Here is a 57671-nt window from a genome sequence, read left to right on the forward strand (position 1 = left end):
ATGCAAACGCTAAGTATTACGCTGAAGTTGTTGTAGATCTTGACGTGATTGCTGAGCCAATGATTGCAGATCCTGATGTGAATAATGCTGATGTTTCTAAAAGATACACACACGATACTATTAGACCATTATCTTTCTATGGAGGGGTTAAAAAAGTAGATCTTGGATTTATTGGATCTTGTATGGTTCATAAGGGTGATATGAAAATTCTAGCTCATATGCTTAAGAACATTGATGAGCAAGAAGGTAAAGTAGAATTCAAAGCGCCACTAGTTGTAGCTCCGCCTACTTATAATATTGTTGATGAATTAAAAGCAGAAGGTGACTGGGAAATTTTACAAAAATATTCTGGTTTCGAATTTGACGATAATGTTCCTAAAGCTGCAGCACGTACATCATATGAAAATATGTTATATCTAGAGCGTCCAGGTTGTAACCTTTGTATGGGTAACCAGGAAAAAGCTGCTAAAGGAGATACCGTTATGGCAACATCTACGCGTCTTTTCCAAGGAAGAGTTGTAGAAGATACTGAAGGTAAAAAAGGAGAGTCTTTACTTTCTTCTACTCCAGTTGTAGTTTTATCTACAATCCTTGGTAGAACTCCAACAATAGAAGAATATAAAACGGCGGTAGAAGGTATTAATCTAACCAAGTTTGCACCTTCTCATAAGTTATTAGTTAAATAATTCACATAATTAGTTAATTATAATTTAAAAGCCTGAGTCATTAGACTCAGGCTTTTTTTATACTCTATTTTTTTGTATCTTGTGATGTATAAATAGAATAACAAAAAACACCTATATATTATGGCTTTTGATATTGAAATGATTAAAAAAGTGTACGACAACATGACAACTCGTGTTGATAAGGCACGCGAAATAGTTGGCCGTCCGCTTACTTTAACAGAGAAAATTTTGTACAATCACCTTTGGGATGGAATGCCATCAACTGCTTTTGGAAGAGGTGTTGATTATGTGGATTTTGCCCCGGATAGAGTTGCTTGTCAAGATGCAACGGCTCAAATGGCATTGTTGCAATTTATGCACGCTGGTAAAAAGAAAGTTGCAGTTCCTACAACGGTGCATTGTGATCACTTGATTTTGGCTAAAAATGGAGCTGAATTTGATTTAGCTGCAGCAAATACACAATCCAAAGAAGTTTTTGACTTCCTTTCTTCAGTGTCTGATAAATACGGAATTGGTTTCTGGAAACCAGGTTCGGGAATTATTCACCAAATCGTTTTGGAGAATTATGCCTTCCCCGGAGGTTTAATGATTGGTACCGATTCACATACTGTAAATGCAGGTGGATTAGGAATGTTGGCTATTGGTGTTGGTGGAGCTGACGCTGTAGATGTAATGTCAGGAATGTCATGGGAATTAAAATTTCCAAAATTAATAGGTGTAAAATTAACTGGAAAACTTTCCGGTTGGACTGCACCAAAAGATGTAATCCTTAAAGTAGCTGATATTCTTACTGTAAAAGGTGGAACAGGAGCTATCGTTGAATATTTTGGAGAAGGAGCTACTTCAATGTCATGTACTGGAAAAGGAACTATTTGTAATATGGGTGCCGAAATTGGTGCTACCACTTCAACATTTGGTTATGACGAGTCCATGAGAAGATATCTTTCTGCAACAGGTCGTCAAGATGTAGTAGATGCTGCTGATAAGGTAGCGTCTTATTTAACTGCTGATCCAGAAGTGTATTCAAACCCGGAAACATATTTTGACCAAGTAATCGAAATTAATCTTTCTGAATTAGAACCACATATTAATGGCCCTTTTACTCCGGACCGTGGTACGCCAGTTTCTCAAATGAAAGCTGAAGCTGCTGCAAACGGATGGCCAATTAAAGTAGAATGGGGATTAATCGGTTCTTGTACCAACTCTTCTTACGAAGATATGGCTCGCGCTGCATCTATCGTAAATCAAGCCGTTGAATTAGGAATCAGCCCAAAAGCTGAATTTGGTATCAATCCAGGTTCGGAGCAAATTAGGTATACTATCGAAAGAGATGGAATTATCGCTACTTTCGAAAAAATGGGAACCAAAGTATTTACTAATGCTTGTGGACCATGTATTGGACAATGGGATAGAGCAGGAGCAGATAAAGGAGAAAAAAACACAATCGTTCACTCTTTCAACCGTAACTTCTCCAAACGTGCCGATGGTAACCCAAACACACACGCTTTTGTAACATCTCCAGAAATGGTTGCTGCTTTAGCAATTTCAGGTCGTTTGGATTTCAATCCTATTACTGATACTTTAATCAACGATAACGGAGAAGAAGTAAAACTAACCGCTCCTTATGGTGATGAATTGCCTAAAAAAGGATTTGCAGTAGAAGATGCAGGTTTTCAAGCACCAGCAGCTGATGGATCAGGTGTTCAAATCCTAGTTAGCGAAACTTCAGATCGTTTGCAATTATTGGCACCATTCCAACCTTGGGATGGTAAAAATATTACTGGAGCTAAATTATTGATTAAGGCTTTCGGAAAATGTACTACAGATCACATCTCTATGGCTGGTCCATGGTTGCGTTTCCGCGGTCACTTAGATAACATTTCTAACAATATGTTGATTGGAGCAGTTAATGCTTTTACAGAAAAAACCAATTCGGTAAAAAATCAATTAACGGGTACCTATGATGCCGTTCCTGCAGTTGCACGTGCATATAAAGCAGCTGGAGTTCCATCTATTGTTGTGGGAGATCACAATTATGGAGAAGGTTCTTCTCGTGAGCATGCAGCTATGGAGCCTCGTTTCTTAGGAGTTCAAGCAGTATTAGTAAAATCATTTGCTCGTATCCACGAAACAAACCTTAAAAAACAAGGGCTTTTAGGATTAACATTTGCTAACGAAGCAGATTACGATAAAATCCAGGAAGATGACACCATCAACTTCACAGATTTAGTAGATTTTGCTCCAGGAAAGCCATTAACTCTAGAATTCGTTCACGCAGATGGAACCAAAGATATTATCTTGGCAAACCATACCTATAACGAAGGGCAAATTGGCTGGTTTGTAGCTGGTTCAGCATTAAACTTAATTGCTGCTGCCAGTAACGCATAAGTAAATTAAAACATTTATATTCAAAACTCTCAAGGAAACTTGGGAGTTTTTTTGTTTTATGGTTTTTTTCAGAAGAACAATATTCGCTTTCTAATGACATGTTAATTTAAGTTAAAGTATTGGTAATGAGTATTTTATTAGCAATACGGATTGTGTTATTTTGTATCTTTAGTTACTATTAATCTTAAATCTTATTGCTATGAGAATGTTAGTCAATGTTATCTTTCCTATTGAGCCTTTCAACTCAATGACTAGAAATGGAACTGCTGGCGAAATCATTAGTCGAGTGATTAATGATATCAAACCAGAGAGTATTTATTTTTCTGAACAAGACGGGCATCGGGGCGCAATTATGGTAGTTGAAGTTCCTGATGCGTCTGCAATTCCATCTATTGCTGAACCTTGGTTTTTAAATTTTGAAGCCAATTGCGAATTTAGAATAGCGATGACTCCTGATGATTTAATGCGAGCTAACCTCTCTAAACTTGCTGAAAAGTGGAGTGATATTCATGTAGTATGAACAAAACGAGAGAATTAACAGCGCCACTTCAAATAAAATGAGGTGGTTTTTTTTTTTGAGCTATTTCCCGCTGACCGTTTCAAGCTTTTTTGCGCAATTGCTTTTTTCCAAGATAAAAAAGGAGCTTCTTTTAGTCGCTCTTTTTTCCCAGGAAAAATAGGCAATTCCGCTTCAAAAGGCTTTTCACTTTCATCAGGGCTACAAGTCATAAACCAGAATTTCAATTCCTATTTATTGATTTCAAACAAAATTTTATTTTAAAAAAGAAAAGGACTATAAGCCGAAAATACGGGCAAAATTCAAAAAACAAGTCGAAATTTTATTTTTTGAACGTTAAAATTTAAAAAAAGGCCGTGTTTTTTGATTAAATCTCTTATATTAGCTTTTTTGAAAAATTAATTATTCAAAGGAGCTTTTTTGATAGTTTTTTAAATCAACCTTCTTTAGAATTTTTATTTTCAGCCCAACAATACAATAGGATTGTACGGCGTTACTATTTCACCTGCTTTTGCAATTGAAATAAAAAATCAACTAGAATTTAAAATGAACACATTCTGAACCTCTTTTTATAAAAGAGATAAGGATTATTTTTACAATTTTTTAAATAAAAAAGTAAAAAAGCAAACCATAGCGAGATTTAATAATTATATCCCGAAATCGCTGTGTAGAATAAAAATGGGGTAAGTAATTTGAAATAAATGAATATGAGTTTAAGATTAATTGTAACATTGTTTTTATTGAATAGTATCGTTCTTTTTTCTCAGGAAAATATCACGAAGCACACCATCGTAAAAGGAGAAACAATTTCTAGTATTGCTGAGAAATATGATGTTAAACAAAGCGCTATTTTCAAATTAAATCCAAACGCAAAAAATCTATTAAAACTCAACTCCATTTTATTAATTCCTGTAGCAGCTACAAAAAAGACAAATACTAAATCCAAGGTTGCAGCAAATTACTCCGCAAAAGAACATGAAGTACTTGCCAAAGAAACGCTTTACGGAATTGCAAAACAATACGGAATCTCCCTAAAAGAATTAAATGAACTTAATCCAACGCTAGAATCTACAGGATTAAAAATAGGTCAAAAAATTATAATTCCTGCAAACGCATCTTCAACGGAAGTAGCTGTTGCTCCTCAAGCCAAAAAGGTTTCTCAAAAACCGGAATTAGTAGTTACTCCCCAAGTAATCGAAACTGAAAAATCCACTACGGAACAAACCACGATAGAAGTTCAGCCAAAAGAATCAAAATATTCTATCGCAAGAAAATACGGAATTACGGTTAAAGAATTAGACAAAGCCAATCCAACTATAGGTACTAAAGCACTTAGAGTAGGTCAAAAAATAACGATTCCTGGAAATGGAATACCAGTGACTGAAGTAGCAGTTGCGCCACAGCCAAACAAAGAATTACCAACTGCTGAAGCTGTAGTTATTGCGGAGCCCGTTACAATTACACCTAAAACAGAAGAGCCAGTAGTTTCTCAGCCAAAAATAGATTTACCAAAATCAGAAGTTATAGCTGTTTCTCAATCAAATGAAACGCCAAGCGCAATCTCAGATAATATTGTTCGTGAAGTGTTGCCAAAAGAAACTAAATATGGTATTGCTAAACAATACGGAATTACAGTTCAGGAATTAGAAAAACAAAATCCAGAAGTTAAAAATGGACTTCGTGTAGGGGCTAAATTGAGCATTCGTACAAATAATGTACCTGTACCAGTAGAAAATAATGCTGTTGTTAGCATTGATAGCAATAATGCAACTACAATTGAAAACACTACAATTGATTTTAACAATACGTTAAAGCCTACTTTTAGTCATGATTTTCTGGATCAATTGATAGAACGCGCTTCAGAAAACATAGGAACCAGATACCGTTCTGGAGGAACTTCAAAAGCAGGATTTGACTGTTCCGGTTTAATGTGTACTACTTTTGGTGCATTCGATATAAAGTTACCAAGAACATCAAGAGAACAATCCGGTATTGGTACTAAAATAAATACTGAAGAAGCTCAAAAAGGAGATTTAATTTTCTTTAAAACGAATGGTAGAAGCCAAATTAATCATGTAGGTATGGTGGTAGAAGTTTGTGAAGGAGAAATAAAATTCATTCACTCTTCAGTGAGTAATGGAGTTATTATTTCCTCAACCAAAGAAAAATATTATGAGAAAAATTTCTCCCAAATAAATAGAGTTTTACAATAATTCTAATTGGTAAATTTCAAAAAATATAAGGAATAAAAAAACGAAACTCCTCAGGCAACTGAGGAGTTTCGTTTTTTTAGTTGTACAGTTTAGTGTTGTTCGGCACTATTTATTTCAATCCAATAGCCATCTGGATCCTGTATGTATATTTGTTTGATTCCGTCAGCTCTAACGGTGATGGTGTCAAGTTTCCCCGGCCAGTCAGAATATGTAATTTTTAAAGCTTTAAGTGCTTGAATCAATGCGTCAAAATTAGCTGATTTAAACGCAAGATGTACAGCTTTGTTTATCGTAACAGGTCCTTTAATTGTGGAAACTAAGTGTAATTCTTTACCATCACCCAATGAAACCCAACGAATGCCTTCTTTTCGTGTAAGATTGGTAATTTCTGAAAGTTTCAAAACATTAGTATAGAAATCAACGGAGCGATCCAAGTCTTTTACTGAAAGTGCTATGTGGTCCAACTTCAAAGCATAGGTGTTGGTATTCTGGGCGCAAAGTGTTCCAGTGATTACAAATACAATTAGGAATACAGCTATTTTTTTCATGGATAATTTGCTTTATACTTTTAATTAATTCTTACCAAGAAGAATGTTATTGATTACTTTGATTGATTCCTCGGTTGTGCTGGTATTGGTGTTTATGGCCACACTGTTATTGTTGTAAGGTGCATATTTGTTTTGATTAAGACGAGAAAATAAACCTACAGTAGGTGTTAGTGAAGCGCTGGCTAAATGCATAATTCCACTGTCGGCCCCAATGAAAATTTCTGTATTTGCAATGACTGAACCAATTTCCCGAATGTCTTTACTATAAAAAGTAGGTGCTTTAAATCCTATTTGTGAAATATTTTCTACCGGTAAAACCTCTAAAATATTGTAATCTTGATATTTTGTTTTTAATTGCTCATAAAATTCTTCCCACCAAGTTTCTGAATAGCATTTGTCATCTGTTGCATAGGTGAAAATAGCAATAGTTTTTTTGTCATTAGGAACTATTTTGTCTATTGTTTTTTTGCCTTCGGCAAGTTCGGCATGACTTAATTTAAGGTCTAATGATGGAACTAGATTTTCCTTTTCTTGAAATCCTAATTTGGTTAAAAAACTTCTAAATTCATACACCGGATACTTGGCAATGTGCTCGTAATCTTTATGTTTTAATGCAATGTTTTCATCAACTTCGCCAAAAAACTTATATTTCGCATCTGCAAACTGAGCCGATAATCGTCCAGATGAAGAACCTTTATCAACATTTATAACTATGTCATAGCGCTGCCTTTTGATTTTTATCCAAACTTGAAAATAAGCGATTAGGTTTTTAAATGGCTTTTTTGGAAGTTCAATAATATAATTGATGTTTTCGTAGTTTTGAAAAACAATTGGAGCAAGCCCTCCTTTTACAAATAAATCAATTTTGCATTCTGGGAAAGTGGCTATTGCGTCTTGTACCAGCGGTGTAATTAGCAATAGGTTTCCTAATCTATGATTGGGTCTGGAAATTAATACTCTTTTGATTTCAATTTTTTGAGTCAAATCTATATGTTGATTCTTCTGGGAACTGCCGATATTTTTAGTAAGGCTTCGTGTTAAAATCCTTCTGAATACATTTACTTTTTTTAAGATACTCATGCTTTTAAAATATTATATAGTATTGAAATTATTTTTAAATATAAAATTGAAAAGGTGTTTTTATTCTTTTACAGAATATAAAATAATTAGCACCTCTCTAAGTGTTGCCTAACGGGCAAATATACAATATAGAAGCTAATAATATTTGTAGCTTATCAAGATTACTTTAATCTTAAGAATTGGATGCACAAATAAAAACGGCGCATAAAGTTACGCTGCATTTTTGCAATTAATTTGATTCTTAAGTTCTTCAATAGTTGGATGATTCAATGCATAATGTGCTCTTTTTTGATTATGCTAAATTTTGAGATATTCAAAAAATTCCAATTTCTAATTTCTTTTTAATTGCCTGTGATTGCTCCTAATTTAAGGTAGCATAAAATAGAATTAATGTAAATTAGCTTTTTGCATCATAAAAAAGCACATCAATGCTAAACGGTACTACTATTTTTTGCAATCTTTGAACTCTAAAAAATTAAAAAGCATTATGAGCAAGACAAAACTAACAATCAATCGCAATGGTTCTATAAAAATAGAAGGCGATTTCGAAATAACAGACTGTGAAGGAAAAACATACGGATTAGAAGGAAGAACCGCTTTGGGTCTTTGCCGTTGTGGATTATCAGTAAACAAACCTTTTTGTGATGGTTCACACCGCAATGGTTTTGAGCATGAATCAGCTGCATTTGACTTGCCACCAATGAAAACGAAGTAATATCATTTTCTGATTCTATTAAATGATAAAAGCTAAATCTTTATGGATTTAGCTTTTTTATTTTTATGATTGGATGGCGGAATTAATAATGTTTTATTCGGAGCCTAATTCAATCGCCTTATCTAAAATTTCATCTCGACCTTGTTTTAAGCCCTCAATTGTTGGTTTAATTTTGATGTCAATTTTAATTCCTTTTCTTTGTGTTTCGGTTTTATCAGGATACAGAATGCCATTTCCTGAAATTGCTGTTTTGTACCCTCCAATGTACTCAAAAATGACCACGTCTCCATCTGCTCCGGCTGTTTGATTTCCAATTGTAATTACATCGTCTGCCGTTTGAAGCGCCATAGCAGTAAACTCTGATCTACTTATTGATTCATCATTTACTAAAAGGATAATTTTTCCTTTAAAGTTTTTGCTGTTTTTTATACCTGTTTGTAAATTCTCTTTATATCGGAACATTCCCGGATAATCCATATTTGGACTGTAAATTTTGCTGAAATCTCTTTTTTCTGAATTTAAATATTTTGAAAAAAGTTTATAAATAAAGGCTGGATAATTCCTTAAGTCAATTATTAGGACTTTTTTATTTTCAAAGGATTTAAATAAATCAGAAACATCAGCACCTTTAATACTTGCCATATTTATATAACCAATTTTTTCGTTTATTGATTTTGTTTTAACAGCTTTTGGATTGTTCCAATATTTGAAGTCATCAAAATTATACCGATTGGCTTGAACTTTTTCAATTTGGTTATTCCTCTCGATAGTTAATGTTATTATACTGTCTTTTCCAAGAAGAATTTCGTTATAAGTCTGTCGAATTTTAATATTTGTATTCGAGCCAGAAATGTATTTTGATTTTTTTTCTGTTTCCTCTGGAATGTTTATGTCGTTAATTTTTAGGAGTATATCCCCTAATTTTAAATTATTAACTTTCGCAAGAGAATCATTGTAGAAACTTGAAACTACAGCTTTATTGTCAATGTTTGAAATTTTGATAGGAAGGTATTTGACTTTCTCAGCATTGAAGCTGACCCAAGCGTGTGTATCGTCTAATTTAGCAACGAGTTCTTTTACGAAAGATTGATATTCGTCTTGATTGGATGCACTTCTAAATTTTGGAATCATTTCTGTTAATACAGAATCCCATTTTTGGTCAGTCAGATATTTGTAAGGATAGAAATATTCTATGATATTCCAATATTTGAATAAGCCCAAAAGTCTATATTCTTCACTTGGATATGAAAAATTTTGATAAATAGGTTCATTTGTAACTTTAATTTTTCCAACAGGTTCTGTAGTGACATAGAAATTTTCTTCTTGAAATCTGTTTTCTTCAATGTATTTTAATTTTGAGGTAAGTTCACTATTGAAAATTTCTGAATCTTGTGTCCAAGAAAGATTGAAATTTTTATCAAAAAGAAGTTGGTCAGAATCACAATTGTTACATTTTTCAATCTTCCCCAAACTGTTAATCCAATTATTGTAAATTTTTGATAATGATTCCTTGTCGTTAGCTTCAAGTACTTGAGGGAGATATTTAATAAATTCGTTATCCCAATCGTATTTTCCTTTTCCAACTTCTGGATGATAATATTTTAGAAAACCATAAATTTTGGAAATTGTAGCTAATTTTTTGGTATCCGAAATCTCTTGTTGAGCAATTAGGCAATTAAAACTGAAACAGATTAAAAGTAGAAAAGTTTTTTTCATATTATAGCCAACTTATTTCTTTATAGCTTCTCAAATATATTGAAATTTTCTTACAATTATTGATGAATTAAATCATTGCTATTTCAGTTTTCGTAGTGTTACTTGCTCTTTAAACTGCTGATAATCGCCATAACATCCTGATCGCCTAATCCTTCTTGTTCAGCTGTAGCATAACTATCATACAAAGGATGAATCAGCGGGGAATCGAGCCCGGCTTCTTTGGCCAGCCTTAAATCTTTGACTAAATGTTTCAAAGCAAATGCTGCAGGATAAGAATCGTTCAGAATAGAAGGTGTTTTGATATTTGTAATTCCGTTGCCACAAGCGCCTTGATTGATGATGTTGAGCATATCTTCTTTGCTCACGCCGTTTTTCTCAGCAAATAAAACTGTTTCAGCTATTCCTTGAAGGTTCAATCCCAATAGGTAATTGATGGCTAATTTAGCTGAACTTGCCACGCCAGGTTCGCCAACGTGAATCGCAATTTTACCCAAAACTTCAAATATGGGTTTGGCTACTTCGTAGTCTTCACTCGAAGCGCCCACAAGAATGACAAGCGTTCCGTCTTGTGCCGGTTTTACACTTCCAGAAACGGGAGCATCTATAAAATGTATTTGATGTTGGTTGCAAATGGTGTTTAAATAACGTGAGGTTTCTGGAGCAACCGTGCTCATATTGATGAAGGTTTTGCCAGGATTGGTTTTAGACAATAAACCCGTTGGTCCTTCAAAAACTTCTTTGACAGCTGCGTCATTGGATAACATGGTCAAAACGACGTCACAAGTTTCCATTAGTTCTTGCAAACTGCTTGCTGATTTTGCTCCTGCAGCCAGTAATGGCGCTTCTTTATCTTTGGTGCGATTGAAAACGGATACTTCAAAACCCGCTTTGAGCAGGTTCATCACCATTGGATTTCCCATGTTGCCAAGACCTGTCCATCCTAATTTTAATGTATTCATAGTTTTTGTGTTATTTAGATTATTTGCTAATTATGGGCACAGTTTGCAAAAGTGCGCGAACGATTGTTGCATATCAGCGCGGTCGGGATTTAATTTATTTGAACTTTATATTTTATCAGAATTGCTAATGACGATATTATCGAAGGAAGAAACATAACAATCAAAACGACAATAGGCTCATATGAGTCACCAATGCCGTAACTCTTGGAAAAAATAAATGGCGATAGAATTGCAAACACACATCCAAAAATCAATGAAAATATAGCTGTTAGTTTTATGATGAGTTTATGTTTAAAATCATTCAATCCAAATCTCCTAGCGTTCCAGCCGGTAACAGCCATCCCTGTAAATATTGTTAAAGTCAAGAATGCAGTAATATCTAGACTTTCATAAATTAAAATTAGAAACATTATAAGTGCCATTATTGAATAAAATATAACTGAAATCCATCCAAAAATTCGAACTGTTTTTTCTTTCATTTTACTTTAATTCTTTTCGGATTCTCTGCTGGAGCGAGCGTCCGCTCGTGAACACAATTATTATCTCACTATATTTTAAAAAAAAAATCTAATGACTGGCACAAACTAAAATCATATTAATCTATTAACACCCATCACGAGCGGTACGCTCGCGCTAGCAGGGGATCGTTTGATAAAATTCCTTTGCTCCCAAAATCTGTAAAATATAAATAAACACACATGAAAAATAGAATTATACTTCCTACTATTATTGAAATTATTTTGACTTTTTTTTGTTATTCTATTCAAAGTTCGGCGTTGTAATTAGTAAGAAAAAAATTAATGATGAAATTATAAATCCTATGGAATTAAGTATTAAGATAAAAATACTATTTTCAAATCTTTTTTTAAAAATTAAGATTGCAGGAATTAACAATAAATTGATTGATAACGTAAATGATAAGGACATCAAGCCAAAACCCATTGCTCCACCATTTGTATAAATCTGGATAACTGTATAAGGCAGAAAATACAAATTCAGCAATATTATTAATAAAGATACTACTTTATTTAAAACATGTAATTTCATTCAATTGCGTTTCGGGTTTTTAACATTACTGCCAAAGTTCTGACACTACAGCGGGTTTGGGATTAAATTAAGCCTTATCTTCGGATTTGCCAAATCTTCCAAATACAAACCAATTTTTCCATTAAGCCAAATAACCAAATTGCTTGTAGCGTGTGTTGTATACAGGCTTTTTAGCGTCTTAAAAACATACAAACTTCATTTGGTTTTATATTTAGTTTATAGTCTTTAAATTCGATTAAATCTTTTTTTGGTTCGTCTAAATAATATTCAAATTTATTATTTTTAAAATCGTATTTTAATTTAATTAAAGCAGTAGATAAATTTAAATTCATTCTTTCAGCATCAATTTTATTAATAAATTTCATTAGAATGTCTGTTTCTTTATTTGATTGAAGTTTAATATAATTTGGAATACAGATAATATAAAATTCGGTATATTCAAGTTTATGTTTAGTATAACAGTTGATTATTTCAAGTTCAATTTTTTTAAAGTCTGAAGAGTCGCAAGTTAAAATTTTAAAATATTTTGTCAAACCTGAGTTTCCCATACTTATATGAGATGTTCTATATACTTCGCTTTCAGATTTTAAAGTATCGGATTTTATAAAATCTTGAGAGTAAATAAAAGTTTTAAAAAACAAAAAGCTAATTATTAAAAGATATTTTCTCATTTTTTCGGTTTTTAACCTTGCATACAACTTGTATATAGGCGAAATAAATCTTCGCATATGCACCAAAATATGCGTGGCTTGGCGAAACTTTATTTCGTTTTTATTTTTCTCAAATATATTCAATTTTTCTTACAATTTTCATTGAAAAGAATAAACGTTATTTTATTACGGTTTGCGTGAGGGAGGGAAGCGGCATCCTTTATTTTCTTTCTTTAAGAAAATAAAGATACAGCGTACCGCCCGACCCAAAGTAGCGAGGAGGAACGACAAAGCTGCTGCAGGGTCACGCCCAAAGGAATAATCGGTTAGTTAATTCTCACTCTTTGCTCTTGTCTCTTTACTCTTTATTTTGAATTTCTCACTTTTCTCCTTCAATTTATGAAATTTCCAAAAAAAGTATATCTTTAGCCAACTAAAACCAAAACCCCAAAACCAAAAAATATGGAAGACCAAAAACCAGACGATTTTAAAAGAGAATTAGGATTACTCGACGGAACCATGCTTGTGGTGGGTTCTATGATAGGTTCCGGGATATTTATTGTAAGTTCCGATATGGTTCGCCAGTTGGGTTCTGCCGGTTGGTTGATTGCTATGTGGGTGCTTACGGGCGCTATTACGGTGATTGCCGCCGTGAGTTATGGCGAGTTGAGCGCGATGTTTCCTAAAGCAGGTGGTCAATATGTGTACATTAAGGAAGCGTACGGGAAACTGGTGGGTTTCTTGTACGGTTGGAGCTTTTTTGCCGTGATTCAAACCGGTACTATTGCCGCCGTGGGTGTGGCTTTTGCTAAATTTGCCGCCTATTTGTACGCGCCTTTAAGTGATAAAAATATTTTATATGAGATTGGGGATTTCAAACTCAATGCGGCTCAGATTGTTTCTATTTTTACTATTATTTTACTGAGTTACATCAACAGTCGCGGGGTGAAAAACTCTAAGATTTTACAAACGGTTCTGACGGTTATCAAAATTCTATCGTTGGCAGGTTTGATTATTTTTGGTTTTATGGCTGCCAAAGCGGAAGTTTGGGACGCAAACTGGACAAATGCTTGGGCATCACAAACACTAAATGTAGAAACGGGTTCGTGGTTGCCTATCAGCGGAACGGCTTTGATATCTGGAATTTCGGCAGCATTAGTAGGTTCGATGTTCTCCAGTGTGGCTTGGGAAGGAGTTACTTTTATCGCTGGTGAAATAAAAAATCCAAAACGTAATGTGGGATTGAGTTTGTTCTTAGGGACCTTAATTGTGAGTGTGATTTATATTTTGGCAAATATTATGTACTTAGCAGTAGTGCCTTTGTATGAAATTGCTACAGCAGAATCTGATCGTGTGGCTGTTGTGGCTTCGCAAAGTATTTTTGGTTCTGTGGGAACATTAATTATCGCAGTGATGATTATGATTTCGACTTTTGCCTGCAACAACGGATTGATTATGGCGGGAGCCAGAGTTTATTATACGATGGCGCAAGACGGTGTTTTCTTCAAGAAAGCGGCTGAATTGAATCATGCCAGTGTTCCGGCTTGGTCTATTTGGGCGCAGTGTATCTGGGCATCGGCGTTGTGTCTCACAGGGAAATATGGGGATTTACTGGATTTTGTGGTTATCATCGTTTTGATATTTTACATACTTACTATCTTGGGAATATTTATTCTGCGCAAGAAAATGCCAAATGCCGAAAGACCATATAAGGCTTTTGGATATCCATTTTTGCCGGGATTGTACCTAATTATCGCCACGGCTATTTGTATTGCTTTGTTGTATACTAAAACGAGTACAAGTGGTTGGGGAGTTTTGATTATGCTAATAGGTATTCCAGTGTATTATTTGACTAAAGCTAGGGAATAGTTTTTTTTAATTATGAGTTATGAATTATTAATTTGTGGATGTTAAATCGAATTTTTAAATATAACTTTTTAAAAATCAGTTAAAATCCGTTTAATCTGCGTCATCTGTGGCTAAATTCGGTAGAATAACAAAAAAGCTTAAATAAAAAAAATCCGTCTCGTTTTGATAACGCGACGGATTTTCTATTTAATTCAGGCTGGGTTGCTGCTTTCTTCAATCTAAATCTAAAAACTAAAAAACTAAAAATTACAATCTGCAACCATCAACCTGTAATCTATAGGCTAGTAATATGTAAAGCGTCTTACTTTGGCAATGTATTTTGCTAATCGGATTACTTGGTGGCTGTATCCGTATTCGTTATCGTACCAAATGTATAACACGATATTTTTACCATCGGTTGAAACGATTGTGGCGTTACTGTCATAAATGGCAGGAGCCGATGTTCCCACGATATCCGAAGAAACCAATTCGTTATTCAAAGAATATTTGATTTGCTCTACCAGTTCGCCTTCCAACGCATATTTTTTCATGATGGCATTGATTTCTAACAGCGATGTTTCTCTGGATACTTCAAGATTCAAGACTACCAATGAACCGTTAGGAACCGGTACCCGAATCGCATTTGAGGTTAATTTTCCGGCAAGGCTTGGCAATGCTTTTGCAACAGCACTTCCGGCACCCGTTTCGGTAATTACCATATTTAAGGCTGCTGCTCTACCACGACGGTATTTTTTGTGCATATTATCCACAAGATTCTGGTCGTTTGTGTAGGCATGGATGGTTTCTAAATGTCCTTTGACAACTCCTAAAGTATCTTCAACAGCTTTTAATATTGGCGTAATCGCATTGGTAGTACACGATGCAGCCGAAAAAATGTTGATTTCATCAGGATTGTATTCGTTATGGTTTACGCCATGAACAATATTTGGAACTCCTTTTCCGGGAGCGGTAAGCAATACTTTATCCACACCTTTGGAAACCAAATGTCGGCTTAATGCTTCGTGGGTTGTAAAAGCGCCTGTGTTGTCAATTACCAATGCATTGTCGATTCCAAAAAGGGTGTAATCAATTTCTTCAGGTCCGTTTGCGGTAATAATGTGAACGGTGGTTCCGTTGATGATCAAAGCATTATTTTCAGTATCAGCAGTTACTGATCCTTGAAAATCGCCGTGAATGGAATCATATCGCAATAAGGAAGCTCTTTTTTCAAGAGAATTGGCGTCATTTTTATCGCGTGTCACGATAGCGCGCAATCGCATTTGACTTCCTTTTCCGGTTTTAGACATTAATTCTCGGGCTAATAATCGACCAATTCGGCCAAAACCATATAGCACAACATCTTTCGGCTGAATTTCTTCAGAGTCTTTAGCGTTTTTAAGTTTGTCAATTACAAAATACTTGGCATCCGGATATTTATCTTCTTCTAAACCGTATTCATACGTCAGTTTACCAATGTCCAATTTTGCAGGTGGTAAATTCAATTCTAAAATAGCTTTTGCAATTTTAACCGAGTCAAATACTGAAATGGGTTTGCCTACAAATTCGGCAGCATATTCATGCAGGTTGATAATGTCACTGACATTTCTGTCAATTAATTGATTTCGGAATAAGACCATTTCTATGGATTTATCATACCATAAATCGCTGATGATTTTAATTAGTTTTACTCCTGCACGTCGCCTGTCGGCTTGAAAAGTAACTTCTTTTTCGTATAAAGTTGTGGTTGCCATGTTGAAAATTTAATGAAAATAAGTGATTGTATTTTTTAAAATTTGCGCAAAAGTACCCATTTCAATCGATTTCGTAGCGTATTTTATGAATTATTTATAAAATAAAAAAGCCACCTTGTTTTTTCAAGATGGCTTTGTTTTTTCAAAACTCGGATGTGTTAAAGAATCACACGCATAATTTCTCCGTTTTTATTAATCATTTCGATTCGTACAGTTTGGTTTTCCTCTTTTTTACTTAAAAGTTTGGATACCGTTTCCACATCGGTAGCTTTTACATTGTCAATACTCAAGATAATATTTCCTATTAATTCGTCTTCGTATTGTTTTAAGTTTTGGCTGTTTATGGATTTGATTCGCACACCGTAATCAATTTTGAACTTCTTCTTGTCAGCGGCTTCAATGTTTTCTAATTCGATGCCTTTAAATTCAGCATTGAAAAACTCATTTTTGCTTAAAACTACAGGAACAACTCTGGTTTTTCCATCTCTGATATAGGTAACCTGAACTTTATCATTCGGTCTTTTCGTATTGATGTATCCGGAAAGATCAGCAAAAGTAGCCACATTTTGCTCGTCTAATTTGATGATGACATCGCCTTTTCCAAGTCCTGATTTTTCGGCACCGGAATTTTTGGTTACTTTATTAATGTAAAATCCTTGTGTTTGTGTTATGCCTAATTCTTTAGAGCTAATGCTGTTCAATTCGCCTCCTTCAACTCCAAGAATTCCACGTTGTACATTCCCAAATTCCATAAGATCCTCAATAATTTTTCGGGCAATATTCGAAGGAACCGCAAAAGAATACCCTACGTATGAACCCGTCATGGAGGAAATCATCGTGTTGATTCCTATCAGTTCACCACGCGTATTCACTAAGGCTCCACCACTGTTTCCAGGATTTACCGCAGCATCAGTTTGTATGAAAGACTGGATTCCGCTGGTGTCTAAATCTCTGGCTTTCGCCGAAACAATTCCAGCGGTTACCGTGGACGTTAAATTATACGGATTTCCGACTGCCAAAACCCATTCGCCTACTTTCACCGAATCAGAATTGGCAAAAACAGTGTATGGTAATTTCTCATTCGCATCAATTTTCAATAAGGCAATATCCATTTTAGAATCGGTTCCAATGAGTTTTGCCTGATACGATTTTTTGTTATTTAAGGTAATTTCAATTTCTGATGCACCTTTAATTACGTGATTATTGGTTACGATATAACCGTCCTCAGAAATGATTACGCCAGAACCCGTTCCTACTTGTTCCTGGGATTGTCCTCCTTTATACCCATAAAAATATTCTAAAATGGGATTCGTAATTGTTCTTCGCGAAACGTTTTTTACGTGTACCACCGTATGGATTGTTTTTTCTGCAGCTTCAGTAAAATCAAGTACTTCCGATGATAATCCTACTTTCTTTCCGTAAGAATCGGAGGCCATTGTGACTCCTGAATTTTTATCATTAGAAAAATATCCATTGGTGTCAAATAATAATTTGTATGAACCTAGTGTTACTACTCCGCTCAACAGGGAAACCAAAAAAAGTGTTGAAAAATTTTTCATAATTAAATTCGTTTTTTAAGATATTTACTCGTAAAAATAAAACTAAATTAGCTTCGCAAAATACAGTTTAACGCTCTTTAACAATGATTAACATTTCATTAATAATTCGTAATTTTGTATAACTCAATTCAATTAAAATGCAACTAGAATTTTATAAATACCAAGGAACAGGAAATGATTTTGTCATGATTGATAATCGTTCGGAGTTTTTTCCAAAGGAGAATACACAACTCATCGCGCACTTGTGTGACAGACGTTTTGGAATAGGAGGCGATGGTCTTATTTTATTGGAAAATGACTCTGAAACTAATTTCAAAATGGTCTATTATAACTCTGACGGAAACCAAAGTTCTATGTGTGGTAACGGTGGAAGATGTTTAGTGGCTTTCGCCAAAAAGCTGAACGTAATCCAAAACAATACTACTTTTATTGCTACAGATGGTTTGCACCACGCGACTATTGAAGATGACGGATTGGTTTCGCTACAAATGATAGATGTTGATGAGGTAAAAGTGAGTTCAGATCATGTGTTTCTAAATACCGGTTCGCCGCACCATGTGCAACTGGTAGACGATTTAGAAAATTACAATATAAAGGAAAACGGAGCAGCCATTCGATACGGAGATTTATATGGAAAAGCAGGAAGCAACATTAATTTTGTAAAGCAAATTGACGACACCACTTTTTCGTTAAGAACCTATGAAAGAGGCGTAGAGGATGAAACCCTTTCTTGTGGAACAGGCGCTACAGCAGTTGCAATTGCAATGAATGTTTTAGGAAAAACGGATGCTTCTTCTATTGATTTGAATGTCGAAGGCGGAAAATTAGTCGTTTCTTTTGATAAAAAAGAAGGACATTTTACAGACGTTTTCTTGAAAGGACCAGCGGAATTTGTATTTAAAGGAACGATTGAGATTTAAACAAATTCTAAATCAAAAATGAAAACATTAAAAGGCGACAATATCTATATTCGTGCATTAGAACCTAATGATTTGGAGTTTGTCTATGCCATAGAAAACGACCAGAGTATTTGGGAAGTCAGTAATACGTACACGCCTTACAGCCGGTTTTTAGTCAAACAATATTTAGAAAATGCCCATCAAGATATTTATGAAGCAAAGCAATTGCGATTGGCTATTTGTCAGGATCAGGATTTTCCGGCCTTGGGTTTAATAGATTTATTTGATTTTGACCCTAAAAATAATAGGGCAGGAGTAGGTATCGTTATCCAAGACAACGAAAACCGAAAACAGAATATTGGTTCAGAAGCTTTGGGGCTATTAATCGAATATGCTTTTTGTAATCTTAATTTACACCAATTATATGCAAATATAGGAACCGAAAATGAAGCTAGTAAAGCTCTTTTTACTAAATTTGGATTCGAAATAATAGGCGTCAAGAAAGACTGGACCTTTGTGAACGGCGTTTATAAAGACGAAGCTATTTTTCAATTAATCAATACTAAATTTTAATTTTTTTAGTTTTGAATCAGTATCGTTTCAAAATCAAATAAATAGGAAGAATGACACGGTTGTGATTCCAAAAAATAACAAAACCACTTATGAATATTAAGAAAATTATCACCATTGCTTCTGTTGTTTTAATATCAATATTAATGATTTATGGATTAATACTGTTGAAACAAATTTTTTCTGCCAATACAAAATTTACCGATAAAGAAGTGTTTGTCTATGTTCCGACAGATTCTAAATACGAAGATGTTAAGAAAATAATTGCGCCGTATGTTGAGAATATGGACCGTTTTGAAATGGTAGCAAATAAAAGAGGCTATTCTGATAATGTAATTCCGGGTCGTTTTCTATTCACAAAAGGAATGAACAGTTATGAATTGGTAAAAACCTTAAGACTTAATTCGCCCGTGAAATTGGCATTCAATAATCAGGAAAGAGTGGAGAATTTAGCGGGACGCGTAGGCTCTCAAATAGAAGCCGACAGTTTATCATTACTGACTTCATTTAAAGATTCTATTTTCTTGAAAGAAAACGGTTTTAACGAAGAAAATGTTTTGGCGATGTTTATTCCGAATACGTATGAGATTTATTGGAATACCACTGCTGAAAAGTTTCGCGATAAAATGATCAAGGAATACCGTAATTTTTGGAATAAAGAAAGAGTTGCCAAAGCACAAAAACAAGGATTAACTCCAATTGAAGCTACTATTTTGGCTTCAATTGTACACAAAGAATCTGTTAAAAAAGACGAGAGACCTAGAATTGCAGGCGTGTATTTGAATCGTTTAAGAGCGCAAATGCCATTGCAAGCAGATCCAACCGTTATTTTTGCGATGAAAAAGAAATCGAATGATTTTGACCAAGTCATTAAAAGAGTTTTTTACAATGATTTGACAATGAGTCATCCGTACAATACGTATATGAATGTGGGACTTCCTCCGGGACCTATCGCGATGCCTGATATTACAGCATTAGAAGCTGTTTTAGATCCTGAGAAAAATAATTTCATTTACTTCTGCGCCAGTGTAGAGCGCTTTGGATACCACGAGTTTGCCGCTACGTTAGAGGAACACAATAAAAACGCCAAAAAATATTCGGATTGGATCAACAGCCAAGGCGTAAAAAGATAGTTTTGGGCTGGAATAAAAAAGTTGTCTTTTTGTTGCTGTTTTGGATGATTTTCCAAACTGGTTTTGCTCAAAATACAGCGGATAGTTTCTTCAAACCATCCGATTCTTTAGATATTAAAAGACAAAATACAGTTGTTATTTCCGAAGCAGTTTTGGCTACGGGAACTTTAATAGCTTTGAATCAAGCTTGGTATGCCGAGTATCCCAAATCTGATTTTCATTTTATAAATGACAATGCTGAGTGGCTCCAAATGGATAAAGCCGGTCATGTATTTTCGTCGTATCATTTGGGACGATTTGGTGCTGAAATGCTACAATGGAGTGGTGCCAATAAAAAAAATCAATTGCTGTATGGAGCGGGTTTAGGCTTTGCGTTTTTAACTGCAGTTGAGGTTTTAGATGGATATTCCTCTGAATGGGGCGCTTCATTAGGCGATGTTGTGGCAAATGCTTCCGGAACAGCTTTATATGTTTCACAAGAATTAATATGGAAGGAACAGCGTATTACGCCTAAATTTTCTTTTCATACTACAAAATATGCCGGTTACAGACCTGAAGTTTTAGGAAGTTCATTTACAGAACAGATTCTAAAAGACTACAATGGACAAACCTATTGGCTCTCGATCAATTTGCATTCTTTCGCTAAAGGCTCAAAAATACCAAAATGGCTCAACTTGGCCTTGGGTTATGGGGCTGATGGTATGATAACCGGAAATAAAGAAGATACACCCCCTATTTTAACTTCTAATCCAAAAAGATTCAGACAATTTTACCTGAGTTTGGATGTAGATTTGACAAAAATTAAGACCAAATCCCATTTTTTGAAGACCGTTTTCTCCGTTCTTAATACCGTTAAGATTCCTGCACCTACAATTGAATTTGTGCACTTAAACGATATAAAATACCACTTAATCTATTTTTAGAAAAGTTTAACTGCTTGATTATCAGTATAATTATTTTTGTTGTATCTTTGCGCATAGAAATTTCTTAACGGGACAGCGTTTTGAAGAAAAACAATTTATGATAAAGAAGTGGTATTTTTACACTAGTCTGACTGTAATTACAGTTTTTTTAAGCTCAGGTTTTAAACCGTTTAACTTAGAAACCAGCCCTTGGTTTCTTATCAATGAAGAAGAAGGAACACACTACTTATTTCCTTCTGAAAAGCAAGAAGATTACATCAATTTGAACATCCCTTTTACTGGAAATTTTTTCGTTGGCTTTAAGGAAGCAATCGGATACAGAGAATCTGAAAGTAAATATAGAAAAATCAATTCTTTAGGATATTTAGGGAAATACCAATTTGGTATTGAGACTTTAAAGTCTGTTGGAGTTCGTAATAGTTCTACTTTTTTAAATAGTCCTGAATTACAGGAAAAAGCATTTATCGCACTTTTGGCTAAAAATAAATGGGAACTGAAAAAGGAGATTGAAAAATACGAAGGAACAATTCTCAACGGAATACACGTTACTGAATCTGGAATTTTAGCTGCGGCTCATCTTGGCGGTGCAGGATCAGTAAAAAAGTATTTTAAAAATAAGGGTAAGCGCTATTTTAGAGATGCTTACGGAACTTCCATAAGAACGTATATGAAACTATTTGGTGGTTATGATACTTCATTTATTGTTGCTGATGGCAATGCAAATGTAAAAAACATACAGATTTAATAGTTTAAACAAAATATAAAAGGCTGTCTGAAATTACTTTAGACAGCCTTTTTTTTATTCTATATGGAATTATTTCGCTTTAAGAATTTCCCCATTCGGACGCACCACTAATTTCATGGTTTCCTTATCTTTTTTGATTTTAATATTATATTGTTTTTTGATGATATCTCCTTCTGCCTGTGAATAGAGGAAACTGTCATTTACAATGGACCAACCGGGATATGCTCGATAAATAGAATAGATAACCTCCCCGGGAAGTTTTACATTTTTGAATTCTTCCACAACGCGTATTAATTTTCCGTTTTCATTGTAAGTTGCGGTCAAAGAGCCGTTTTTTACTTCCATTACTACAAGGTATTCTTCAAACCCTTCAGCATCTTTACCTAAATCAAAGGCAATAAATTTTTCTTCTACAGTTCGTACTCTTTGGTCAGGATTGTTGTCAGGAATATAAACAGAAAAATCGGAGCCAACTCTTTTAATAACTACGCCAGGTAATTCTTCGATTTTAATTTTTCCCTTTGGAGTTTCTTGTGAGTATGATGCTATAGTAACGCTTAAAAAGAGTATAATAATAAGTGCTTTCATAATATTTAAGTTTTAAATTAATTAATGATTTTTCGTAATTGTAATAAACTAATATAGTCTAAGGCTTGCTGTTTTACTTCCCCTTCTTTAGTTATTTAATTATCTATATATCAGTAATTTACAATTTTAAATTTTTAACAAAAATGAATATGCTTATGTAAATTTAGCTTTTTAATTCAGTTTTTTGCGTTAATTTATACCATAACTTATGTTAATAAAATCAGTTAAATCATTTCTTTTTTAATAGGAATAGTATGTTCTTCCTTTTTAATAAAAAACAAAAAAAGCACCAATCTTTTGATTAGTGCTTTAGATAGAATTAAAAATTATAGTGTTCTTTTTTATTCGAAACTGCCCATTAAAATTTCTAATATTTTAATGGCAGCTTCACTAATTTTTGTTCCTGGCCCAAACACGGCAACAGCACCAGAATCAAATAAAAATTGGTAATCTTGCGCAGGAATTACTCCGCCTACAACCACCATAATGTCTTCTCGACCGTATTTTTTTAGCTCTTCAATTACTTGCGGCACAAGAGTTTTGTGACCGGCCGCTAGAGAAGAAACCCCTAAAATATGCACATCGTTTTCTACGGCTTGTTTGGCAGCTTCGGCTGGTGTTTGAAAAAGTGGACCAATGTCTACATCAAAACCAACATCGGCATAACCGGTAGCCACAACTTTTGCACCACGATCGTGCCCGTCTTGTCCCATTTTGGCAATCATTATTCGAGGGCAACGTCCTTCTTTTTTAGCAAATTCGTCTGCTAATTGTTTTGCTTTTTCAAAACTCTTGTCGTCTTTTATTTCTTTACTATACACACCGCTAAAGGATTTAATTTGTGCTTTGTATCTTCCAAAAACCGCTTCCAAGGCATCACTGATTTCTCCTAATGTTGTTCGGTTTCTAGCGGCCTCAACGGCAATTTCTAATAAATTACCTTCTCCTGTTTGCGCACAAAGGGTTAGTTTTTTTAATGAATTTTGGACTTTTTCTGTATCTCGAGTCGCTTTGATTCGGTCTAATTGTTCCAATTGTTGCTTGCGAACCATTTGGTTATCCACATCCAGAATCTGTAACGGATCTTCCTTTTCTAATCTATATTGATTCACACCGACAATAATATCCTGTCCGCTGTCTATTCTTGCTTGTTTTCTGGCGGCCGCTTCCTCGATTCTAAGTTTCGGGATTCCAGATTCAATGGCTTTCGTCATTCCGCCCAGTTCTTCTACTTCTTCGATTAGTTTCCAAGCATTTTCGGCAATCTCATTCGTCAAGCTTTCTACGTAATAACTACCGGCCCAAGGGTCAACAGTTTTTGTGATTTTAGTTTCTTCTTGTAAATAGAGTTGCGTGTTTCTGGCAATTCTAGCCGAGAAATCCGTTGGTAAAGCTATGGCTTCATCCAAAGCATTGGTATGTAAAGATTGTGTTCCTCCAAAAGCGGCTGCGGCTGCTTCAATACAGGTTCGTGCCACATTGTTAAAAGGATCTTGCTCGGTTAAACTCCAACCCGAAGTTTGACAATGGGTTCGCAAGGCTAATGATTTATCGCCTTTTGGTTCAAATTGTTTCACCAGTTTTGCCCATATCATTCTTCCTGCTCGCATTTTGGCAATTTCCATAAAATGGTTCATTCCAATCGCCCAGAAAAAGGATAATCTTGGTGCAAACTCATCAATTTTCATTCCGGTCGCTAATCCAGTTCGAATGTATTCCAATCCATCGGCCAAAGTGTAAGCTAATTCAATGTCAGCAGTGGCTCCCGCTTCTTGCATGTGATATCCTGAAATGGAAATCGAGTTGAATTTGGGCATTTTTTTGCTGGTAAATTCAAAAATATCAGCAATGATTTTCATCGAAGGCGTTGGCGGATAAATATACGTGTTACGCACCATAAACTCTTTCAAGATGTCATTTTGTATCGTTCCGGAAAGTAACTCGGGTTTTACGCCTTGTTCTTCTGCGGCGACAATATAGAAAGCCATAATAGGTAAAACAGCGCCATTCATCGTCATAGAAACTGACATTTCATCTAGCGGAATTTGGTCGAATAATACTTTCATATCTTCCACGGAATCAATCGCAACTCCTGCTTTTCCTACATCTCCTACCACACGTTCGTGATCGGAATCATAGCCACGATGTGTAGGTAAATCAAAAGCGATGGAAAGTCCTTTTTGACCCGCAGCCAGGTTTCTTCTGTAAAAAGCATTACTTTCTTCAGCAGTTGAAAATCCTGCATATTGGCGAACGGTCCAAGGTCTGCGGACGTACATTGTTGCATAAGGTCCGCGTAAATTGGGTGCAAAACCAGCTCCAAAATCAAGATGAGTAAGATTTTCAATATCTTGTTCCGAATACGTTGGTTTTAGTTCGATTCCTTCTGCGGTTAGAAATGCATCAGCCAAAGAATTTTCATTCTCCACTTTCAACGATGTACTTTCTAATTTTATATGTTGTAAATCTTTTCTTTTCATTTGTTTAGTCCCGAATTACACGAATGCTGATGAGTTTTTAATTTTGATTAGTCGAAATTGCTGAATCTTATTCAAGACCAAGTCGCTCTTGTTCTATTTTTTCTGCCAGACGTTTTTCGATTATTGGTGTAATCAATGTTTTTCTTGGTTTGACTTTTACAAAAGGGAACAGCTCTAAATCGTGTTTCATTTTATCCTGTTTGTTGGGATGTTTGTTAGTTCCCAATAAAATTTCTTTACCGTTGTCAAATAATGCTTGAGCCGTATCAGCACTTTCTTGAATTTTTCTTTTGATGATTCCATCATTAAGTTGTTTCAGGAAACCTCCATTTGCCTCAATATCTTTGAATAAAGCCAATGATTTTTCAGCTAATTGATTGGTAAGATTTTCGATATAATAACTACCGTCAGCCGGATTATTAACTTTATCAAAATAACTTTCGTTTTTGAGAATCAACAATTGGTTTCGGGCAATTCGGTCACCAAATTCATTGTCTTTGTGGTATAATGCATCGTATGGTAAATTAGCAATAGCATCCGCTCCTCCAATAATTGCGCTCATACATTCAGTTGTGGTACGCAACATATTCACGTTATAATCGTATAAAGTTTTGTTTCGTTTTGTAGGCGAAACAATGATGTTGCAATCTAAGTTGTGGTTGTATTCTTTGGCAATCAGATTAAAAAGTAATCGTAAAGTACGCAGTTTTGCAATTTCAAAAAAGTAATTTGTCCCCACGGCAACTTCAAAAACAATGGGTTTGTTTATAGCTTCAACCCTGTTGAAATATTCATTGGCATGTCCTAAACTATAGGCAATTTGCTGCACCATGTTGGCACCTGCATTTTGATACAATGCCGCATTAATGCTTATTAACGATACAGATGGTGTTGCAGTCGAAAGTAAATTCAGTGTTTCGAAATTATTTTTTTCTTTGGTTGTAAACCAGTTTCCATCTTTGGCTAATTGTCCAATTGGATCCAGATTACAGAAAATAGTAGTATTATTTTTCTTTGCAAATGCATCTATTTTTTTAACGAAATCGATTGAAATAAACCCCAGATTAAAATAAACAATAACTTTTTCTAAAGGTAATTTCTCCAATAGATTGGTAACATCAATCGATTCGTTTTCTATTGTAAAACGAAGGCTGTCCGCACCACGACTCAAGGAATCTAATGCTCTTTCGATAGATTTTTCAATATCATAAACAAATATGTTTTGGCAAATTTTGAAATTTGTCGCTTTTGTAGTTACTGAGAAAGCTTTGGCAAACTCATCTTTGTGATAAAAAGGTTTCACTTGGATGTCTTCGGGAGAATTCCAAACTAAGGTTTCATTATAATCCGCTCCATTGAGTTCAAATTGGATTTTTTGTTTCCATTGCTTGGAGGAAATGGGATTGAAATCATCGAAAAGATTTGTTGTCATTTTGTTTATGGTTTTCCTAATTCCAGCTTTTTCCTATTGGAAATGAGCTGAAACTTGGTGTTTTATTTTTCAATCGTGTCACCTTCGAATTCAATGATATAAATATCTTCACTATCTTTTTTCATATAGTATTTCTCTCGGGCGTATTTTTCTATCTGTTCTGAATTTTTTAATTGCTTGATGTTCTCTTGGTCCTTTTTTATTTCTTCCTTATAATAATTGGCATTGTCTTCTAATTCGTTGATTTGTTTGTCTAAAACACGATGTCCGAAATAGGAATAGTTGTCCAAAAAAATCATCCAAGTAGCAAAAAATAACAACACCCAGACATATTTGTTACTTAAAAATTTAAACCAAGGTTTGTCTTTATACGGATTTGTCATTTTTTATTTTTTTAGCCCCGATTACAGTGAAAATCCTTTTAGTAGGTGATGATGACGAAGGAAGATGCACCTACTAAAAGATTGAAACGGAAAGCGGGAAATAGCTCCTAATAATTATTACACTAAAATTACAATTAAATTATAGAATTTTTTGATTTATTACCGCACGAACTACATCAATGGCTACTGTATTGTATTTATCGTTTGGTATAATAATGTCTGCAAATGCTTTGGTTGGTTCTATAAACTGCTCGTGCATTGGCTTCAATGTTGTTTGATATCTGTTGATTACTTCATGCATATCTCGGCCACGTTCAGCAATATCGCGTTTCATACGACGGATTAATCGTTCGTCAGAATCAGCATGAACGTATATTTTTACATCAAATAATTCTCTTAATTCTGGGTTTGCCAAAATTAAAATCCCTTCGACAATCATCACTTTTCGAGGATGTGTGAAAACGGTATCGTCCGTTCTATTGTGTGTCACAAACGAATAAACGGGTTGATGAATGTTGTTTCCTTCTTTTAATTCTTTAAGGTGAGTGACCAATAATTCGAAATCAATGGCACGCGGATGATCAAAATTAATTAATGCTCTTTCATCAAATGATAGTCCGTGATTTTCTTTATAATACGAGTCTTGCGAAATAATTCCTACTTCGGTTTCGGGTAATTCATTCATGATTTGATGTACAACGGTTGTTTTTCCGCTTCCTGTACCACCTGCAATTCCTATAATGAGCATAATTTTTTTGTTATGTATTTTATCCCGACAAAAATAGGAATTTAATTGGGAGTGGATTTTATTTTTTGAGGAAATCTTGCTAATTTAATATATTTATTGGTCGTTGTTAATTGACATTTTTTTCTATCTTTAGTTTCTAAAACAGACTGCTTTGTATTCACAAATCAATAAAAATATAAGTCGCTATGTTACTTTTGAACCGAAAGAATTAGAAATTTTCAATTCTTTATTGGAATATAAAACGGTTCCTAAGAAAACAATTTTACTTCATGAAGGCGAGATGTGCAATTTTGAAGCTTTTGTTATCAAAGGTTGTGTCCGCAAATATTATATTGATGCCAATGGTTTTGAAGTCATTCTACAATTTGCCATTGAAAATGCGTGGATAAGCGATATTTCTTTTAGTATTTATGAAGATAAACCGAGTCGTGTGTATATCGAAACATTGGAAGATTGCGAATTTTTTATGTTCAGTCCAGACAGTAAAGAAGAACTATTCGTCAAAGCACCAAAGTTTGAACGCGCTTTCCGCATCCTGATGCAACGCAATCTTGCGGTAACCCAAGAACGCTTGTTTTACACCATTTCTAAAACTGCCACCGAGAAATATTTAGAATTTCTCGAACATTATCCTACACTTTCACAGCGCGTTGCCCAGCATTATATTGCGTCTTATTTGGGTATTTCGGCGGAGTTTCTTAGTAAAATAAGGACTAAAATCGCCAAACACTAAATTCTCGTTATTTTTCATTTCTTGTCCTAGTTCAATGCATGCGCTTTTTTTTTGACGCAACTTTGTACCACAATATTAAAGAACAGAACAATGGAAAATACAGATAAAATTATAGAAGGAGCAATTACACATTCCGTTTTGCATAAAGCGGAAACTCGCGGTCATGCCAATCACGGTTGGTTAGAATCCTATCACACTTTTAGTTTTGCAAATTATCACAATCCAGAACGTATGAATTTTGGTGTGTTGCGTGTTTTGAATGATGACAGAGTCAATCAAGGAATGGGTTTTGGGAAACATCCGCATGACAATATGGAAATTATTTCTATTCCGCTTGAAGGTGATTTAGAACACCAAGACAGTATGGGAAATACTACCGTAATCAAAGAAGGTGATATTCAAGCGATGAGCGCCGGTACGGGGATTTTTCACAGTGAATACAATAAAAACAAAGATCAGTTGGTTAAGTTTTTGCAGATTTGGATTTATCCAAATCAGAAAAATGTAACACCTCGTTATGACCAAATCACTTTAGATTTAAACGATCGTCACAATAAATTACAACAAATTTTATCGCCAAATCCTGAAGATGAAGGCGTTTGGATTCATCAGGATGCTTGGTTTCATATTGGGAAATTTGACAATGATTTTTCTACTTCATATGAATTGAAAAAACCGGGAAATGGAATTTATGCTTTTGTTTTGAAAGGAGATTTTACCATAGGGGACATTGCTTTAAATGAACGTGACGGATTAGGAATTTGGGATACCAATAGTATTAAAATTACCGCTAATTCTGCCAATGCTGAAATCCTTTTGATGGAAGTACCGATGAAATTGTAATTAAATAAATGAATAATAGAAATAACTAATAATAAATAAAATAATACTATGTCAACAACAAAATGGGTAATTGACCCAACACACTCAGAAATTGGTTTTAAAGTGAAACACATGATGTTCACTAATGTTTCAGGTAAATTTTCAAAATTTGACGCAACGATTGAAGCAGAAGATAACGATTTTGAAAACGCAAAAATTGAATTTACCGGAGCAATTGATTCGATAACAACTGGAAATGCAGATAGAGATACTCATTTATTGAGTCCGGATTTTTTTGATGCTGCACAGTTTCCAGAAATTAAATTTAGCGCTACTTCTTTCACCAAAATTAATGAAGGTGAATATGAATTGGTTGGTGATTTAACCTTACACGGTGTTACAAAATCAGTGAAATTAGCTGCAGAATATGGCGGATTAATGAAAGATCCATGGGGGAATACTAAAATAGCACTTGCATTAGAAGGAAAAATCAACAGAAAAGATTGGGGATTAAACTGGAATTCGGCTCTTGAAACTGGTGGTGTTTTAGTAAGCGAAGAAGTTCGTTTGAATATCGAATTGCAATTTGTGCAACAATAATTTTAAAGTAAATAAGCACAAATCTCAAAGAATTATTTCTCTTGAGGTTTGTGTTTTTTAAAAATTGGAATGATGGAAACCATAAATATTTTATACATAGGAAGACATCTCGAAATCTTGGCAACTGTAATCCGATTAATAAATGCAAACGAGAATTGGAATGGAGTAGGCGTTATGAACGATGAGGAAGCTAAGGAGATTTTTATAAGAAAAGATTTTTCACTTGTATTGTTAGGTTCCGGAATTCAAGAAGAAAGTGAAACTAATTTGTGCACTTTTTTCAATAAACAGAATCCAAATATAATTATTGTTCAGCATTATGGCGGTGGAAGTGGTTTGCTGAAAAGTGAAATTTTACTTGCCTTGGAAAACAATAAAAATTAAAAACTCTTTTTTAACCATTAAGAAATTAAGAAAAATTAAGCACAACTTCTTAATTCTTCTTAATTTCTTAATGGTTAAATTTATAAAATAGGATGTTTACTAAAATATTTAGTAGTGTCAACTAAAAAAAGAGAGCCAAGTGACTCTCTTTTTTGTTTTTGTATAAAACTATTATTTGTTCTTCTTTGCTTTAATCATCATTTCTAACTGATCCCAAAGTTCTTCGGGAATAGCTTCCAGAATATTGAATTGACCGGCTCCTTTCAACCATTCGCCACCATCAATAACAACGACTTCACCATTTACATACGCTGAAAAATCAGAAACCAAATAAGCCGCTAAATTGGCTAATTCCTGATGATCTCCTACACGTTTTAATGGCACTTTTTTAGCCATATCAAATTTTTCGGCTAAATCTCCTGGTAATAATCGGTCCCACGCTCCTTTAGTTGGGAACGGTCCCGGAGCAATTGCATTAGAACGAATTCCGTATTTTGCCCATTCTACCGCAAGACTTCGTGTCATAGCAAGAACTCCGGCTTTTGCAGTAGCACTTGGCACCACATAAGCAGAACCTGTCCAAGCGTAAGTCGTAACAATATTTAAGATGGTAGATGATTTTTGTTTGGTGTCAATCCAATGTTTTCCAAAAGCAAGGGTACAGTTTTTGGTGCCTTTTAAAACAATATCAATTACAGTATCAAAAGCATTAGCAGATAATCTTTCGGTTGGAGAAATAAAGTTTCCGGCAGCATTATTCAGTAAAACATCCACTTTACCAAAAGCTTTCAAAACTTCTTGGAGCATATTTTCGACTTCTTCATAATGGCGTACATCACATTGAATAGGAAGGCAAGTTCCGCCTGTTTCCGTTTCCAGTTCTGCTGCAGTGTTTTTCAGTTTTTCTAAATCTCTTGAAGTAATGGCTACTTGCGCCCCTAATTCTAAGAAATATTTAGTCATTGCTTTTCCTAAACCGCTTCCGCCTCCGGTTACGACAATCACTTTGCCTTTCAGGGCATCGTCACGTAACATTTTATCTGTATAACTCATATTTTTGATATTTTTTTATTGTAAATATAATAAATTAAATAGTATGCATGCATAATAAAAAAAACAAAATCGTTTCTTTTAAATCGCACACAATCTTTTAGCAGCTTCTTCCAGCGTAGCATTGTCTTTGGCAAAACAAAACCGAACTAATTTTAGGTCTTTTCCATCGGTATAAAAAGTAGAAATAGGAATTGCAGCCACGCCATGTTCAGTAATGAGGCGTTTACAGAAATCAACATCGCTCTCATTTGATATAGCTGCATAAGAAGCCACCTGAAAATAAGTTCCCTCGCAAGGCATGAGTTCGAAGCGACTATTTTTTAATAATTGTCTAAAGTAATCTCGTTTTTCTAGATATAATTTCCCGATTTCAGCAATAGAAACGATGTCTAGATACTCGCTAATAGCAATTTGAGAAATACTATTTACGCTAAAAACTAAAAACTGATGCACTTTTTTGATTTCCTTTATCAGGTATTCCGGCGCTACTAAATAACCAACTTTCCATCCCGTAACATGGAATGATTTTCCAAAAGAGGAAACCATCACACTACGATTTAATAATTTCTCACGTGTATGAGCCGAAATATGTTTTTCTTCGAAAGTGATGTACTCATAGACTTCATCAGAAAGAAGTATGATATCCGGATATTTTTCCAACAGGATTTCCAACGATTCAAAATCTGATTTCGCCAAGATTTTCCCCGTTGGATTATGCGGATTATTAATTATAATCATTTTGGTTTTTGGAGTACATGCCTTTTCGATAATTTCCCAATTTGAAGTATAATCATCATTCAGTGCTACCCGAACTGGATTTGCGTTGCACAATAAGACGGGTGCTTCATAGCAATCATAACTTGGATCTAAGATAATTACGTCATCATTATTTTTTACCAAAGCCGTTATAGTGGTAAAAATAGCTTGTGTTGCTCCGGCAGTAACCAGCAATTCCGTTTCGGGCTGAATAGTTCTTCTATAGGAGTGTTTAACGAGTGTCGCTATTTTTGATAATAATGGAGGATAACCAGACATTGGAGTGTATTGATGCACATTTTCTTTCGCCAGTTTGGCAACAATATCAGTTAATCTTTCGTCAACGGGAAAGTTTGGAAAACCTTGTGAAAGATTGATGGCGTTATATTCAGCTGCCATTTTTGACATAACCGTAAAAATACTCGTGCTGATATTTGGTAGTTTACTCATAAAAAAATAACGTTGATTACTTTATAAAAGTAGTAGTTTAATCCTAATTTTAATTTTTTGGGAACTGATAATTATCAAAAATTTAAGGTATTGCGTTTTTGTATTTATTTGCCAAATCGTATGCTAAAAAAAAAAGCCACCAGTTCGGTAGCTTTTTCTTTATGGTTGTTAGTAGTTTAATTTCCTTTGACAATTTCACCATCTGGTTTGACAATTAATTTTCGAACTTCATTGCCTTTTTTTATCTTAAGATTGTACTCTTTTTTAATAATATCACCTTCTTTTTGAGAATATAGATACTTGTCATTTATAATCTGCCAACCTGGGTATGTTTTGTAAATGGAATAAATTACACTATTAGGAAGTTTTATATTTTTATAGTTTTCAATTACACTAGTCAATTTACCATTTTCATTATATGTTGCAGTCAATGTGCCTTTACTGGTTTCCATAATCACCAAATAATTTTCAAATCCTTCATAATCTCTCCCTAAATCATAGGCTATGAATTTTTCTTCAAGTGCTCTTACACTTTTATCTGGGTTTCTATCAGGTAAGTATATGGAAAAATCCTTACCGGCACTTTTAATAACAACTCCCGGTAAATTTTCCATTTTAATATTTCCTTGCCCTGAATTAACTTCTTTATCTTGGGAATAAGATAGTGTGCTTATGCATAAAAAAAATAAAACAATTATATATGATTTCATGATACTTTGTTTTTGAATTAATGGTCTAATACATAATGCATTAATGATAAAAATAATTAGTAAGGCTTAATTCATTTCTTCCCCTTTTTGTTGTTTGTAATTTATTTAGATCATTATAATTCATAACATCAGTAGTTTTATTTTTTGAATTTTGAATCAAAAAATGACTGTGGGCATTAGTAAAATTAGCTTTTTTTTATAGGTACGTAGGTTAATTTTTTTGTAATTAATGTTAACCCAACTTGCAGGGTTGAATGACGATAAAAGTTAATTAATTGTTAATTACATCATTTTAACAATCATTTCTGTAAGTTTTTATTTAAAAATTGGTATTTTTTGTATTCAAAACAGGTGTTTTTTAGGTAAATTCCGTTTTGTAGTCCCCAGCAAATCTTGTCTTTAATGGGGATATTTCCGATTTTTACTAAATGTATTTCAAATCTACTTTTCGTCGAAATCCTGAAACAGGCAAAATGGAATCCTACTACCGATTGGTAGAGAGTTTTCGTGATCAAAACGATATTGTTAGAAACAGAACTATTGTAACTGCTGGATTTATAGACCATTTAACGGCTGAGGAATTGAATTATATCCAGAAAAAATTGACTGAAAAACTCAATGGAAAAAACAGCTTGTTTGAAGATGATTTTCAAGAACATCTTTGGGAGTATATTGATGAATTGTATTCCAAAATACTAAAATCAAACAAAATAGATAATTCTCATTCTTCCCAAAAAGACATTCACAGTGTAGATTTGAACACACTAAAACACACTGAAGCACGTGAACTAGGAGGTGAATGGATGAGTTTGCAAACATTGAAGCAACTAAAAATAGACCAGTTTTTATTGGATAAAAATTGGCCGGAAGAACAAGTTCAATTGGCACTCACTCAAATTATAAGCAGAGCCGTTTATCCCGCGAGCGAAAACAGAACCAGTAAATGGATAAAAGAAAATTCGGCTATTTGTGAATTAACCGCTTATCCTATCAAAAAAATAACAAAGGATAAATTATATCAATCTGCCTTAAATTTGTATCAAGTTAAAGATGAGATGGAAAAATATTTGTCTCAAAAGACCAATGAATTATTTGATATTGAAGATAAATTTTATTTGTATGACCTAACCAATACCTATTTTGAAGGTCAGAAAAAGAACAGTGATTTAGCTCAGTACGGACGTAGCAAGGAAAAGCGAACCGATGCCAAACTAGTTGTTTTGGCAGCTGTTGTAAATGTAGAAGGCTTTTTGAAATATTCCAATATCTACCAAGGGAATATGGCCGATTGCAAGACCTTGTCCGATATGATTGATAGCCTTCGTGAGGCTACGAGTGAGTCCACAAAAAAGGCTTTGGTGATTATGGATGCTGGTATTGCCACTGACGAAAACTTGAAATTGGTGACAGAAAAAGGATATGATTATTTATGTGTAAGCCGTACTAAACCCAAAAAATATGCCTTAAAAAATGAAATCCCTACAATAGTTTATGACAAAAAAAATCAGAAAATAGAGCTGAATGAAATTGAAGGTGAAGAACAAAATCAGTGTGTTTTCAAGGTGAAAAGCGACATGAAAGCAATGAAAGAACGTTCAATGAATCGCAAATTTAAAACCCTTTATGAAGACACATTAACCAAACTTGCCAATGGATTAGCCAAAAAATCGGGGATAAAAAAGCAAGAAATTATAAATCAAAAAATAGGGCGATTGCAACAAAAATATCCCTCAATAGCCAAGCATTACCAAATTGATTTATTGGTTGACCAAAAAACGAGCAAGGTAACTTCTATGAAATGGGAGGTCAAAGAAAGTCAAATAAATCAGAAAAAAGAACATGGCGTTTATTTTATAAAAACGTCTCTAAAAGAAAGGGATGAGCAAACAATTTGGAGAATATACAATTGCATACGAGAAATTGAAAGTACTTTTAGAACGTTAAAAACAGACTTGGATTTACGACCTATTTATCATCAGAACGATGAGTCAACTATGGCACATTTAAACCTTGGATTGTTAGCCTATTGGATCGTAAATACGATTAGATATCAACTAAAAGTAAAAAAAATAAATCACGATTGGCAAGAAATTATGAGAATTGCAAATACTCAAAAGTTAGTTACAACAGAGATAAAAGATGTACTTGAAAACACAATCGAAATTAAGAAATGTTCAGAGCCAAGCCCTAAACTAAAGGAAATTTACTTAGCCCTAAACTATAAAAAATGTCCCTTTACCAGGAAAAAATTTGTAGTCCCCAAATCTGAAATCCTAAAACAAGATTTCCTTTTTAAACAAAGGTTTACAAGCTAAAGTCTGCAAGTTGGGTTAATATAAATAGCCGTTTTATGGGAGTTTTTTAGCAGGAAAATCCATTTGCAATAGCGAGGAAACAAAGCCATATTTACTCATTCGATATAAAAAAGGATCTTTTAGTAAGGAATTTTTTAGGTTGTCTAATTGACATGAGGAAACCTTTCAAAATATTTAATTTTGAAATGAAATTGCAGCACTAAAAAAGAAGTGTTTTTATACTATTTGGAAAAGCGATTGGTCTTTAAATGAGATTTAAAAACCAATTTTTAAATTTCAAAATGAGGAAAGTTACATTTTGTGAATGATGAAAATAGTAGGGCGGTTGTGTAAATCCACTTTTACTTTTTTCCAATCAGAAGCTCTCAGGGTTTTGATATATTCTGTTGGTAAAGTAATGTCAGTAGCAATACAAAGGTGAGTCGCGGGATTAATAGCCTGCAAGATATCCTCCAGCATTTTATTATTTCGATACGGAGTTTCTATGAATATTTGAGATTGGTTTTTCTCCTGAGATAATTTTTCCAAATTTTTCAGAGCTGTCTTTTTTTCTCCTTTTTCTATTGGTAAATAACCATTAAACGTAAAACTTTGTCCATTCATTCCTGAAGCCATCATCGCCAAAAGAATAGAAGAAGGTCCAACTAACGGTATAACTTGAATTCCTTTTTCATGTGCTAATTTTACAATAACTGCACCGGGATCAGCAACACCAGGGCAGCCTGCTTCGCTCATTAATCCCATATTTTTCCCTTCTAATAAAGGTTTAATGAAATCTAAATGCTCTTTGATTTCGGTATGTTTATTTAATACAAAAAGCTTTAGCTCCGATTGTTTCTTTTCAGGATGTACGCCTTTAATAGATTTTCGGGCTGTTTTTTCGTTTTCAACAATATAATAATCAATGAAATCAATACTTCTTTTTACGGTTTGAGGCAACACATCCATTGGATCGCAATCGCCCATTGTAGTAGGGATTAAGTACAGTTTTCCTAATAAAGTAGTTGTTTGCATTGCTGTATTTTTACGTTTCTAAAGTAAATTTCCTGTTGATTTCTTCTGAAAATTTTAAATCCAAAGATTATTGATGTTTGTCTATTAGCTTTTTTGCAATTACATCGCAAACTTCATCAAGCATATTATACACTATTTCAAATCCATTGGGTAAACCAAAATAAGGATCTGGAACATCTACTTTCTCGTTTGGAAATAATTCATCCAAAATGAGTTGGACTTTCTGTTTATGTTCTTGACTTTCGGCAAGTTCAATAACATCGTCGTAATTAGAATTATCCATTACATAGATGTAATCAAATGAATCGAAATCAGATTTGCTGAATTGTCTTCCTTTTTGATCTGAAATGTTTATTTTATTTTTTTTTGCTACAGCAACGGATCGATCATCAGGTTTATGGCCAACATGCCAAGAACCAGTTCCTGCTGAATCAACTTTGAATTTATTTTTTGGGAGCTTTGAGGCCAATATGCCTTCGGCCAAGGGTGATCGGCAAATATTGCCTAAACAAACCATTAAAATTTTCACGGGCATGATGCGTTTACAGCGTTAATTTTTTATTGATATCCTCAACAAATTTCTTGAATTGTTTGTCAGTAGCAACTAAATTATCAACGGTTTTACAGGCGTGTAATACGGTAGCGTGATCTCTGTCCCCAATTTGAGAACCAATATTTGCTAAAGATGCTTTTGTGAATTTTTTTGCAAAAAACATTGCCAATTGTCTGGCCTGAACAACGTGCCTTTTTCTGGTTTTTGATTGTAATGTTTCTAAATCCAATTGGAAATAATCCGAAACAATTTTTTGAATGTAATCGATAGAAATTTCTCGTTTTACATTTTTAACAAATTTTTCTACAACACTTTTAGCAAGTTCAAGTGTAACTTCTTTTTTATTGAATGAAGATTGTGCAATCAAGGAAATGATGGCTCCTTCCAGTTCTCTTACATTGGATTTGATGTTGCGGGCAACATATTCTATTATTTCTTCAGGGATTTCAACACCATCTCTGTACAATATATTTTTTAGGATAGAAATTCTGGTTTCATAATCCGGTTGGTGCAATTCAGCAGACAATCCCCATTTGAAACGAGATAACAATCGTTGTTCAATATCTTGCATGTCAACTGGCGCCTTGTCTGATGTCAAGATTACCTGTTTGCCATTTTGATGTAAATAATTGAAAATATGGAAGAAAACATCCTGCGTTCCAGATTTTCCGGAAAGGAACTGGACATCATCAATAATTAAAACGTCAATTAATTGATAGAAGTGGATGAAATCATTTCGGTTGTTTTTCTTTACCGAGTCAATATATTGTTGTGTGAAAATCTCAGCTGATATGTATAAAACTGTTTTTTCAGGGTATTTGTCTTTTATTTCCACACCAATAGCATGTGCTAAGTGTGTTTTTCCTAGTCCAACTCCTCCAAAAATCAATAGCGGATTAAACGAAGTTCCTCCAGGTTTATTGGCAACAGCCATACCTGCAGAACGCGCTAATCTATTAGAATCACCTTCCAGAAAATTATCAAAACTGTAATTTGCATTCAGTTGAGATTCAATTTTTAAATTTCGGATTCCCGGGATTACAAAAGGATTTTTTAATTCTGGGTTTAAGTTTTTAAATGGAGCATCAACTTCTTGCGGCTTCATAGGAACTCTGTTGGCACTTGGCAATTGCTCCGTAAACGGTTGTTTGTTGCCATAAGTGTTTTCCATTCTGATTTTATAGAGTAACTTTGCGTTTTTACCCAGTTCTTTGGTAAGCGCCACTTTTAATAATTTTACGTAGTGTTCTTCTAGCCATTCGTAGAAAAATTTACTTGGAACTTGAATATATAATGCGTTATCGGTAAGTTCAACTGATTTGATTGGTTCGAACCAAGTTTTGTAAGCTTGATCCTGAATGTTGTCTTTTATGAAAGACAAACAGTTTTCCCATACTGATTGAGCAGTTTTGTTCATATATTCTGTTAAATTATTTTTAATTGGTAATTGTTATCTTACAAAAAAAAAGATGTTTTTTTATTATTTATCGGGGTAACAAATATGTGAACAAATTTCTGTAAAAAAAAATATATTGGACAATAATTTTCCAAATTATTGTTGTAAGGAGCTTTTTAAATTTAAAAATTTTAATACATAATTAATGAAAGATCATCAAATACAAGTTAGGGTACGATACTCCGAAACGGATCAAATGGGCGTTGTTTATCATGGAAATTACATCCCTTATTTTGAGATAGGAAGAGTGGAATGGCTTAGAAACAAAGGGATTTCGTATAAAAGCATGGAGGAAAGTGGAATTGCGCTTCCAATAGTTTCCATGAATATAAATTATAAAAAATCAGCTCGCTACGATGAGTTGCTCACGGTTCATACGATTTTCAAAAGTCAGAGTTCTGTGAAGATAGAATTTGATTGCGCTATTTATAATGAGTCTGATGAGTTATTAACAACTGCCCAATTTATCCTTGTTTTTGTGTCCTTAAAAACAGGTCGTCCTACCGCTCCGCCGGATTATATTTTAGAACTCTTAAAAACAATAGAATAAATTATAAAAACAGCAATTTTGAGTAGAAATTAGAGTCGTTTTATATCGATTTCAAACATTGAATTAAAAATGTCGAATACCATTTCGGCATTTTTTTTTCGAGTTTTTATTTCAATTTTGCCTATCGGAAGTCCTGATTCTTCATTTATTTCCATTTCTTGATTTACAATTTCAAGCTTTTTTTCCTTAATTACCCGCATTACTTTATTCATATTCTTATAATCAAATGTTATTGTAAAATGAATATCTATCGTTTTTTCGACAATTTCACAGGTCTCAAGAACCATTTGTGCGGTTGTTTTATAAGCGGAGATTAATCCTCCAACGCCTAATTTCACGCCACCAAATATTCGAACGACAACAATAAGCACATTGGTTACTGAAAAAGACTGGATTTGTCCATAAATAGGCATTCCTGCACTATTACTAGGTTCGCCATCATCATTTGCTCTATACGTTATAACATCAGCACCTATTTGATAGGCATAACAAAAATGGCCTGCATTAGGGTGTTGTTTTCGTAAGGTTTCGATGATTGGTTTTACGTCATCCTCTGATTGAATAGGAAAGGCATAACCAAAAAATTTACTGTTTTTTTCTTTGAATAATACTGCTGAAGAGGGAAAATCAATAGTGTTGTAGGTGTCTTTAAATTCCAAAAGCTACTTTTCTAAATTATTTTTTTGTCAAATAAATGAACAACATCTTCTTTTCCTACTTGTAAATTCCATACTTGAAATCCTAATGCAAGTGCGGCGTCGGTATTTTCTTTTTTATCATCAATAAACAAAGTGCGTTTTGGCGTTAACTCATGTTTTTTTACTAGGTAATTGAAAATTTCGGCGTCGGGTTTTCGCATGCCTAACTCAAAAGAAAAATAAACTTTTTCAAAACATTGATAAAACTCTCTGTAAAAGGTCATTCCGGCTGTGTGCTGAAATTTATCGATGTGAATTGCATCTGTGTTACTTAGTAAGAACAACCGGTATTTTTGCGAAAGCATTTGTAAAAATTCAAGTCTGTACAATGGAAAATCCAATAAAATGGTATTCCAAGCACTTCTAATCTCGTCTATTGAAGCATTAGGCATGTGTTTCTGGAAGCCTTCAATAAATTGACGCTCAGAAATTTTTCCTTTTTCAAATGATAGATTGAGTTCATCTAAATCCTCAGTCCATTCTTTTAAGCCCAATTTAGTAAAGGCAACAATAGGAGCTTCTTTGTCTAAGTTGATAAAAATATCTCCAAAATCAAAAATTATAGTATTAATCATAGTTTCTAGATAGTATTAATTGATCATTACCAATAGATTGTTTTTTGAACTGGTTTTTAGCAAGATTTGGAGCCTTGGTTCCTTGCTTAAATTCGGTACTTCCAACAAATATTCTAGCTTCGTCCCAAAGATTGGCATCAATAAATGTCTGTAAAGTTTGCCGTCCGCCTTCAATTATAATGGATTGAATTTGATGCTTATATAGCGATTCTATTACTTGTGTTGCTATGTTTTGTTCAAAATCAATATACTCAAAGATACAGTTTTCTTTCTCAATAGATTGTTTCGATTTAGAAAATAGGATTGTTTTAACTTGACTATCAAACACATGATTGTCTTTGGGAATGCGATTATTTTGGTCTAGAACTACTCTAATCGGATTGTTTCCGTACCAATCCCGTGCGTTTAATTTTGGATTGTCATCAATGGCAGTTTGAGTTCCCACCAAAATAGCTTGTTCCTCCGTTCTCCATTTATGTACCAATTGTCTCGAATACTGATTTGTAATCCAGACCGGTTTTTTTTCTGATTTTTCCTTTGGCGCAATAAAACCATCTTGACTTTCGGCCCATTTCAAAATAATATAAGGTCTTTTCTTTTCATGAAATGTAAAAAACCTTTTATTAAGTTCATTGCATTCTTCTTCAAGAATTCCTACGGTTACCTGTATTCCGGCTTCCATTAGTTTTTTGATTCCGTTTCCTGCCACTTTTACATTGGGGTCAACAGTTCCAATAACTACATTTGGAATTTTATTTTTGATTATCAAATCACAACAAGGCGGCGTTTTGCCAAAATGACTGCACGGTTCTAAACTCACATAAATAGTCGCTTTTTTCAATAACGATTTATCTTTTACGGAATTCACAGCGTTTACCTCGGCGTGTGGTTCTCCAGCTTTTTTATGCCAGCCTTCGCCAATGATTTTGTCTTCATAAACAATAACACTGCCTACCAAAGGATTTGGATACGTTGTTCCCAAGCCATTTCTGGCTAATTCGATGCAGCGTCGGATGTATTTTTCATGTATTTTCACAACACAAAAGTAGTTATTTTTGAGTTTAGTCCCAATCCCGTCCCGAAACTTCGGGGTCGGGACGAGATTAGTTTTGAAACTTTCTAAAATAACAATAAACAATTTCTACTTTTGTATATAAAATTAGTTTTTGATAAAAATGGAAAATTACAGCATTAGAAAAATAAAAAAAGAAGACAATCAAGCAGTTGCGCAATTGATAAGAGCCGTTTTTGACGAATTAAATATTCCAAAAGTAGGAACGGCTTATGAAGATCCATATTTGGATTTAATGTTTGAGGAATACAGTAAGCCAAAATCAGTTTATTATGTTGTAGAAAAGGATGGAAAAATCATTGGTTCTGCCGGTGTTGCACCACTTGAAAATGAAGCGGAAACCATCTGTGAACTGCAAAAAATGTATTTTCTGCCGGAAACCAGAGGCTTAGGAATAGGAAGCCAAATGATGGAAAAATGTTTGCAAAGTGCCAAAGATTTTGGTTTTGAAAAATGCTATTTGGAAACAATGCCTTTTATGCTTGATGCTCAAAAACTGTATAAGAAAGTAGGTTTTGAATACATTTGTTCTCCTATGGGAAGCACAGGTCATACCAGTTGTCCAGTTTGGATGTTGAAAACATTATAAGTTATAAATGAAAAACAGCTCTTTTAAAATTAAAGAATACAGAACCCAATTTATTCAGGAACTAACTCCAATTTATGATGCGGGTGAAGCAGAGAGTTTTTTCTATTTAATTTTAGAAGAAAAGCATCAATTGAAAAGAATAGACTTGGCGTTGCATCCTGATTTGGTTTTTTCGGAAGCAGAAATTGTAGTTTGGAATTCGATTTTGGAACAATTGAAACTGGAAATTCCAGTACAATATCTTTTAGGAAAAACGAGTTTTTATGGATTGGATTTTGAAGTCAATGAGAATGTCTTGATTCCAAGACCCGAAACGGAAGAGTTGGTCGAATGGATTTTATCTAATAACCGAATAATCCAAAAGTCTAATCCCGAAACTTCGGGACTAAAGATTCTTGATATTGGAACCGGAAGCGGTTGTATTGCCATTTCATTGGCGAAGAATATTCCAAATGCAGCAGTTTTTGCTATTGATGTTTCTGAAAAGGCTTTGGCTACAGCCAAAAAAAATGCTGAACACAATGCTGTGGAAGTTACTTTTATCAATCAAAACATTCTTGAAACGGAAGATTTAAGGCAACAATTTGATATTATTGTTTCTAATCCGCCGTATGTTCGAAATCTGGAAAAAGAGGAAATTAAGAAAAATGTATTGGACAATGAACCGCATTTGGCGCTTTTTGTAGAAGATAATGATGCGTTGATTTTTTATAAAAAAATAGCCGAATTGGCTCAGAAAAATCTATCTGAAAACGGACAATTGTATTTTGAAATTAATCAATATCTAGGCAAAGAAACGGTTGATTTACTTGAAAAAATGAATTTCAAAAACATCGAATTACGAAAAGATATTTACGGAAATGACAGGATGATTAGTTGTCATTGCAAGGAATGAAGCAATCGCATTTAACTTTGGTTATTGTGTATGCAAAAGTTATGGATTTACGGGGTTTGCGTGAGGGGTAGAAGCAAGTTACCTTGTAACGCGGATGACCCGACCGCATTAAAAAAAGGGGCAACTAACACGTATGATTAGTTAGCCCCTTTTTTTAATGTGGTCACGCCCAAATTTTTTTGAAAAATATTAAATGTGATTGCTTTGTTCGCAATGAAGTTTATTGTTGCAAACTATTCGTATCGCAATGCTTCAATTGGGTCCAGCATAGCTGCTTTTATCGCAGGATATAATCCGGAAGCGATAGCAACCATAAAACTGGTTATGAATGCCGCCATAATTGCGCTCCACGGAATTACAAATGCAAAACTCATGGCAGTTGCAATACCAAAACCAATTAAGATTCCAAAAATTATTCCTACTAATCCGCCCAATTGACCAATAAGTAATGTTTCTATGAAAAACTGAAAGGCAATCGTTGTTTTTTTGGCTCCCAAGGCTTTTCGAACGCCTATTTCCCGTGTGCGTTCCGTTACCGAAACAATCATAATATTCATCAAAGCAATTGAAGATCCAAGAACGGTAATGATACCGATAAGCCACGAGGCAAGTCCAAGATATTTTGTGATTCCAAGGATTCTGTTGATAAGGTCATCACTGCGAACTACGCCAAAATTATTGTCTTTTACCGGGCTTAATTTACGAACGCGGCGCATGGTGCTTGTCGCATTGTCTATCGCTTCATCTAGTAATTCTTTTTTAGAAACCATGACACTCATGGTGTAATTTATGCTTGGCGCAGTAAACATGGAACGGGCCACTTGAATAGGGATTAAAATCCTTAAATCCTGACTATTCCCAAAGGTTGAACCTTTTTCTTTCAGTACTCCGATAACTTTAAATTTGGCTCCTCGAATCGAGATTAGTTTATCAATAGGGTTTACGTCTTTTAATAATCCTTTCTCAAAATCAGAACCTACAATACATACATACGCATTATTATCGATGTCAAATCTGGTAAAATTACGTCCGGAACTAGTTTCTAATCCGGAGTTAGTAACGAAAAATTCATCGACACCAACAACCGTATTTTCGGGATCCGTCTTAGAAGACTCATATTTTACTTCAGCAACAGAAGTTGCGGTAAAAGAAAGCGAAGTTTCGGTAAAAGGATATTTGTATTTGTTTTTGAAAGCAACCGCTTCAGGGTAAGAAATGATTGGATTTATGATTTCTCTTTCTCCGCCACCGCGATTTCGAGTGGTGTTTTCGTATTGATTGATGTTAAAAGTATTGGCTCCCATCGATGCAAAATCAGAGGAAATAGTGTTTTCCAAAGCAGAAACAACAGTAAGAATACTAACTAAAGCTGTGATTCCAATAGCGATAATCAACACAGTAAGAACGGTTCTCAACAATTGTGTCCTGATGGAACCGAATGCAATTCGAATATTTTCTTTGAATAATTTTAACATCATAGCAGTTTGACACGAAAATACAATTTTTGTTACAAATTTCCTTTTCAAAAATCCTAATTTATTTTTTAGGAGCTTTTTCCAGCTTTTCGCTACAACCTGTCAGTGAAAATAATTTGTTTTTAATTGCCTAAAAGGAGCTTCCTTTGGTCGCTCTTTCAGGCAAGAAAACAATATTATTTTTCACTTCCATGTTTTCGCTGCTCTCTGGGCTAGGCATCGGGCAATAAAATGATGAAATTTGTAAACAGATTTATTTTAAAAATAAGATATTTGCAAAGAATTAGAATTTGGAGTTTTTCAAGAATTCCTAAATCTGAAAATCTAAAAATCCAATAATCAAAAAATGGCATCAAAACCGAGCATTCCAAAAGGAACTAGAGATTTTTCACCAACTGAGGTGGCAAAACGTCAATATATCATTCAGATTATAAAAAGTAATTTCGAGAAGTTTGGTTTTCAACCGATAGAAACTCCTTCGTTTGAAAACTCCGAAACTTTAATGGGGAAATACGGAGAAGAAGGCGATCGTTTGATTTTTAAAATATTAAATTCAGGAGATTATTTGGCTAAAGCCAATGCAACTCATTTAGAAAGTAAGGACAGTACTAAATTAACATCAAGTATTTCTGAAAAAGCCTTGCGTTATGACTTAACCGTTCCATTTGCGCGTTATGTGGTGCAACATCAAAACGATATAGAGTTTCCATTTAAAAGATACCAAATTCAACCCGTTTGGAGAGCAGACCGCCCGCAAAAAGGACGTTTCAGAGAATTTTTTCAATGTGATGCTGATGTGGTAGGTTCTAAATCATTGTGGCAGGAAGTAGAATTGGTTCAATTGTATGACACTGTTTTTACCGCTTTAGGTTTAGAAGGGGTAACCATCAAAATCAATAACAGAAAAATATTATCTGGAATTGCGGAAGTGATTGGCGCATCAGATAAATTAATAGATTTCACTGTTGCGTTAGACAAACTCGATAAAATAGGCGAGGACGGCGTGAAAAAAGAAATGATGGAGAAAGGAATTTCGGAAGAAGCAATTCTGAAAGTACAGCCGCTATTTAATTTCACAGGAACTATTTCAGAGAAAATAAACCAACTTTCTGTTTTGCTTGTGGAGTCCAATGAAGGAATGAAAGGAGTTGAAGAACTACGTTTTATTTGTGACAACGTTACGGAACTCGGATTGTCAACAGCAATTTTAGATTTGGATGTGACTTTGGCCAGAGGGCTAAATTATTATACGGGTGCTATTTTTGAAGTGGCTCCGCCAAAATCAGTTTCGATGGGGTCCATTGGCGGTGGCGGACGATATGATGATTTGACCGGAATTTTCGGATTGAAAAATATGAGCGGCGTGGGAATTTCTTTTGGATTGGATCGAATTTATTTGGTTGTCGAAGAATTGAATTTATTTCCTGAAACTGTAACGGCAACTTCTAAAGCGTTGTTTATTAATTACGGCGAAAAAGAAGCTTTTTATGCGATGAAAGCGATAAAAGAATTAAGGAATTCAGGTTTAAAAGTAGAATTGTATCCGGATAATGCGAAAGTGGCGAAGCAGTTCCAACATGCAGATAAAAGGGGAATTCCTTTTGCGGTAATCGTAGGGGAACAGGAAATGGCTTCCAATTCTTTTTCTCTTAAAAATTTAGTGAGCGGAGAACAGACTTCAGTGGATTTTGAAGGTTTGAAAAACGCATTAGTATAGTTCTATTTTAAAAGCATAAAAAAAGCTTCGTCTACTAAACGAAGCTTTTTTTAATATAAAATAATGGTGAATTAATAATTTGTAGGGATTCTTTAGTTTTTCATTTACAGAAAATTAACTGTAAATAATTGAAACAAATTTATGTAAACTATATCGAGATAGTCTTAAAATTATATTAAAATTTTGAGTGGGTAAAATTTGTTTTTAAGAGTGTAAAGTCTAAAAAAAATATAAATTCAATAAAAAGATGACAATTTGACATTTTAAAAGAATTGGCAGTACTTTTGCAATCCAAAGAAAAGAATAAAAATGAAGTTTAAGAATATTTTTAAAAATACAAGTAATATGACTACTGAAAATACAGAAATTGATCAAGAAATAGATGATGTGACATTAGAAAATAATGCAAATGGAGAGCAAATCATTATTGAGGAATTAAGTCTGGAAGAGCAATTGACTCAAGACTTAGCCAAAGAGAAAGATAAGTATTTAAGATTATTTGCTGAATTTGAAAATTACAAACGTAGAACTACAAAAGAGCGTATCGAGTTGTTTAAAACGGCTAATCAAGAAGTTTTGTTAGCGATGCTTCCTGTATTGGATGATTTCGACAGAGCTATGGTTGAGATAAACAAATCAGATGACGAATTGTTGACTAAAGGTGTGGAACTTATCCATGAAAAATTAAAAAGTACTTTAGTTTCTAAAGGACTAGAGCAAGTTGAGGTTAAGGCTGGAGACGCTTTTGATGCTGATTTTGCTGAAGCTATCACTCAAATTCCTGCGCCATCAGATAAGTTGAAAGGTAAAATTGTTGACGTTCTTGAAAAAGGATATAAATTAGGAGACAAGATTATCCGTTTTCCAAAAGTTGTTATAGGGCAGTAATAGATTCGCGATTAATCGCGTATTTATATCACGCGTAGAAGCGCACTGCAGTGCGACTCAACAAAAGAAAAAATAAAAATGAAAAAAGATTTTTACGAAATATTAGGCATTTCAAAAAATGCTGATGCTGCTGAAATTAAAAAAGCATACCGAAAAAACGCACTACAATTTCATCCTGACAAAAATCCTGGAGACAAATCGGCAGAAGATAAATTTAAATTGGCTGCTGAAGCTTACGAAGTATTAAGCGATCCTCAGAAAAAAGCAAAATACGATCAATATGGTCATCAAGCTTTTGATGGTTCTGGCGGTTTTGGCGGAGGTGGTCACGGCGGAATGAATATGGATGACATTTTCAGTCAGTTTGGTGATATTTTCGGAGGCGGTTTTGGTGGTTTCGGAGGCGGTGGCGGCGGCGGTGTTCGTCGTGCTAAAGGAAGCAACCTTCGTATCAAAGTAAAATTGACATTGGAAGAAATTGCGAATGGCGTTGAGAAAAAAGTAAAAGTAAAACGTAAAGTTCAAGCACCTGGAGTTACCTATAAAACATGTTCTACATGTAACGGTCAAGGACAAGTGATGCGCGTTACGAATACCATTTTGGGTAGAATGCAATCTGCCTCTACATGTCCAACATGTAGTGGTTCAGGTCAAATTTTAGACAGAAAACCATCCGAAGCGGATTCACAAGGAATGATTCTTGAAGATGAAACGGTTTCAATAAAAATACCTGCGGGTGTTGTAGACGGAATGCAATTGAAAGTTTCTAATAAAGGAAACGATGCTCCAGGAAACAGTATCCCGGGAGATTTGATTGTTGCTATTGAAGAATTGGAGCATGAATTCTTGAAACGTGAAGGAGAGAATTTACACTACGATTTATACATCAGTTTCGCTGAAGCTGTTCTTGGAATTTCCAAAGACATCGAAGCTATAAACGGAAAAGTAAGAATCAAACTGGAGGAAGGAATTCAATCCGGTAAAATTCTGAGATTAAAAGGAAAAGGAATTCCTAGTATCAATGGGTACGGAAACGGCGATTTATTGGTACATGTAAATGTTTGGACTCCAAAAACACTGAGCAAAGAGCAAAAACAGTTTTTCGAAAAAAATCTTACCGATGAGAATTTTATTCCAAATCCTGAAAAATCAGACAAATCATTTTTTGAGAAAGTGAAAGACATGTTTTCATAATAAAAAGTAGCGATACAATTTATCTAAGCTGTTTTAAATATATTTCCCATCCTTGTTAAAATAAGGATGGGTTTTTTATGAAATCGCCACTAATAATTTGTTTGTTGCAAACAATTGAAAATCATCGAACTCCGATGAAAATAAAATATTGTGAGATAAACACCAATAAATATAAGGCGATAACATATAGGACCTCAAAAAATTAAATGCTACATATATGAAACTATTCTAAGTATTTCGATACTAATTATTTACTTTTACACCAATTAAAAAATGAGCATGAGTGATATTCTTGAAGTGAATAAAGTTGTCAAGCAATACGGTGATTATGTGGCGCTTAACGAGGTTTCATTAATGGTTCCAAAAGGAAGTATCTACGGACTTTTAGGTCCAAATGGAGCCGGAAAAACATCACTTATCCGAATTATAAATCAAATTACATTGCCTGACAGTGGTGAAATTATTTTGGATGGTGAAAAATTACAACCCAAACATGTTCAATATATAGGCTATTTACCGGAAGAAAGAGGATTGTACAACACTATGAAAGTAGGGGAACAATGCTTGTATTTGGCTCAAATGAAAGGACTTTCTAAGGCTGAAGCCAAAAAACAATTGGAGTATTGGTTTGAAAGATTAGAAATTCAAGGTTGGTGGAACAAGAAAATTCAGGAACTTTCTAAAGGAATGGCTCAGAAAATTCAGTTTGTGGTTTGCGTTTTGCACAAACCAAAACTGTTGATTTTTGACGAACCTTTTTCGGGTTTTGATCCTGTAAATGCCAATATTATCAAAGATGAAATCCTTGCCTTGAGAGAGGAAGGAGCTACCATAATTTTCTCCACCCACCGTATGGAAAGCGTAGAAGAATTATGTGATCACATCGCTTTGATTCACAAATCCAATAAATTAATCGAAGGAAAACTGGACGATGTCAAAAGACAATTTAAAACCAATAGTTTTGAAGTGGGTATTTTATCGGAGAATGTAGAAGGGTTGATGTATACTATTACACAAAAATTTACTGTTGGCCCGGCTAATTTTAAATCACTGAACAACGAGTTAAAACTGGAAATTCAACTCGGGAATGCCACGCCAAATGAGTTATTGAATATCTTGACGCAATGCGGCCAGGTAACACACTTTGTAGAGAAAATACCAAGTGTCAATGATATTTTTATTCAAACAGTAACAAAATAGATTTTTAGATTTCTTACATGCTTAGATCGAATCTAAAATCTAAGAAGTCTAAAAGTCTAAGTAGTTTAACCATCTAACCATCTAAAATGTCTATAGTATCATTAATTATAAAAAGAGAGTTTATTGCCAAAGTGCGCAATAAATCTTTTATTGTTATGACTTTTTTAAGTCCGTTACTATTTGTGGGAATCGCCGTTTTTGTAGCATATTTAAGTTCCATGAAAGCTGACACCAAACGAATAGCTATTCATGACGAATCAGGTATGTTTGTAAAGGAATTTACTTCCCAAAACAATAAAGATAAAGCATACAAATATCTTGATTTGTCTTTAATAGATTTAAAATTCCTCAAAGACAGTATTACAAATGAAAGCTACGAAGGATTGTTATACATTCCAAAAGCGAGTAATTCCAAGGATTTTGAAAGTAAAATCCAGTTTATTTCAAATAGCAGTCCCAGTATTTCATTCATTGAAAATGTTCAGGATGTAATTGCAAGTAAACTAACCAAAAATAATTTAGAAAAAGCACATTTAGATACGCTGGCAATTAAAAATGCCCAGTCAAAAGTGAATATCAGCTTGACAAAAGCATCTGGTGAAGAAAGCGTAAAAGGACTTAACGAAATCAAAATCGGGATTGGTGGCGCATTTGGATATCTTATAATGATGTTCATCATCATCTACGGAAACATGGTGATGCGAAGTGTCATCGAAGAAAAAACCAGTCGAATAGTAGAAATTATAATTTCCTCGGTTAAACCATTTCAGTTGATGATGGGGAAAATCATAGGTACTTCATTGGCAGGATTGTTGCAATTCCTTATTTGGGCAATAATCGGAATGTCATTAATGTTTGCAGCCTCCGTTTTTTTTGGTGTAAATGTGGGGCCAACAGCCAGCGTTTCGCCAGAATTGATGCACTCTGCACAGCAAGAAATGACTGGAACTGCGCAAATGTATATTAAGGAATTATGGAATTTACCCATTGCAAGTATCCTTATTGGATTTGTGATTTATTTCATAGGAGGTTATTTTTTATACAGTTCATTTTACGCGGCAATTGGCGCTGCAGTTGATAATCAAACGGATTCACAGCAGTTTCTGTTGCCTATCATTATGCCATTAATGTTGAGTGTTTACGTTGGATTTTTTACGGTTATCAATGATCCGCATGGAACAATAGCAGTCGTTTTTTCAATGATTCCGCTTACCTCACCAATCGTGATGCTGATGCGAATTCCGTTTGGCGTACCTTTGTGGCAAATTGCAATATCGGTAACATTATTATTTGGAACCTTCTTTTTTGTAGTTTGGTTCGCCGCAAAAATATATCGAATAGGAATACTCATGTACGGCAAAAAACCAACCTGGGGTGAAATGTACCGCTGGTTGAAATATTAATAGAAGTTAATTCGTGGATTTGGTTATTTGTTTAACCGATTAACCGAATGAACAATAATCGAATCAAAAAATATGTCAAAAATACTAATCATAGAAGATGAAGCTGCAATTCGAAGAGTACTTACAAAGATACTCACCGAAGAAAACGATACGTATCAAGTTGAAGAAGCCGAAGATGGTGTTGCAGGTTTTGAAAAAATAAAAAACAACGATTACGATTTGGTTTTGTGCGATATCAAAATGCCAAAAATGGACGGCGTTGAGGTGCTGGAAGCGGTAAAAAAAATCAAACCCGAAATTCCTATGGTGATGATCTCTGGTCATGGCGATATGGAAACGGCTATCAATACGATGCGTTTGGGAGCGTTTGATTACATCTCAAAACCACCGGATTTAAACCGATTGTTGAATACGGTTCGAAATGCTTTAGACAAAAAACAACTTGTAGTTGAAAATAAAATTCTGAAGAAAAAAGTCAGCAAGAACTACGAAATGATTGGCGAAAGCGAAGCTATCAATCACATCAAAGTGATGATTGAGAAGGTTGCTCAAACCGAAGCCAGAGTTTTAATCACAGGTCCAAATGGAACAGGAAAAGAGTTGGTTGCGCATCAATTACATGAAAAAAGCGAACGCGCTAATTTCCCTTTAATCGAAGTGAATTGCGCTGCTATTCCGTCTGAATTGATAGAAAGCGAATTATTCGGTCACGTAAAAGGAGCGTTTACATCGGCAGTAAAAGACCGTGCAGGAAAATTTGAAGCTGCTGATAAAGGAACTATTTTCTTGGATGAAATTGGGGATATGAGTCTTTCGGCGCAAGCCAAAGTATTGCGTGCTTTACAAGAAAGTATGATTACCAGAGTGGGAGCAGATAAGGACATCAAAGTTGATGTTCGTGTGGTTGCGGCTACTAATAAAGATTTGAAAAAGGAAATTGCCGAAGGTCGTTTTCGTGAAGATTTATACCATCGTTTGGCAGTAATTTTGATAAAAGTTCCTGCGTTGAATGAAAGACGTGATGACATCCCGATGTTGATTTCACATTTTGCAGATAAAATTGCTTCGGAGCAAGGTAATGCGGTCAAAAAATTCTCTGCAGCAGCGATTAATTTATTGAAGGAATACGATTGGACTGGAAATATCCGTGAATTGAGAAATGTAGTGGAGCGTTTGATTATCCTTGGCGGAAGCGAAATTTCCGAGAATGATGTGAAGTTATTTGCATCGAAATAAAATTAATTTAATGATTAAAAATTAAAAGATTTGGTAATAGTTTAAATCTTTTAATTTTTAATCTTTCAATCATAAGAAATGAAACTAAAAAAAATAAACGAAGACTTACAACAAGCTCTAATTGAAAACGGTTTGACTGAAGCCAATGCGATGCAAAAAGAAACATTTTCGACCATGAAAAGTGGTTCGGATTGTATTGTTATTGCGCCAAAAGGAAGCGGAAAATCGACAACAATTGTGCTGAATGTAATTCAGAGATTGGCAGGCGCAAATGAAGAGTCACCTAGGGCTTTGATTATTGTGGAAGACAAAGCCAAAGTATTAGAAATGGAATCACTTTTTGAAAAATATGGCAAGAATTCTAATTTAGAAGTCTACGGTGTTCATGATAAAGGCGATATGGAATACGATAAAAATTATATTTCCAGCGGAATTGACGTGTTGATTGGGACACCAAATAAGTTAAGTGAAATGTTCACTACTGCCGGTTATAATGTAAACCGATTGAAAATGTTTATCCTTGATGATGCAGATCCAATTTTGAAATTGCGTCATGAAACTAAAATCATGCGTATTTCGAATAGCATTGTGAGAACCCAACGTATTATTTTCTCGGAACAATTCACAGAACGAATTGAAGTCCTTGCTGAAAAAATGTTAGTAGAGCCTTTTGAATTCGATTTTGATGAAGAAGACGAAGATGAGGATGAGGACGAAGATTTCGAAGAGGACGAAAACTTTGAGGCAGATGAAGAGGATGATTTTGAAGAGCAAGAAGGTGATGAAGAAAACGGTAATAAATAATTAAATAAAGAATAAAATGGGATTAATGAAAGTGTTTTCGGGAAGTGAAATTTTAGCTTTAGCGTTGCAAGAGAGAATTGAAGCAATAGGAGTAGATACCGTTTTGAAAAACAACATACAATCAGCTCGATTGGGAGGATTTGGAAATTCAGATTTAGCAGTTGAATTATTCGTTCAGGAAACCGAGTTTGCAAAAGTGAACCCAGTTATTGAGGAATTCAGAATGAGTATTTAAATTTGTATATTTGTTGTTCAAATAACTCTGTAAGATGGACATAGCTGCAAAGAAAAGAGAATTGATGGATTGGTTGCTTCATATTAATGATGAAAGTAAACTAAAAAAAATATTAGCGCTTAAATCTGTTTTAGATAAAGAAGTTGTTGCTCATACTATTAGTGGTTATCCAGTTGACAAAGAAGAATACATTAATATGGTTAAAGAAGCTGATGAACGAATATCTTCGGGCAACTATACAACGATTGAAGATCTAGAAAAAGAAATCGAGAAGTGGTAATATGCAAAAGCCAATTACCATACTTTGGGATAATCAGGCCAAAGCTAATTTGAAATTAATATTTGAATTTATCAAGTTAAAATCTCCTCAAGGAGCAAAAAACGTTATTAGAGATATTGTGGTTCAAAGTAAAAATATTCATTTTGTTGAGCAATATCAAGCGGATGAGTTTTTAGGAGAACCTTATAGAAGAATGATTGTTCGAGATTATAAAATCATTTATAAAATTCATTCTGAAACGGAAATTCGTATTCTTCAAATTTTTGGCACAAGACAAAATCAAAGTAAATTAAAAAATAATTTGTGAATTTTCGGTATTTGAAATACTGCTTTTTAAAAAATAAAAATGAAATATAAAATGTTGGTTTTGGACATGGATGACACTTTGTTAACCGATGACCATACCATTTCAGACGAGAATAAAGAAATGTTGTTTAAGGCACAGGAATTGGGTGTTTATGTTATTTTGGCTTCCGGAAGGCCAACACCAGCCATGACTGCTTATGCCAAAGAATTGCAACTGGATAATTCGTTTATGATATCGTATAATGGCGCTGTCATTACAGATTTAAAGGAAGATAAAGTCATTTTTGAACAAACGTTGACCCAGGAACAAATTCATGAATTGTATGATTACAGTTTAAAAAGTAATACCCATATTATTACTTATGTTGATGGGAAAATTGTGAGTGAGACAAATTCGGAATTTATTGAAATCGAAAAAAAAATCACAGGTTTAGAACACAATAAAGTCCTTAGTTTTAAAGATGAGGTTCAGTCTTCCGCTGTAAAATGTATTTTATTGGAAGAGCCAAGTTATTTAAAAGAAGTTGAAAAAGATTTGAAAGCCGCAATGCCACATCTTAGTGTGAGCATGTCGAAGCCATTTTTTCTTGAAGTAGCGCAAAATGGGATTGATAAAGCCGCCAGCATAAAAATTTTAGCAGAAAAACTGGATATAAATCAAAGTGAAATTATTGCTGTTGGAAACGCAGGAAATGATTTAACCATGATTGAATATGCAGGCTTGGGTGTTTGGGTCGATAATGTAACGCCAGAATTGAGAGATAAAGGAGATGTTATTGTAGCCTCAAATAATAATCATGGCGTGGCTGAAGTAGTGAGACGATTTATTTTGAATTAAAATTCAAATCAAAATAATAATAATTTAGTATCCGATACTTGTTCTCTAAAAGAGTCTGAGTGTCGGATTTAGTTTTTAATAAAATGGTTATTGTCTAAAAATTAATAGATTTTAGTTCGTAAATTTGCGCACTCAATTTTTTGACAACGATTTCATTAATTGAGTTATCTTATGGAAAATAGAAAAAAAGTTGCTTTTTATACGCTGGGTTGTAAACTAAACTTCTCAGAGACTTCTACGATTGCGCGTAATCTTCAAGACGAAGGTTTTGATCGGGTAGATTTTGAGGAAATTGCTGATATGTACGTGATTAATACCTGTTCAGTTACTGAAAATGCAGATAAGCAGTTCAAGCAAGTGGTGCGAAAAGCAATGAAATTGAATGACAAAGCATTTGTAGCGGCAGTAGGATGTTATGCGCAATTGAAACCGGAAGAATTAGCGAGTGTAGATGGAGTAGATTTGGTTCTTGGTGCAACAGAAAAATTTAAATTGGCGGATTATATTAATGATTTGTCCAAAAATGATTTTGGTGAAGTGCATTCCTGCGAAATAGCCGAAGCTGATTTTTATGTGGGAAGTTACTCAATAGGAGACAGAACCCGTGCCTTCTTGAAAGTGCAGGATGGTTGTGATTACAAATGTACCTATTGCACGATTCCGTTGGCAAGAGGAATTTCGAGAAGTGATGAATTGGAAAATGTATTGAAAAATGCTTCAGAAATTTCGAAACAAAATATCAAAGAAATTGTTCTTACCGGTGTCAATATTGGCGATTACGGTAAGGGTGAATTTGGAAATAAAAAACACGAACATACTTTTCTGGAATTAGTTCAAGAATTAGACAAAGTGGAAGGCATCGAAAGATTGCGAATTTCATCTATTGAACCAAATTTATTAAAGAACGAAACGATAGAATTTGTATCAAAAAGCAGAACTTTTGTACCGCATTTTCATATTCCGTTGCAATCTGGAAGCAATGACATTTTGAAGTTGATGAAACGTCGTTACCAACGTGAAGTTTATACCGAAAGAGTCAATAAAATTCGGGAAGTGATGCCACACGCTTGTATTGGTGTGGATGTGATTGTTGGTTTTCCTGGTGAAACAGACGAGCATTTCTTAGAAACCTACCATTTCTTGAATGAAATGAATATCTCCTATTTGCATGTTTTCACGTATTCAGAACGAGATAATACTGAAGCGGCTTCAATGGAAGGTGTTGTTCCTGCTAATGTTCGCGCCAAACGCAGCAAGATGTTACGCGGTTTATCGGTTAAAAAACGCCGTGCTTTTTATGAAAGTCAGTTGGGAAGTAATAGAACTGTTTTATTCGAAAGTGAAAATAAAGAAGGATACATTCACGGGTTTACCGAAAACTATGTAAAAGTAAAAACACCTTGGAATCCAGAATTAGTCAATACCTTACACGAAATTAATTTGACAAAAATTGATGAAGACGGAAGCGTGCGAATGGATTTTGTAAATGTTTTAGTTTAGACAGATTCAAGATTTCTATAAATAATAAAACCCCTTTTTCAAGGGGTTTTTGTTGTTTTAAAGTAAAAATAATTTACGGATTAGTAGACCAAATACTGCTGTTTTTGATAAAAACGCGACGGTTTAATTTGAGTTGCGCGATGATTAATTCGGCCATGTCTTCTGCCTGCATGACTTTATCAGGATTTCCGTCTGTCAAGTTTAGTTCTTTGGCCATATCAGTGGCAACAGTGCTTGGTGTTAATGCTGTTACACGAATATTATGTTTGCGCACTTCTTGCATCAAGGATTCTGTTAATCCTAAAACAGCAAATTTAGACGCACTATAAGCGCTGGTTAAAGCATTTCCGCTTAATCCGGCTGTTGAAGAAATATTGATGATATCACCTGTTTTTCTTTCAATCATATTTGGTAACACGGCGCGAGTCATATAATAAGTTCCCATTAAGTTTACCTGAATGATGCGTTCCCAATCCGTAGGTTCTAATTCTAAGAATTTTCCAAAAGCGGCTATTCCGGCATTGTTGATTAAAATATCAATAGTCCCAAATTCTGCCAATGCTTTTTCAACGGCAGCGTTTACCGAATTGATATCAGCAACATCAGCGGTTATTGCCAGTGCTTTTACTCTCAAAGAACGCACTTTTGCCGCTACACTATCTATTTCTTCCTGTGTTCTGGCAACCAAAATTATATTTACACCTTCTTTGGCTAATGCCAAAGCAATCGCTTTTCCAATTCCTTTTCCTGCGCCGGTGATTAAGGCATTTTTATTTTTTATGTCTGTCATTATATGAATTATTTTAGGCCAATAAAAGGCTGTGTTCTGTGCAAAAGTAGTACGTTTTATATTTGAAATCTATTTTTGATTTTCTATTTAATCTAAATTTAACGTTCTGTTATTTTGGATAAAAGGAACATTTTTAAAGGAATGGATATTATTTTTTGTCTAAACTCAATTTGTAAATATCCGTTTCTAAAACTTCGGTGTCTTTGTCTTCACAGAGTAGAAACTCGATTTTTTCTTTTGAATTTGTGTATAAAGTCAACCCTTCGAATTTATGGGTACTGCTAATTTTTTGGGTGAAATCGATTTTCATGGTTTTTAGGTTGATGCTCCCAATAAGACTTCCTAAAACTTCACCATCATCATAAGTAGATTCGGTATCTTCGGCTGTGGCCAAAAAATAGATACTGTTATCGACTAAAATCGCATCGGTAAAACTACTGCGTACTCCTTTTATTTTAGGGAGTTTGTAGGCATTAGAAAGTATAGTGAAATCATTGGTAAGGTTTTTACCTTCGATGGTGAAAAGAATATTTTTGTTGGAGCTTCCGTTACCTCGATTCAATAAAAACCAACTTTCGCCATTATAGATGGCGCCTTCGAGGTTGAAATCTTCTGGTTTTATTTCTCCAAAATTTTGCATGACTGCATACAAATCGGTGAGATCATTTGTGGCAATCACTTTTTTATCGCTGGAATTGACTTGTATCATTTTGTTTCTTTTCTCGGTGGAACCGGAACCAAAAACATACAAACTGTCTCCAAAATGGGTTATGGCTTCAAAATCAGCTTTGTCTTTTTTTAGTGTGTTCTCTGTTGGGTTTTCCAGTAATGGATGGCGTTTTAAATCTTTGGAATCCATTTGATATTCATAAAGAAAACCGCTGTTGTCACCAATGATCAGTAGGGAATTGTCTTTGTAAATGAGTCCTGATGCTGAACCAATGCCGATGATTTGAAACAGTAATTCGAGTGTAAATTTTTCCATTGTATTTGTTTTGAAAG

58 protein-coding genes (1 of these 58 only partly in view) are annotated in these 57671 nt (G+C 34.3%); 32 read left to right on the plus strand and 26 right to left on the minus strand.

All coding sequences use genetic code 11. The annotated features are described in order from the left end of the window. The 3 genes from Q1W72_RS12420 to Q1W72_RS12430 form a co-directional block, all read left to right on the plus strand. Window positions 1-686 carry the 3' end of a bifunctional aconitate hydratase 2/2-methylisocitrate dehydratase gene (locus Q1W72_RS12420; protein ID WP_099714553.1) on the plus strand. It extends 2086 nt beyond the left edge of the window, so 686 of the gene's 2772 nt are visible here — the last part of the coding sequence; its start codon lies beyond the left edge, outside the window; it ends in the stop codon at window positions 684-686. Window positions 687-806: 120 nt separating this feature from the next. Next, window positions 807-3074 carry an aconitate hydratase gene (locus Q1W72_RS12425; protein ID WP_099714554.1) on the plus strand — a complete coding sequence of 756 codons (2268 nt, stop codon included), beginning with the start codon at window positions 807-809 and terminating at the stop codon, window positions 3072-3074. A 199-nt stretch (window positions 3075-3273) separates the two neighbouring features. After that, window positions 3274-3594, plus strand: coding sequence for a panthothenate synthetase (locus tag Q1W72_RS12430; RefSeq protein WP_099714555.1), 321 nt, complete (start codon window positions 3274-3276; stop codon window positions 3592-3594). A gap of 14 nt (window positions 3595-3608) precedes the next feature. Here the strand turns inward: Q1W72_RS12430 and Q1W72_RS12435 are convergent, their stop codons facing one another. Then, window positions 3609-3818 carry a hypothetical protein gene (locus tag Q1W72_RS12435; protein ID WP_302135638.1) on the minus strand — a complete coding sequence of 70 codons (210 nt, stop codon included), beginning with the start codon at window positions 3816-3818 and terminating at the stop codon, window positions 3609-3611. A gap of 480 nt (window positions 3819-4298) precedes the next feature. Here Q1W72_RS12435 and Q1W72_RS12440 point away from each other — a divergent pair, with 480 nt between their 5' ends. Further along, window positions 4299-5804 (plus strand): peptidoglycan endopeptidase, encoded by a 1506-nt coding sequence (locus tag Q1W72_RS12440; RefSeq protein WP_302135639.1) that lies wholly within the window; start codon window positions 4299-4301, stop codon window positions 5802-5804. Window positions 5805-5893: 89 nt separating this feature from the next. On the opposite strand, the gene Q1W72_RS12445 is transcribed toward Q1W72_RS12440, so the two are convergent. Together Q1W72_RS12445 and Q1W72_RS12450 are read right to left on the minus strand one after the other, a co-directional pair. Then, entirely contained in the window at window positions 5894-6352 is a 459-nt protein-coding gene (locus Q1W72_RS12445) for a VOC family protein (RefSeq protein WP_099714558.1), read from the minus strand. A gap of 24 nt (window positions 6353-6376) precedes the next feature. After that, on the minus strand, window positions 6377-7432 hold the full coding sequence (locus Q1W72_RS12450) for a glycosyltransferase family 9 protein (protein WP_302135641.1): 1056 nt from the start codon (window positions 7430-7432) through the stop codon (window positions 6377-6379). A 487-nt stretch (window positions 7433-7919) separates the two neighbouring features. Here Q1W72_RS12450 and Q1W72_RS12455 point away from each other — a divergent pair, with 487 nt between their 5' ends. Continuing rightward, window positions 7920-8147 (plus strand): CDGSH iron-sulfur domain-containing protein, encoded by a 228-nt coding sequence (locus Q1W72_RS12455; RefSeq protein WP_091164708.1) that lies wholly within the window; start codon window positions 7920-7922, stop codon window positions 8145-8147. Between the two features lie 93 nt (window positions 8148-8240). On the opposite strand, the gene Q1W72_RS12460 is transcribed toward Q1W72_RS12455, so the two are convergent. The 3 genes from Q1W72_RS12460 to Q1W72_RS12470 all read right to left on the minus strand — a co-directional run bounded on the left by Q1W72_RS12460 (window position 8241) and on the right by Q1W72_RS12470 (window position 11301). Beyond that, window positions 8241-9863 (minus strand): S41 family peptidase, encoded by a 1623-nt coding sequence (locus Q1W72_RS12460; RefSeq protein WP_302135644.1) that lies wholly within the window; start codon window positions 9861-9863, stop codon window positions 8241-8243. Window positions 9864-9961: 98 nt separating this feature from the next. Then, window positions 9962-10822: an NAD(P)-dependent oxidoreductase gene (locus Q1W72_RS12465; RefSeq protein WP_302135645.1), complete on the minus strand. Its 861-nt coding sequence runs from the start codon at window positions 10820-10822 to the stop codon at window positions 9962-9964. Between the two features lie 89 nt (window positions 10823-10911). Continuing rightward, window positions 10912-11301 carry a hypothetical protein gene (locus Q1W72_RS12470; RefSeq protein WP_147402371.1) on the minus strand — a complete coding sequence of 130 codons (390 nt, stop codon included), beginning with the start codon at window positions 11299-11301 and terminating at the stop codon, window positions 10912-10914. Between the two features lie 341 nt (window positions 11302-11642). Here Q1W72_RS12470 and Q1W72_RS12475 point away from each other — a divergent pair, with 341 nt between their 5' ends. Then, window positions 11643-11783, plus strand: coding sequence for a hypothetical protein (locus Q1W72_RS12475; protein WP_158589745.1), 141 nt, complete (start codon window positions 11643-11645; stop codon window positions 11781-11783). A 256-nt stretch (window positions 11784-12039) separates the two neighbouring features. Here the strand turns inward: Q1W72_RS12475 and Q1W72_RS12480 are convergent, their stop codons facing one another. Beyond that, window positions 12040-12540: a hypothetical protein gene (locus Q1W72_RS12480; RefSeq protein WP_121342686.1), complete on the minus strand. Its 501-nt coding sequence runs from the start codon at window positions 12538-12540 to the stop codon at window positions 12040-12042. Window positions 12541-12981: 441 nt separating this feature from the next. Between Q1W72_RS12480 and Q1W72_RS12485 the strand changes: the two genes are divergently transcribed. Further along, entirely contained in the window at window positions 12982-14388 is a 1407-nt protein-coding gene (locus Q1W72_RS12485) for an APC family permease (RefSeq protein WP_302135651.1), read from the plus strand. Window positions 14389-14669: 281 nt separating this feature from the next. Here the strand turns inward: Q1W72_RS12485 and Q1W72_RS12490 are convergent, their stop codons facing one another. Together Q1W72_RS12490 and Q1W72_RS12495 are read right to left on the minus strand one after the other, a co-directional pair. Further along, a complete protein-coding gene (locus tag Q1W72_RS12490) occupies window positions 14670-16118 on the minus strand; it encodes a glyceraldehyde-3-phosphate dehydrogenase (RefSeq protein ID WP_282710472.1) in 1449 nt (482 codons plus the stop codon). A 158-nt stretch (window positions 16119-16276) separates the two neighbouring features. Further along, window positions 16277-17677: a S1C family serine protease gene (locus Q1W72_RS12495; RefSeq protein WP_121342683.1), complete on the minus strand. Its 1401-nt coding sequence runs from the start codon at window positions 17675-17677 to the stop codon at window positions 16277-16279. A gap of 137 nt (window positions 17678-17814) precedes the next feature. Here Q1W72_RS12495 and dapF point away from each other — a divergent pair, with 137 nt between their 5' ends. The 5 genes from dapF (at window position 17815) to Q1W72_RS12520 (ending at window position 21947) form a co-directional block, all read left to right on the plus strand. Continuing rightward, window positions 17815-18597 (plus strand): diaminopimelate epimerase, encoded by a 783-nt coding sequence (gene dapF / locus Q1W72_RS12500; RefSeq protein WP_282710469.1) that lies wholly within the window; start codon window positions 17815-17817, stop codon window positions 18595-18597. 18 nt (window positions 18598-18615) lie between these two features. After that, complete coding sequence (locus Q1W72_RS12505) at window positions 18616-19149, plus strand: GNAT family N-acetyltransferase (protein WP_302135652.1); 534 nt, start codon at window positions 18616-18618, stop codon at window positions 19147-19149. 89 nt (window positions 19150-19238) lie between these two features. Next, on the plus strand, window positions 19239-20279 hold the full coding sequence (gene mltG, locus Q1W72_RS12510; protein ID WP_302135653.1) for an endolytic transglycosylase MltG: 1041 nt from the start codon (window positions 19239-19241) through the stop codon (window positions 20277-20279). 44 nt (window positions 20280-20323) lie between these two features. Then, complete coding sequence (locus Q1W72_RS12515; protein ID WP_302137945.1) at window positions 20324-21202, plus strand: DUF2279 domain-containing protein; 879 nt, start codon at window positions 20324-20326, stop codon at window positions 21200-21202. Window positions 21203-21299: 97 nt separating this feature from the next. Next, the gene (locus Q1W72_RS12520) at window positions 21300-21947 is read left to right on the plus strand and encodes a peptidoglycan-binding protein LysM (RefSeq protein ID WP_099714577.1); all 648 of its coding nucleotides are present in this window, start codon (window positions 21300-21302) and stop codon (window positions 21945-21947) included. Between the two features lie 69 nt (window positions 21948-22016). On the opposite strand, the gene Q1W72_RS12525 is transcribed toward Q1W72_RS12520, so the two are convergent. From Q1W72_RS12525 to udk, 5 genes are all read right to left on the minus strand, one after another. Beyond that, the gene (locus Q1W72_RS12525) at window positions 22017-22535 is read right to left on the minus strand and encodes a hypothetical protein (RefSeq protein ID WP_099714578.1); all 519 of its coding nucleotides are present in this window, start codon (window positions 22533-22535) and stop codon (window positions 22017-22019) included. Between the two features lie 341 nt (window positions 22536-22876). Beyond that, the gene (gene scpA / locus Q1W72_RS12530; RefSeq protein WP_302135654.1) at window positions 22877-25015 is read right to left on the minus strand and encodes a methylmalonyl-CoA mutase; all 2139 of its coding nucleotides are present in this window, start codon (window positions 25013-25015) and stop codon (window positions 22877-22879) included. 67 nt (window positions 25016-25082) lie between these two features. Continuing rightward, window positions 25083-26447, minus strand: a complete 1365-nt coding sequence (locus Q1W72_RS12535; protein ID WP_099714580.1) for a methylmalonyl-CoA mutase subunit beta — start codon at window positions 26445-26447, stop codon at window positions 25083-25085. Window positions 26448-26509: 62 nt separating this feature from the next. Then, entirely contained in the window at window positions 26510-26830 is a 321-nt protein-coding gene (locus Q1W72_RS12540) for a septum formation initiator family protein (protein WP_099714581.1), read from the minus strand. A gap of 139 nt (window positions 26831-26969) precedes the next feature. Further along, a complete protein-coding gene (gene udk / locus Q1W72_RS12545) occupies window positions 26970-27578 on the minus strand; it encodes a uridine kinase (protein ID WP_099714582.1) in 609 nt (202 codons plus the stop codon). Between the two features lie 151 nt (window positions 27579-27729). Here udk and Q1W72_RS12550 point away from each other — a divergent pair, with 151 nt between their 5' ends. The 4 genes from Q1W72_RS12550 to Q1W72_RS12565 all read left to right on the plus strand — a co-directional run bounded on the left by Q1W72_RS12550 (window position 27730) and on the right by Q1W72_RS12565 (window position 30117). Further along, window positions 27730-28311: a Crp/Fnr family transcriptional regulator gene (locus Q1W72_RS12550; protein WP_099714583.1), complete on the plus strand. Its 582-nt coding sequence runs from the start codon at window positions 27730-27732 to the stop codon at window positions 28309-28311. A gap of 90 nt (window positions 28312-28401) precedes the next feature. Then, entirely contained in the window at window positions 28402-29154 is a 753-nt protein-coding gene (locus Q1W72_RS12555) for a pirin family protein (RefSeq protein ID WP_099714584.1), read from the plus strand. A 48-nt stretch (window positions 29155-29202) separates the two neighbouring features. Next, window positions 29203-29733 carry a YceI family protein gene (locus Q1W72_RS12560; protein ID WP_099714585.1) on the plus strand — a complete coding sequence of 177 codons (531 nt, stop codon included), beginning with the start codon at window positions 29203-29205 and terminating at the stop codon, window positions 29731-29733. A 69-nt stretch (window positions 29734-29802) separates the two neighbouring features. Then, window positions 29803-30117: a hypothetical protein gene (locus Q1W72_RS12565; protein WP_099714586.1), complete on the plus strand. Its 315-nt coding sequence runs from the start codon at window positions 29803-29805 to the stop codon at window positions 30115-30117. A gap of 171 nt (window positions 30118-30288) precedes the next feature. Here the strand turns inward: Q1W72_RS12565 and Q1W72_RS12570 are convergent, their stop codons facing one another. The 3 genes from Q1W72_RS12570 to Q1W72_RS12580 form a co-directional block, all read right to left on the minus strand. Continuing rightward, the gene (locus Q1W72_RS12570; RefSeq protein ID WP_167547431.1) at window positions 30289-31170 is read right to left on the minus strand and encodes an SDR family oxidoreductase; all 882 of its coding nucleotides are present in this window, start codon (window positions 31168-31170) and stop codon (window positions 30289-30291) included. Window positions 31171-31248: 78 nt separating this feature from the next. Then, window positions 31249-32376, minus strand: coding sequence for a methionine aminotransferase (locus tag Q1W72_RS12575; RefSeq protein WP_099714587.1), 1128 nt, complete (start codon window positions 32374-32376; stop codon window positions 31249-31251). A 176-nt stretch (window positions 32377-32552) separates the two neighbouring features. After that, the gene (locus Q1W72_RS12580) at window positions 32553-33086 is read right to left on the minus strand and encodes a hypothetical protein (RefSeq protein WP_099714588.1); all 534 of its coding nucleotides are present in this window, start codon (window positions 33084-33086) and stop codon (window positions 32553-32555) included. Between the two features lie 428 nt (window positions 33087-33514). Here Q1W72_RS12580 and Q1W72_RS12585 point away from each other — a divergent pair, with 428 nt between their 5' ends. After that, window positions 33515-35401: an IS1634 family transposase gene (locus Q1W72_RS12585; RefSeq protein ID WP_302134830.1), complete on the plus strand. Its 1887-nt coding sequence runs from the start codon at window positions 33515-33517 to the stop codon at window positions 35399-35401. Window positions 35402-35692: 291 nt separating this feature from the next. Here Q1W72_RS12585 and Q1W72_RS12590 read toward each other — a convergent pair whose 3' ends face one another. The 3 genes from Q1W72_RS12590 to dnaA all read right to left on the minus strand — a co-directional run bounded on the left by Q1W72_RS12590 (window position 35693) and on the right by dnaA (window position 38385). Further along, window positions 35693-36415 (minus strand): SAM-dependent methyltransferase, encoded by a 723-nt coding sequence (locus tag Q1W72_RS12590; protein ID WP_099714589.1) that lies wholly within the window; start codon window positions 36413-36415, stop codon window positions 35693-35695. A gap of 67 nt (window positions 36416-36482) precedes the next feature. Next, entirely contained in the window at window positions 36483-36950 is a 468-nt protein-coding gene (locus tag Q1W72_RS12595; RefSeq protein ID WP_099714590.1) for a low molecular weight protein-tyrosine-phosphatase, read from the minus strand. A 7-nt stretch (window positions 36951-36957) separates the two neighbouring features. Further along, on the minus strand, window positions 36958-38385 hold the full coding sequence (gene dnaA, locus Q1W72_RS12600; RefSeq protein WP_035674283.1) for a chromosomal replication initiator protein DnaA: 1428 nt from the start codon (window positions 38383-38385) through the stop codon (window positions 36958-36960). Between the two features lie 184 nt (window positions 38386-38569). On the opposite strand from dnaA, the gene Q1W72_RS12605 reads away from it, so the two are divergent. Continuing rightward, the gene (locus Q1W72_RS12605) at window positions 38570-38974 is read left to right on the plus strand and encodes a thioesterase family protein (RefSeq protein ID WP_099714591.1); all 405 of its coding nucleotides are present in this window, start codon (window positions 38570-38572) and stop codon (window positions 38972-38974) included. 29 nt (window positions 38975-39003) lie between these two features. On the opposite strand, the gene Q1W72_RS12610 is transcribed toward Q1W72_RS12605, so the two are convergent. Genes Q1W72_RS12610 through ribD form a run of 3 tightly spaced genes read right to left on the minus strand, consistent with a single transcriptional unit; the run spans window position 39004 to window position 41283 of the window. Further along, on the minus strand, window positions 39004-39633 hold the full coding sequence (locus tag Q1W72_RS12610; protein WP_099714592.1) for a YigZ family protein: 630 nt from the start codon (window positions 39631-39633) through the stop codon (window positions 39004-39006). Window positions 39634-39644: 11 nt separating this feature from the next. Beyond that, window positions 39645-40247 (minus strand): HAD family phosphatase, encoded by a 603-nt coding sequence (locus Q1W72_RS12615; RefSeq protein WP_099714593.1) that lies wholly within the window; start codon window positions 40245-40247, stop codon window positions 39645-39647. After that, window positions 40240-41283: a bifunctional diaminohydroxyphosphoribosylaminopyrimidine deaminase/5-amino-6-(5-phosphoribosylamino)uracil reductase RibD gene (gene ribD, locus Q1W72_RS12620; RefSeq protein ID WP_099714594.1), complete on the minus strand. Its 1044-nt coding sequence runs from the start codon at window positions 41281-41283 to the stop codon at window positions 40240-40242. The genes Q1W72_RS12615 and ribD overlap by 8 nt, the downstream gene beginning before the upstream one ends. A 139-nt stretch (window positions 41284-41422) precedes the next feature. Between ribD and Q1W72_RS12625 the strand changes: the two genes are divergently transcribed. Both Q1W72_RS12625 and prmC read left to right on the plus strand, forming a co-directional pair. Beyond that, window positions 41423-41908: a GNAT family N-acetyltransferase gene (locus Q1W72_RS12625; RefSeq protein ID WP_099714595.1), complete on the plus strand. Its 486-nt coding sequence runs from the start codon at window positions 41423-41425 to the stop codon at window positions 41906-41908. Between the two features lie 7 nt (window positions 41909-41915). Further along, window positions 41916-42803, plus strand: a complete 888-nt coding sequence (gene prmC, locus Q1W72_RS12630; RefSeq protein WP_099714596.1) for a peptide chain release factor N(5)-glutamine methyltransferase — start codon at window positions 41916-41918, stop codon at window positions 42801-42803. Window positions 42804-43036: 233 nt separating this feature from the next. Here the strand turns inward: prmC and Q1W72_RS12635 are convergent, their stop codons facing one another. After that, entirely contained in the window at window positions 43037-44281 is a 1245-nt protein-coding gene (locus Q1W72_RS12635) for an ABC transporter permease (protein WP_199074771.1), read from the minus strand. 343 nt (window positions 44282-44624) lie between these two features. Between Q1W72_RS12635 and hisS the strand changes: the two genes are divergently transcribed. The 12 genes from hisS to mtaB all read left to right on the plus strand — a co-directional run bounded on the left by hisS (window position 44625) and on the right by mtaB (window position 55879). After that, entirely contained in the window at window positions 44625-45995 is a 1371-nt protein-coding gene (gene hisS / locus Q1W72_RS12640) for a histidine--tRNA ligase (RefSeq protein ID WP_099714598.1), read from the plus strand. A 309-nt stretch (window positions 45996-46304) separates the two neighbouring features. Further along, entirely contained in the window at window positions 46305-46883 is a 579-nt protein-coding gene (locus Q1W72_RS12645) for a nucleotide exchange factor GrpE (protein ID WP_099714599.1), read from the plus strand. A 78-nt stretch (window positions 46884-46961) separates the two neighbouring features. Further along, the gene (gene dnaJ, locus Q1W72_RS12650) at window positions 46962-48077 is read left to right on the plus strand and encodes a molecular chaperone DnaJ (protein WP_099714600.1); all 1116 of its coding nucleotides are present in this window, start codon (window positions 46962-46964) and stop codon (window positions 48075-48077) included. A 279-nt stretch (window positions 48078-48356) separates the two neighbouring features. Beyond that, entirely contained in the window at window positions 48357-49277 is a 921-nt protein-coding gene (locus Q1W72_RS12655; protein WP_099714601.1) for an ABC transporter ATP-binding protein, read from the plus strand. A gap of 86 nt (window positions 49278-49363) precedes the next feature. Continuing rightward, entirely contained in the window at window positions 49364-50680 is a 1317-nt protein-coding gene (locus tag Q1W72_RS12660) for an ABC transporter permease (RefSeq protein ID WP_099714602.1), read from the plus strand. Window positions 50681-50752: 72 nt separating this feature from the next. Then, window positions 50753-51916, plus strand: coding sequence for a sigma-54 dependent transcriptional regulator (locus Q1W72_RS12665; protein ID WP_099714603.1), 1164 nt, complete (start codon window positions 50753-50755; stop codon window positions 51914-51916). Between the two features lie 78 nt (window positions 51917-51994). Beyond that, window positions 51995-52720: a DEAD/DEAH box helicase gene (locus tag Q1W72_RS12670; RefSeq protein ID WP_099714604.1), complete on the plus strand. Its 726-nt coding sequence runs from the start codon at window positions 51995-51997 to the stop codon at window positions 52718-52720. 16 nt (window positions 52721-52736) lie between these two features. Next, window positions 52737-52955 carry a DUF2007 domain-containing protein gene (locus tag Q1W72_RS12675; RefSeq protein ID WP_039110017.1) on the plus strand — a complete coding sequence of 73 codons (219 nt, stop codon included), beginning with the start codon at window positions 52737-52739 and terminating at the stop codon, window positions 52953-52955. Between the two features lie 34 nt (window positions 52956-52989). After that, window positions 52990-53235: a hypothetical protein gene (locus Q1W72_RS12680; protein WP_099714605.1), complete on the plus strand. Its 246-nt coding sequence runs from the start codon at window positions 52990-52992 to the stop codon at window positions 53233-53235. Window position 53236: 1 nt separating this feature from the next. Beyond that, window positions 53237-53542 carry a type II toxin-antitoxin system RelE/ParE family toxin gene (locus tag Q1W72_RS12685; RefSeq protein ID WP_099714606.1) on the plus strand — a complete coding sequence of 102 codons (306 nt, stop codon included), beginning with the start codon at window positions 53237-53239 and terminating at the stop codon, window positions 53540-53542. A 39-nt stretch (window positions 53543-53581) separates the two neighbouring features. Continuing rightward, the gene (locus Q1W72_RS12690; protein ID WP_099714607.1) at window positions 53582-54379 is read left to right on the plus strand and encodes a Cof-type HAD-IIB family hydrolase; all 798 of its coding nucleotides are present in this window, start codon (window positions 53582-53584) and stop codon (window positions 54377-54379) included. A 171-nt stretch (window positions 54380-54550) separates the two neighbouring features. Next, window positions 54551-55879, plus strand: coding sequence for a tRNA (N(6)-L-threonylcarbamoyladenosine(37)-C(2))-methylthiotransferase MtaB (gene mtaB, locus Q1W72_RS12695; protein WP_302135666.1), 1329 nt, complete (start codon window positions 54551-54553; stop codon window positions 55877-55879). A 73-nt stretch (window positions 55880-55952) separates the two neighbouring features. On the opposite strand, the gene Q1W72_RS12700 is transcribed toward mtaB, so the two are convergent. Both Q1W72_RS12700 and Q1W72_RS12705 read right to left on the minus strand, forming a co-directional pair. Continuing rightward, window positions 55953-56669, minus strand: a complete 717-nt coding sequence (locus Q1W72_RS12700; RefSeq protein WP_302135667.1) for a 3-ketoacyl-ACP reductase — start codon at window positions 56667-56669, stop codon at window positions 55953-55955. A gap of 148 nt (window positions 56670-56817) precedes the next feature. Continuing rightward, a complete protein-coding gene (locus Q1W72_RS12705; protein WP_302135668.1) occupies window positions 56818-57654 on the minus strand; it encodes a hypothetical protein in 837 nt (278 codons plus the stop codon). Between the last annotated feature and the right edge of the window lie 17 nt (window positions 57655-57671).

Source organism: Flavobacterium sp. ZE23DGlu08, from assembly GCF_030505335.1.
Taxonomy (GTDB): Bacteria; Bacteroidota; Bacteroidia; order Flavobacteriales; family Flavobacteriaceae; genus Flavobacterium; species Flavobacterium algoritolerans.

Coding starts and splice junctions, on each gene's coding strand:
- Q1W72_RS12485 (WP_302135651.1), top strand. CDS start 12,982: ATGGAAGACCAAAAACCAGACGATTTTAAAAGAGAATTAGGATTACTC.
- Q1W72_RS12490 (WP_282710472.1), bottom strand. CDS start 16,118: ATGGCAACCACAACTTTATACGAAAAAGAAGTTACTTTTCAAGCCGAC.
- Q1W72_RS12670 (WP_099714604.1), top strand. CDS start 51,995: ATGAAACTAAAAAAAATAAACGAAGACTTACAACAAGCTCTAATTGAA.
- Q1W72_RS12685 (WP_099714606.1), top strand. CDS start 53,237: ATGCAAAAGCCAATTACCATACTTTGGGATAATCAGGCCAAAGCTAAT.
- Q1W72_RS12480 (WP_121342686.1), bottom strand. CDS start 12,540: ATGAGAAAATATCTTTTAATAATTAGCTTTTTGTTTTTTAAAACTTTT.
- Q1W72_RS12675 (WP_039110017.1), top strand. CDS start 52,737: ATGGGATTAATGAAAGTGTTTTCGGGAAGTGAAATTTTAGCTTTAGCG.
- Q1W72_RS12625 (WP_099714595.1), top strand. CDS start 41,423: ATGGAAAATTACAGCATTAGAAAAATAAAAAAAGAAGACAATCAAGCA.
- Q1W72_RS12645 (WP_099714599.1), top strand. CDS start 46,305: ATGAAGTTTAAGAATATTTTTAAAAATACAAGTAATATGACTACTGAA.
- Q1W72_RS12560 (WP_099714585.1), top strand. CDS start 29,203: ATGTCAACAACAAAATGGGTAATTGACCCAACACACTCAGAAATTGGT.
- Q1W72_RS12605 (WP_099714591.1), top strand. CDS start 38,570: ATGAAAGATCATCAAATACAAGTTAGGGTACGATACTCCGAAACGGAT.
- scpA (WP_302135654.1), bottom strand. CDS start 25,015: ATGAAAAGAAAAGATTTACAACATATAAAATTAGAAAGTACATCGTTG.
- Q1W72_RS12660 (WP_099714602.1), top strand. CDS start 49,364: ATGTCTATAGTATCATTAATTATAAAAAGAGAGTTTATTGCCAAAGTG.
- Q1W72_RS12450 (WP_302135641.1), bottom strand. CDS start 7,432: ATGAGTATCTTAAAAAAAGTAAATGTATTCAGAAGGATTTTAACACGA.
- Q1W72_RS12430 (WP_099714555.1), top strand. CDS start 3,274: ATGAGAATGTTAGTCAATGTTATCTTTCCTATTGAGCCTTTCAACTCA.
- Q1W72_RS12465 (WP_302135645.1), bottom strand. CDS start 10,822: ATGAATACATTAAAATTAGGATGGACAGGTCTTGGCAACATGGGAAAT.
- mtaB (WP_302135666.1), top strand. CDS start 54,551: ATGGAAAATAGAAAAAAAGTTGCTTTTTATACGCTGGGTTGTAAACTA.
- Q1W72_RS12580 (WP_099714588.1), bottom strand. CDS start 33,086: ATGAAATCATATATAATTGTTTTATTTTTTTTATGCATAAGCACACTA.
- Q1W72_RS12635 (WP_199074771.1), bottom strand. CDS start 44,281: ATGATGTTAAAATTATTCAAAGAAAATATTCGAATTGCATTCGGTTCC.
- Q1W72_RS12700 (WP_302135667.1), bottom strand. CDS start 56,669: ATGACAGACATAAAAAATAAAAATGCCTTAATCACCGGCGCAGGAAAA.
- dnaJ (WP_099714600.1), top strand. CDS start 46,962: ATGAAAAAAGATTTTTACGAAATATTAGGCATTTCAAAAAATGCTGAT.
- Q1W72_RS12690 (WP_099714607.1), top strand. CDS start 53,582: ATGAAATATAAAATGTTGGTTTTGGACATGGATGACACTTTGTTAACC.
- Q1W72_RS12705 (WP_302135668.1), bottom strand. CDS start 57,654: ATGGAAAAATTTACACTCGAATTACTGTTTCAAATCATCGGCATTGGT.
- Q1W72_RS12540 (WP_099714581.1), bottom strand. CDS start 26,830: ATGACAAATCCGTATAAAGACAAACCTTGGTTTAAATTTTTAAGTAAC.
- Q1W72_RS12470 (WP_147402371.1), bottom strand. CDS start 11,301: ATGAAAGAAAAAACAGTTCGAATTTTTGGATGGATTTCAGTTATATTT.
- udk (WP_099714582.1), bottom strand. CDS start 27,578: ATGCTCATTATAGGAATTGCAGGTGGTACAGGAAGCGGAAAAACAACC.
- dapF (WP_282710469.1), top strand. CDS start 17,815: ATGCAACTAGAATTTTATAAATACCAAGGAACAGGAAATGATTTTGTC.
- Q1W72_RS12460 (WP_302135644.1), bottom strand. CDS start 9,863: ATGAAAAAAACTTTTCTACTTTTAATCTGTTTCAGTTTTAATTGCCTA.
- Q1W72_RS12565 (WP_099714586.1), top strand. CDS start 29,803: ATGATGGAAACCATAAATATTTTATACATAGGAAGACATCTCGAAATC.
- hisS (WP_099714598.1), top strand. CDS start 44,625: ATGGCATCAAAACCGAGCATTCCAAAAGGAACTAGAGATTTTTCACCA.
- Q1W72_RS12555 (WP_099714584.1), top strand. CDS start 28,402: ATGGAAAATACAGATAAAATTATAGAAGGAGCAATTACACATTCCGTT.
- Q1W72_RS12665 (WP_099714603.1), top strand. CDS start 50,753: ATGTCAAAAATACTAATCATAGAAGATGAAGCTGCAATTCGAAGAGTA.
- Q1W72_RS12445 (WP_099714558.1), bottom strand. CDS start 6,352: ATGAAAAAAATAGCTGTATTCCTAATTGTATTTGTAATCACTGGAACA.
- Q1W72_RS12595 (WP_099714590.1), bottom strand. CDS start 36,950: ATGCCCGTGAAAATTTTAATGGTTTGTTTAGGCAATATTTGCCGATCA.
- Q1W72_RS12505 (WP_302135652.1), top strand. CDS start 18,616: ATGAAAACATTAAAAGGCGACAATATCTATATTCGTGCATTAGAACCT.
- prmC (WP_099714596.1), top strand. CDS start 41,916: ATGAAAAACAGCTCTTTTAAAATTAAAGAATACAGAACCCAATTTATT.
- Q1W72_RS12525 (WP_099714578.1), bottom strand. CDS start 22,535: ATGAAAGCACTTATTATTATACTCTTTTTAAGCGTTACTATAGCATCA.
- Q1W72_RS12585 (WP_302134830.1), top strand. CDS start 33,515: ATGTATTTCAAATCTACTTTTCGTCGAAATCCTGAAACAGGCAAAATG.
- Q1W72_RS12615 (WP_099714593.1), bottom strand. CDS start 40,247: ATGATTAATACTATAATTTTTGATTTTGGAGATATTTTTATCAACTTA.
- Q1W72_RS12425 (WP_099714554.1), top strand. CDS start 807: ATGGCTTTTGATATTGAAATGATTAAAAAAGTGTACGACAACATGACA.
- Q1W72_RS12495 (WP_121342683.1), bottom strand. CDS start 17,677: ATGAAAAATTTTTCAACACTTTTTTTGGTTTCCCTGTTGAGCGGAGTA.
- Q1W72_RS12570 (WP_167547431.1), bottom strand. CDS start 31,170: ATGAGTTATACAGATAAAATGTTACGTGACGATGCCCTGAAAGGCAAA.
- Q1W72_RS12535 (WP_099714580.1), bottom strand. CDS start 26,447: ATGACAACAAATCTTTTCGATGATTTCAATCCCATTTCCTCCAAGCAA.
- Q1W72_RS12455 (WP_091164708.1), top strand. CDS start 7,920: ATGAGCAAGACAAAACTAACAATCAATCGCAATGGTTCTATAAAAATA.
- Q1W72_RS12515 (WP_302137945.1), top strand. CDS start 20,324: ATGATTTTCCAAACTGGTTTTGCTCAAAATACAGCGGATAGTTTCTTC.
- Q1W72_RS12680 (WP_099714605.1), top strand. CDS start 52,990: ATGGACATAGCTGCAAAGAAAAGAGAATTGATGGATTGGTTGCTTCAT.
- Q1W72_RS12475 (WP_158589745.1), top strand. CDS start 11,643: ATGGAATTAAGTATTAAGATAAAAATACTATTTTCAAATCTTTTTTTA.
- Q1W72_RS12575 (WP_099714587.1), bottom strand. CDS start 32,376: ATGAGTAAACTACCAAATATCAGCACGAGTATTTTTACGGTTATGTCA.
- Q1W72_RS12655 (WP_099714601.1), top strand. CDS start 48,357: ATGAGTGATATTCTTGAAGTGAATAAAGTTGTCAAGCAATACGGTGAT.
- Q1W72_RS12520 (WP_099714577.1), top strand. CDS start 21,300: ATGATAAAGAAGTGGTATTTTTACACTAGTCTGACTGTAATTACAGTT.
- mltG (WP_302135653.1), top strand. CDS start 19,239: ATGAATATTAAGAAAATTATCACCATTGCTTCTGTTGTTTTAATATCA.
- Q1W72_RS12590 (WP_099714589.1), bottom strand. CDS start 36,415: ATGCAAACAACTACTTTATTAGGAAAACTGTACTTAATCCCTACTACA.
- Q1W72_RS12440 (WP_302135639.1), top strand. CDS start 4,299: ATGAGTTTAAGATTAATTGTAACATTGTTTTTATTGAATAGTATCGTT.
- dnaA (WP_035674283.1), bottom strand. CDS start 38,385: ATGAACAAAACTGCTCAATCAGTATGGGAAAACTGTTTGTCTTTCATA.